The organism is Pandoraea sp. 64-18 (assembly GCF_001899225.1).
Taxonomy (GTDB): Bacteria; Pseudomonadota; Gammaproteobacteria; order Burkholderiales; family Burkholderiaceae; genus Pandoraea; species Pandoraea cepalis.
The window spans coordinates 1-57,389 of record NZ_MKVU01000019.1; the positions used below are offsets into that span (position 1 = coordinate 1).

The 57,389-nt window shown below is 63.5% G+C and carries 52 protein-coding genes and 1 pseudogene (1 of these 53 running past the window's edge); 14 read left to right on the forward strand and 39 right to left on the reverse strand.

The features are described from left to right. A pseudogene (locus BGP02_RS16120) lies at positions 1-90 on the reverse strand (electron transfer flavoprotein subunit beta/FixA family protein); the annotation flags it as partial. 369 nt (positions 91-459) lie between these two features. On the opposite strand from BGP02_RS16120, the gene BGP02_RS16125 reads away from it, so the two are divergent. Together BGP02_RS16125 and BGP02_RS16130 are read left to right on the forward strand one after the other, a co-directional pair. After that, positions 460-1,365: an alpha/beta hydrolase gene (locus tag BGP02_RS16125; RefSeq protein WP_286798846.1), complete on the forward strand. Its 906-nt coding sequence runs from the start codon at positions 460-462 to the stop codon at positions 1,363-1,365. A 122-nt stretch (positions 1,366-1,487) separates the two neighbouring features. Beyond that, complete coding sequence (locus BGP02_RS16130) at positions 1,488-2,270, forward strand: ferredoxin--NADP reductase (RefSeq protein WP_017232009.1); 783 nt, start codon at positions 1,488-1,490, stop codon at positions 2,268-2,270. Positions 2,271-2,348: 78 nt separating this feature from the next. On the opposite strand, the gene BGP02_RS16135 is transcribed toward BGP02_RS16130, so the two are convergent. Continuing rightward, positions 2,349-3,173: an enoyl-CoA hydratase gene (locus BGP02_RS16135; RefSeq protein WP_017232008.1), complete on the reverse strand. Its 825-nt coding sequence runs from the start codon at positions 3,171-3,173 to the stop codon at positions 2,349-2,351. Positions 3,174-3,233: 60 nt separating this feature from the next. After that, positions 3,234-4,157, reverse strand: coding sequence for a histone deacetylase family protein (locus tag BGP02_RS16140; protein ID WP_017232007.1), 924 nt, complete (start codon positions 4,155-4,157; stop codon positions 3,234-3,236). Between the two features lie 430 nt (positions 4,158-4,587). Between BGP02_RS16140 and mltB the strand changes: the two genes are divergently transcribed. Continuing rightward, positions 4,588-5,817, forward strand: coding sequence for a lytic murein transglycosylase B (mltB, locus tag BGP02_RS16145; protein WP_261939033.1), 1,230 nt, complete (start codon positions 4,588-4,590; stop codon positions 5,815-5,817). A gap of 106 nt (positions 5,818-5,923) precedes the next feature. On the opposite strand, the gene cysM is transcribed toward mltB, so the two are convergent. The 17 genes from cysM to BGP02_RS16230 form a co-directional block, all read right to left on the reverse strand. Next, the gene (gene cysM / locus BGP02_RS16150) at positions 5,924-6,826 is read right to left on the reverse strand and encodes a cysteine synthase CysM (protein WP_017232004.1); all 903 of its coding nucleotides are present in this window, start codon (positions 6,824-6,826) and stop codon (positions 5,924-5,926) included. Positions 6,827-6,944: 118 nt separating this feature from the next. Next, positions 6,945-7,628: a ComEA family DNA-binding protein gene (locus tag BGP02_RS16155; protein WP_261939034.1), complete on the reverse strand. Its 684-nt coding sequence runs from the start codon at positions 7,626-7,628 to the stop codon at positions 6,945-6,947. Between the two features lie 175 nt (positions 7,629-7,803). After that, entirely contained in the window at positions 7,804-8,808 is a 1,005-nt protein-coding gene (rfaD, locus tag BGP02_RS16160; protein WP_261939035.1) for an ADP-glyceromanno-heptose 6-epimerase, read from the reverse strand. Next, complete coding sequence (gene rfaE1, locus BGP02_RS16165) at positions 8,805-9,794, reverse strand: D-glycero-beta-D-manno-heptose-7-phosphate kinase (protein WP_130025201.1); 990 nt, start codon at positions 9,792-9,794, stop codon at positions 8,805-8,807. The genes rfaD and rfaE1 overlap by 4 nt, the downstream gene beginning before the upstream one ends. A 17-nt stretch (positions 9,795-9,811) precedes the next feature. After that, complete coding sequence (locus tag BGP02_RS16170; RefSeq protein ID WP_286798847.1) at positions 9,812-11,185, reverse strand: UDP-glucose dehydrogenase family protein; 1,374 nt, start codon at positions 11,183-11,185, stop codon at positions 9,812-9,814. 21 nt (positions 11,186-11,206) lie between these two features. Next, positions 11,207-12,382: a lipopolysaccharide assembly protein LapB gene (gene lapB, locus BGP02_RS16175; RefSeq protein WP_150563137.1), complete on the reverse strand. Its 1,176-nt coding sequence runs from the start codon at positions 12,380-12,382 to the stop codon at positions 11,207-11,209. Between the two features lie 64 nt (positions 12,383-12,446). After that, the gene (locus BGP02_RS16180; protein ID WP_017232086.1) at positions 12,447-12,740 is read right to left on the reverse strand and encodes a LapA family protein; all 294 of its coding nucleotides are present in this window, start codon (positions 12,738-12,740) and stop codon (positions 12,447-12,449) included. A gap of 240 nt (positions 12,741-12,980) precedes the next feature. After that, positions 12,981-13,274, reverse strand: coding sequence for an integration host factor subunit beta (locus BGP02_RS16185; protein ID WP_017232087.1), 294 nt, complete (start codon positions 13,272-13,274; stop codon positions 12,981-12,983). A gap of 12 nt (positions 13,275-13,286) precedes the next feature. Beyond that, positions 13,287-14,990, reverse strand: a complete 1,704-nt coding sequence (gene rpsA, locus BGP02_RS16190) for a 30S ribosomal protein S1 (protein WP_017232088.1) — start codon at positions 14,988-14,990, stop codon at positions 13,287-13,289. 114 nt (positions 14,991-15,104) lie between these two features. Further along, positions 15,105-15,800, reverse strand: coding sequence for a (d)CMP kinase (gene cmk / locus BGP02_RS16195; RefSeq protein WP_017232089.1), 696 nt, complete (start codon positions 15,798-15,800; stop codon positions 15,105-15,107). Between the two features lie 506 nt (positions 15,801-16,306). Next, complete coding sequence (locus tag BGP02_RS16200; protein ID WP_017232090.1) at positions 16,307-17,647, reverse strand: sigma-54-dependent transcriptional regulator; 1,341 nt, start codon at positions 17,645-17,647, stop codon at positions 16,307-16,309. Then, positions 17,644-19,539 carry a sensor histidine kinase gene (locus BGP02_RS16205; RefSeq protein WP_017232091.1) on the reverse strand — a complete coding sequence of 632 codons (1,896 nt, stop codon included), beginning with the start codon at positions 19,537-19,539 and terminating at the stop codon, positions 17,644-17,646. Before BGP02_RS16205 ends, BGP02_RS16200 begins: the two co-directional genes overlap by 4 nt. 253 nt (positions 19,540-19,792) lie before the next feature. After that, positions 19,793-20,500: an ABC transporter ATP-binding protein gene (locus tag BGP02_RS16210; protein ID WP_232424507.1), complete on the reverse strand. Its 708-nt coding sequence runs from the start codon at positions 20,498-20,500 to the stop codon at positions 19,793-19,795. Further along, positions 20,497-21,204 carry an ABC transporter ATP-binding protein gene (locus BGP02_RS16215; protein WP_017232093.1) on the reverse strand — a complete coding sequence of 236 codons (708 nt, stop codon included), beginning with the start codon at positions 21,202-21,204 and terminating at the stop codon, positions 20,497-20,499. The genes BGP02_RS16210 and BGP02_RS16215 overlap by 4 nt, the downstream gene beginning before the upstream one ends. Next, a complete protein-coding gene (locus BGP02_RS16220; RefSeq protein WP_017232094.1) occupies positions 21,194-22,150 on the reverse strand; it encodes a branched-chain amino acid ABC transporter permease in 957 nt (318 codons plus the stop codon). The genes BGP02_RS16215 and BGP02_RS16220 overlap by 11 nt, the downstream gene beginning before the upstream one ends. Further along, positions 22,143-23,024, reverse strand: coding sequence for a branched-chain amino acid ABC transporter permease (locus BGP02_RS16225; RefSeq protein ID WP_286798848.1), 882 nt, complete (start codon positions 23,022-23,024; stop codon positions 22,143-22,145). Before BGP02_RS16225 ends, BGP02_RS16220 begins: the two co-directional genes overlap by 8 nt. 85 nt (positions 23,025-23,109) lie before the next feature. Then, the gene (locus tag BGP02_RS16230) at positions 23,110-24,369 is read right to left on the reverse strand and encodes an amino acid ABC transporter substrate-binding protein (RefSeq protein ID WP_017232096.1); all 1,260 of its coding nucleotides are present in this window, start codon (positions 24,367-24,369) and stop codon (positions 23,110-23,112) included. A 219-nt stretch (positions 24,370-24,588) separates the two neighbouring features. Here BGP02_RS16230 and BGP02_RS16235 point away from each other — a divergent pair, with 219 nt between their 5' ends. Next, positions 24,589-25,011, forward strand: a complete 423-nt coding sequence (locus BGP02_RS16235; protein ID WP_286798849.1) for a hypothetical protein — start codon at positions 24,589-24,591, stop codon at positions 25,009-25,011. Between the two features lie 159 nt (positions 25,012-25,170). On the opposite strand, the gene aroA is transcribed toward BGP02_RS16235, so the two are convergent. From aroA to gyrA, 6 genes are all read right to left on the reverse strand, one after another. Next, positions 25,171-26,493 carry a 3-phosphoshikimate 1-carboxyvinyltransferase gene (aroA, locus tag BGP02_RS16240; RefSeq protein WP_017232098.1) on the reverse strand — a complete coding sequence of 441 codons (1,323 nt, stop codon included), beginning with the start codon at positions 26,491-26,493 and terminating at the stop codon, positions 25,171-25,173. Next, positions 26,493-27,365, reverse strand: a complete 873-nt coding sequence (locus tag BGP02_RS16245; RefSeq protein ID WP_017232099.1) for a prephenate dehydrogenase — start codon at positions 27,363-27,365, stop codon at positions 26,493-26,495. Before BGP02_RS16245 ends, aroA begins: the two co-directional genes overlap by 1 nt. Before the next feature lie 21 nt (positions 27,366-27,386). Continuing rightward, positions 27,387-28,469: a prephenate dehydratase gene (gene pheA / locus BGP02_RS16250; RefSeq protein ID WP_017232100.1), complete on the reverse strand. Its 1,083-nt coding sequence runs from the start codon at positions 28,467-28,469 to the stop codon at positions 27,387-27,389. 110 nt (positions 28,470-28,579) lie between these two features. After that, positions 28,580-29,692, reverse strand: coding sequence for a 3-phosphoserine/phosphohydroxythreonine transaminase (gene serC / locus BGP02_RS16255; protein ID WP_150563142.1), 1,113 nt, complete (start codon positions 29,690-29,692; stop codon positions 28,580-28,582). Positions 29,693-29,974: 282 nt separating this feature from the next. After that, positions 29,975-30,562: a DUF2059 domain-containing protein gene (locus BGP02_RS16260; RefSeq protein ID WP_017232102.1), complete on the reverse strand. Its 588-nt coding sequence runs from the start codon at positions 30,560-30,562 to the stop codon at positions 29,975-29,977. A gap of 139 nt (positions 30,563-30,701) precedes the next feature. Continuing rightward, positions 30,702-33,329 (reverse strand): DNA gyrase subunit A, encoded by a 2,628-nt coding sequence (gene gyrA, locus BGP02_RS16265; RefSeq protein WP_150563143.1) that lies wholly within the window; start codon positions 33,327-33,329, stop codon positions 30,702-30,704. Between the two features lie 411 nt (positions 33,330-33,740). On the opposite strand from gyrA, the gene ompA reads away from it, so the two are divergent. Beyond that, positions 33,741-34,406 carry an outer membrane protein OmpA gene (gene ompA, locus BGP02_RS16270; protein ID WP_017232104.1) on the forward strand — a complete coding sequence of 222 codons (666 nt, stop codon included), beginning with the start codon at positions 33,741-33,743 and terminating at the stop codon, positions 34,404-34,406. A 109-nt stretch (positions 34,407-34,515) separates the two neighbouring features. On the opposite strand, the gene BGP02_RS16275 is transcribed toward ompA, so the two are convergent. Further along, a complete protein-coding gene (locus BGP02_RS16275; protein ID WP_130025188.1) occupies positions 34,516-35,304 on the reverse strand; it encodes a hypothetical protein in 789 nt (262 codons plus the stop codon). Positions 35,305-35,590: 286 nt separating this feature from the next. Here BGP02_RS16275 and BGP02_RS16280 point away from each other — a divergent pair, with 286 nt between their 5' ends. Both BGP02_RS16280 and BGP02_RS16285 read left to right on the forward strand, forming a co-directional pair. Continuing rightward, the gene (locus tag BGP02_RS16280) at positions 35,591-36,061 is read left to right on the forward strand and encodes an EVE domain-containing protein (protein ID WP_286798850.1); all 471 of its coding nucleotides are present in this window, start codon (positions 35,591-35,593) and stop codon (positions 36,059-36,061) included. Positions 36,062-36,247: 186 nt separating this feature from the next. Then, the gene (locus BGP02_RS16285; protein ID WP_261939040.1) at positions 36,248-36,955 is read left to right on the forward strand and encodes an SIMPL domain-containing protein; all 708 of its coding nucleotides are present in this window, start codon (positions 36,248-36,250) and stop codon (positions 36,953-36,955) included. Positions 36,956-37,062: 107 nt separating this feature from the next. On the opposite strand, the gene BGP02_RS16290 is transcribed toward BGP02_RS16285, so the two are convergent. The 6 genes from BGP02_RS16290 to dctP form a co-directional block, all read right to left on the reverse strand. Then, positions 37,063-38,595 (reverse strand): malonate--CoA ligase, encoded by a 1,533-nt coding sequence (locus BGP02_RS16290; protein WP_017232108.1) that lies wholly within the window; start codon positions 38,593-38,595, stop codon positions 37,063-37,065. Between the two features lie 67 nt (positions 38,596-38,662). Continuing rightward, a complete protein-coding gene (locus BGP02_RS16295; protein WP_017232109.1) occupies positions 38,663-39,463 on the reverse strand; it encodes an enoyl-CoA hydratase/isomerase family protein in 801 nt (266 codons plus the stop codon). A 49-nt stretch (positions 39,464-39,512) separates the two neighbouring features. Then, a complete protein-coding gene (locus BGP02_RS16300) occupies positions 39,513-41,090 on the reverse strand; it encodes a malonyl-CoA decarboxylase domain-containing protein (RefSeq protein ID WP_286798851.1) in 1,578 nt (525 codons plus the stop codon). 113 nt (positions 41,091-41,203) lie between these two features. Continuing rightward, positions 41,204-42,547, reverse strand: coding sequence for a TRAP transporter large permease (locus tag BGP02_RS16305; protein WP_017235569.1), 1,344 nt, complete (start codon positions 42,545-42,547; stop codon positions 41,204-41,206). Then, on the reverse strand, positions 42,544-43,134 hold the full coding sequence (locus BGP02_RS16310; RefSeq protein ID WP_017235570.1) for a TRAP transporter small permease: 591 nt from the start codon (positions 43,132-43,134) through the stop codon (positions 42,544-42,546). Before BGP02_RS16310 ends, BGP02_RS16305 begins: the two co-directional genes overlap by 4 nt. Next, positions 43,131-44,177 carry a TRAP transporter substrate-binding protein DctP gene (gene dctP / locus BGP02_RS16315; protein WP_286798852.1) on the reverse strand — a complete coding sequence of 349 codons (1,047 nt, stop codon included), beginning with the start codon at positions 44,175-44,177 and terminating at the stop codon, positions 43,131-43,133. Before dctP ends, BGP02_RS16310 begins: the two co-directional genes overlap by 4 nt. Before the next feature lie 340 nt (positions 44,178-44,517). Here dctP and BGP02_RS16320 point away from each other — a divergent pair, with 340 nt between their 5' ends. Continuing rightward, positions 44,518-45,189, forward strand: coding sequence for a GntR family transcriptional regulator (locus tag BGP02_RS16320; RefSeq protein ID WP_017235572.1), 672 nt, complete (start codon positions 44,518-44,520; stop codon positions 45,187-45,189). Positions 45,190-45,278: 89 nt separating this feature from the next. Here BGP02_RS16320 and lgt read toward each other — a convergent pair whose 3' ends face one another. Next, positions 45,279-46,169: a prolipoprotein diacylglyceryl transferase gene (gene lgt / locus BGP02_RS16325; protein ID WP_130025181.1), complete on the reverse strand. Its 891-nt coding sequence runs from the start codon at positions 46,167-46,169 to the stop codon at positions 45,279-45,281. 201 nt (positions 46,170-46,370) lie between these two features. Beyond that, positions 46,371-47,318 (reverse strand): LysR family transcriptional regulator, encoded by a 948-nt coding sequence (locus BGP02_RS16330; RefSeq protein ID WP_017235574.1) that lies wholly within the window; start codon positions 47,316-47,318, stop codon positions 46,371-46,373. Between the two features lie 220 nt (positions 47,319-47,538). On the opposite strand from BGP02_RS16330, the gene ilvD (BGP02_RS16335) reads away from it, so the two are divergent. The 3 genes from ilvD (BGP02_RS16335) (at position 47,539) to BGP02_RS16345 (ending at position 51,925) form a co-directional block, all read left to right on the forward strand. Next, a complete protein-coding gene (gene ilvD, locus BGP02_RS16335; RefSeq protein ID WP_286798853.1) occupies positions 47,539-49,407 on the forward strand; it encodes a dihydroxy-acid dehydratase in 1,869 nt (622 codons plus the stop codon). A gap of 257 nt (positions 49,408-49,664) precedes the next feature. Next, on the forward strand, positions 49,665-51,338 hold the full coding sequence (ilvD, locus tag BGP02_RS16340) for a dihydroxy-acid dehydratase (protein WP_261939045.1): 1,674 nt from the start codon (positions 49,665-49,667) through the stop codon (positions 51,336-51,338). 200 nt (positions 51,339-51,538) lie between these two features. Further along, on the forward strand, positions 51,539-51,925 hold the full coding sequence (locus tag BGP02_RS16345) for a c-type cytochrome (protein WP_017235577.1): 387 nt from the start codon (positions 51,539-51,541) through the stop codon (positions 51,923-51,925). Between the two features lie 89 nt (positions 51,926-52,014). On the opposite strand, the gene BGP02_RS16350 is transcribed toward BGP02_RS16345, so the two are convergent. Genes BGP02_RS16350 through BGP02_RS16360 form a run of 3 tightly spaced genes read right to left on the reverse strand, consistent with a single transcriptional unit; the run spans position 52,015 to position 54,295 of the window. Further along, the gene (locus BGP02_RS16350) at positions 52,015-52,368 is read right to left on the reverse strand and encodes a DUF2486 family protein (RefSeq protein WP_261939046.1); all 354 of its coding nucleotides are present in this window, start codon (positions 52,366-52,368) and stop codon (positions 52,015-52,017) included. Then, positions 52,365-52,787, reverse strand: coding sequence for a DNA polymerase III subunit chi (locus tag BGP02_RS16355; protein WP_017235579.1), 423 nt, complete (start codon positions 52,785-52,787; stop codon positions 52,365-52,367). The genes BGP02_RS16350 and BGP02_RS16355 overlap by 4 nt, the downstream gene beginning before the upstream one ends. Beyond that, positions 52,784-54,295, reverse strand: a complete 1,512-nt coding sequence (locus BGP02_RS16360) for a leucyl aminopeptidase (RefSeq protein WP_268567384.1) — start codon at positions 54,293-54,295, stop codon at positions 52,784-52,786. The genes BGP02_RS16355 and BGP02_RS16360 overlap by 4 nt, the downstream gene beginning before the upstream one ends. A gap of 91 nt (positions 54,296-54,386) precedes the next feature. Here BGP02_RS16360 and lptF point away from each other — a divergent pair, with 91 nt between their 5' ends. From lptF to BGP02_RS16375, 3 genes are read left to right on the forward strand one after another with little or no spacing between them, the layout of a single operon-like run. Further along, positions 54,387-55,514, forward strand: a complete 1,128-nt coding sequence (gene lptF, locus BGP02_RS16365; protein ID WP_017235581.1) for an LPS export ABC transporter permease LptF — start codon at positions 54,387-54,389, stop codon at positions 55,512-55,514. Continuing rightward, complete coding sequence (gene lptG / locus BGP02_RS16370) at positions 55,514-56,653, forward strand: LPS export ABC transporter permease LptG (RefSeq protein ID WP_286798854.1); 1,140 nt, start codon at positions 55,514-55,516, stop codon at positions 56,651-56,653. Before lptF ends, lptG begins: the two co-directional genes overlap by 1 nt. 10 nt (positions 56,654-56,663) lie before the next feature. Further along, positions 56,664-57,044, forward strand: a complete 381-nt coding sequence (locus BGP02_RS16375; protein ID WP_286798855.1) for a sirohydrochlorin chelatase — start codon at positions 56,664-56,666, stop codon at positions 57,042-57,044. A gap of 121 nt (positions 57,045-57,165) precedes the next feature. Here BGP02_RS16375 and cobA read toward each other — a convergent pair whose 3' ends face one another. Then, positions 57,166-57,389 carry the 3' end of a uroporphyrinogen-III C-methyltransferase gene (gene cobA / locus BGP02_RS16380; RefSeq protein WP_130025172.1) on the reverse strand. 565 nt of this gene lie beyond the right edge of the window, so 224 of the gene's 789 nt are visible here — the last part of the coding sequence; the start codon falls outside the window, past its right edge; it ends in the stop codon at positions 57,166-57,168.

Below are 57,389 nucleotides of genomic sequence, written 5' to 3' on the forward strand. Positions count from 1 at the left end.
GTTCGCGATGTCGACGCCACTGCCGTCGCTCTTCACGCGAACTTTTACGTTGTAATCCACTACCCGTTTGACCGGTACCAGGATCTTCATGAACTCGCTCCAAAGTTACGTTAACGTCAATCCGCTGTCATTATAACCACACAGCGAATGACGCATTTGTTGTCGATTCAATGCATTTTGTGGCGTTAATTCGTGATGCCCGTCTGAATTGCCGCAAATGCACAATCCGCAAGTCAGCGACGCCATAACGCGACCGGTACGCGCTGTCACGCAACCGATCTACCCCGAACGATCGTGCTATTTTTATGGAAATCTCGACGGGCAGCCAGTCCCCGTGTGGTGCATTTCCTCTAGAGAAATCACCCCGTCGCTCAGGCGCCTATGATCGAATGGCGCACCCGATAATCGCTGTGCCATCGCACGCGTGACGGCCACTCGGCCAACGCGTCAGGAGGAGACATGACTACGTATTCCGAATCGCGCCTGCACGCGAGCGACGGCCTTTCACTGCACGTCCATTGCTGGACGCCCGATACCGGGGGGGCGCGCTTGCGCGCGGTGGTGGCCATCATCCACGGGATGGGCGAGCACGGCGGGCGTTACGCACGCCTGGCGGAGCACTTCGCCGCGCAAGGCCTCGCCACCGTCACTTACGACCTTCGCGGGCACGGCCGCTCGGGCGGCGCGCGCGTCTTTGTGAAGCATTTCGACGAGTACCTCGACGACACTGAAATCTTCCTCACGCACGTGCGCACCCAGTTCGGTCCGGCACCGTTGTTCCTGCTCGGCCACAGCATGGGGGGCGCCATCGCAGCCTTGTACACCATCACCCGGGCACCGGCGAACGTGCGCGCGCTGATGCTGAGCAGCCCGGCGCTCGCGCCCGGTGAGCCCGTCGCCCCATGGATGGTGAAAGCCGGGCGCTGGGTGTCGCGCTGGCTGCCCAAGGTGCCCGTCTTCAAGATCGATCCTGCCATGATCGCGCGCGACAAGGCCGTGGTGGCCGCCGCGAAGCAAGATTCACTCAACGCCTATCGCGGCACGCCGGCGCGCACCGCCGCCGAGCTGCTCGACGCGATGGCGCGCATTCACGCCAACGCCGACGCGCTACGTCTGCCGCTGTACGTCTTCCACGGCACCGCCGACCGGCTCACCGCCCCATGGGCAAGCGAGCAATTCCACGGCAACGCGGGCTCGCAGGACAAGACACTGCGCCTCTATCCCGGGCACTTTCACGAAACGCTCAACGATCTCGATCGCGAAAAGGTCATCGACGAACTGACACAGTGGCTGATGCAACACCTGCCCGACACGCCAGCGGCGCAGCCGACGCAACCGACCGTCGGGGCACACGATAGCGTCTGAGCAATGGCGTCGGCCAGGCACTCGACGCACGCCCGGAACCCCGCACGCGAGCAGGGTCTCGTCACGTGCCGCCCTGCTGCGCGCTACACTGAAGACGTGTGGAACTGCGAGGAGCCTCCGGCATGCAAGCGCAGACGAAATACTCGCCGCAAACGGTCACCGGCATGCATTTCTGGACGCCGACGATCTTCAGTATCAAGACCACGCGACCGCCCGGCCTGCAATTTACAGCGGGACAGTTCGTGCGGCTCGGACTTCCCGACGACGACAGCGAAAGCGGCGAGATGATCTGGCGCCCCTATTCATTGGTAAACTCGCCCAATGAAGATACATTGGAGTTCTACCTGATTACGATTCCCGAGGGGAAACTTACGCCCCGTCTGGCGCAACTCAAGGTCGGCGACACGCTCTTCGTCGATCACATCGCCTATGGCTTCCTGACGCTCGACCGATTCACCGGCGGCGAAGACCTCTGGCTGCTCGCCACCGGTACTGGCCTGGCACCCTTTGTGTCGATCCTGCGCGACCCCGCGGTATGGCACCGCTTCAAACGCCTCTTCGTCGTGCACAGTGTGCGATGGGCGCACGACCTCGCTTATTACGACGAGCTGAAGCATTTCTCGCACCCCGACGTCGATCCGTCGCTGGTCGATAAACTGCATTACGCCGCGTGCGTGACGCGCGAGCAAACGCCAGGCGCGCTGAACGGACGTGTGACGTCGCTGCTGGCGTCAGGCGAGCTGGAGAAGGCGATGGGGGCGACGCTCGACCCGGCCACGTCGCGCATCATGGTTTGCGGTAATCCGGACATGATCAAGGCGCTGCGCGCCTGGTTCACCGACAAGGGATACGCCGTAAGCCGTACGGCGATGCCCGGGCCGCTCGTGCTGGAAAAGCAGTGGTAAGGCGCGAGAACCGCAAAACGATTCGATAAGCACGTTCGGCGCCCAAAACGCATCGGGCGCTTCGGGGCGCCGTCCTCGTCAGTCGGGCCGCTTCGCCCAGTCGGGGGCGCGCTTCTCGATGAACGCTTGCACCCCTTCCAGCGCACAGTCGTCCATCATGTTGCAGGCCATCGTCTGCCCCGCCATCTGATAAGCGGCCTCGATGCCGGTCTCGACCTGCCGGTAGAACAACCCCTTGCCCGCTGCCACCGCCGCGGCGGGCTTCGCCAGGATCGAACGGCATAGCGCCGCCACTTCCGCGTCAAGCCGCTCCATTGCCACCACACGATTGACGAGACCGCGCTCGCGGGCCGTCTGCGCGTCGATGAAATCGCCCGTGAGCAGCATCTCCATCGCCTGCTTGCGCGAGAGATTGCGCGAGAGGGCCACACCCGGCGTCGCGCAGAAAAGGCCGACGTTGATGCCGGAGACAGCGAAGCGCGCCGCCGACGTCGCCACCGCCAAATCGCACATCGCAACCAGTTGACATCCCGCCGCCGTTGCAATGCCATGCACGCGGGCAATGACCGGCTGCGGCATGCGCTGCATCGTCAGCATCACACGCGTGCATTGATTGAACAGCGCGCGGTAGCTGTCGAGCGACGGTTCGGCGCGCATTTCCTTGAGATCGTGTCCGGCACAGAACGCCGGACCGGCGGCCGCCAGCACAACCACGCGCGCGCTGGCATCGCGCTGCGTGTCGTCGAGCGCACGTTGCAGCGCGTCGAGCATCGCTATCGAGAGGGCGTTGAATTGACGCGGGCGATTCAGCGTCAGCGTGACCACACCGGCCAGCTCGCCTTCACCTCGTGTGACGAGAACAAGCGGCTCAGGCGTCGCTGTCGTCGCTTCGGATGCGGTCATGGTCTCTCTCCCGTACCGCGTCGTTTCGCGCGGCATCGCACAGTCGTCAAGCGCGAATTATCAAACGTCGGCGAGCACTTTCAGGTGCGCCACGACACTGCGTCCGAGCGCCGAAAGGTTGTAGCCGCCCTCCAGGCAGCTCACAATGCGCCCCTTCGCATGACGATCCGCCACCGCTTTCACGCGTTCGGTGATCCACGCGAAGTCCGCCTCGGTCAGACCGAGATTGCCGAGGTCATCTTCGCGGTGCGCGTCGAAGCCCGCCGAGAAGAAGATCATCTCCGGACGGAACGCGTCGAGTTGACCCAGCCAGCCGTAGTCGATCGCCTCACGGACCTGCATGCCCGAGGTACGCGCGGCGATCGGAATGTTGAGCATGTTCGGTGCCGGATCGACCGCGCCCGAAAACGGGTAGAAAGGGTGCTGAAAAATGCCGCACATCAGCACGCGTTCATCGTTGCCGAACGCGGCTTCCGTGCCGTTGCCGTGATGCACGTCGAAGTCGACGATCGCCACCCGCGAGAGTCCGTGCACTTCGAGCGCGTGCGCCGCAGCGATCGCCACGTTATTGAACAGACAAAAACCCATGGCGCGCGTAGGCGTGGCGTGATGGCCCGGCGGGCGAACGCTGCAAAACGCGTTGTCGAGCTCGCCGCGCAGCACGGCATCGGTCGCCGCAATCGCCGCACCGGCCGCACGCGTGGCCGCACGCCACGAGTACGGGTTGAGCAACGTGTCGGGATCGATCGGGAAATAGCCGGACTCGGGGATGTTGTCGCGAATGAAGTCGATGTGATCCTGCGTGTGCACGAGCCGCAGGCTGGCCTCGTCGGCGGCTGGGGCTTCACGGCGCTCGAGCAGGCCGTCGATGCGTCCTGCGATCAATTGGTCCTCGATGGCACGCAGCCGTTCGGGACATTCCGGATGCCACTCGCCCATTTCGTGACGGATGCAATCGGGGTGCGTATAAAACCCGGTAGCCATTCGGTGTGTCGCCTATCGCTTCGAATCGTTATGGTGGGACGGGTGGGGGACGCCCGCCGTGCCGTGCGCCTCGCGTCCGGTAGCGGCCGGGCGGAGCGCGTGGCATGCGATGCCGCACTACACTGGCGCTCGCTTGCCGATGGCCGGCATCCCCCATGAGTCCTGTCACGGACAGTGCTCAGGCCTTAAGGTATCACAGGTGCACTCGGTTATACTGCCAAGCAGTCTCCCAGCAGACCCGTGTCAGCCGGCAAGGGCCGTTCACCTGAATTTCGGGACGGCGGGAACCGGCATGAATGGTTGATGCTCTCGTTATCGGCGCGTCTCGGATCACTGACGCACGCCCTGACGAACGCGTCAACGCGACTAACGCGACGGCGGCCAAGGTGGCTGCGTTGCCTTCGGACTTCATACAGGCCTGACAGACAGCATGACATCACCGGTACGGATGTACGATTCGCTCTCGCCGGCGCACACGCGCCCGCCCCATCGACCGGACACTGACCGCCCTCGCGCGGCTGCCCTGCGCAAACGTGCCGACACCCCCTCCCTCTCGCCACTGTTGCGGCTCGCGCAGGCGTTCGGCGTGGCGCTTTGCGTCGGCACGTTCGCGCTGACGTCTGCCGGCGTGCACGCGCAAACACGCGCCAAGCCGATCGCAAAGGCGGAATTCGAGGAAGAGGTCGTACCGCAACGCTATGCGGCGAACCCCGAGGTCGACGCGTTCATCAACGACCTCGTGGCGCGCGACGGATTCGATCGCGCCGAGCTGCAAAATGTCTTCTCGCGCGTGGTGTTCTCGCAGACGGCGGCGCGTCTGGCGGCACCGCCCGCCACGCCCGGCCAGAAGAACTGGACACGGTACGAGCGGAATTTTCTCGATAACACGCGCATCAACGGCGGCGTGCGTTTCTGGAACCAGAATGCGGCGGCACTCGCGCGCGCGGCGAAACAATATGGGGTGCCCGAGGAGATCATCGTCGCGATCATCGGCGTCGAGACCATTTACGGGCGCAACATGGGCAACTTCCGCACCATCGATGCGCTCACCACGCTGGCGTTCGACTATCCGCCCGCCCGCAACCGGTCGGAGCGCATGGCGCTGTTTCGCAACGAGCTGGAAAACCTGTTGCTCTACGCGCGCGAGCGCGGGGTCGATCCGTTCGGCATCTACGGTTCGTACGCGGGCGCCATCGGCATTCCGCAGTTCATGCCGTCATCGATCCGCAACTACGCCGTCGATTACACCGGCGACGGCAAGATCAACCTCACGAACGATGTGGCCGACGCCATCGGCAGCGTCGCCAATTTTCTCAAGCAGCACGGCTGGCAGGCGAAACAACCGGTCGTCTGGAATATCGCCGGGGATCGCGGCAGTCAGGGGTTGGCCGAAGCCGGGGCAGACGGGCAACCTGAGCCGCATTGGAAGCTCGGCGACTTCATCAAGGCAGGCATGCTGATGAACGAGCCGCGGCTCGATGTCGGGGCATCGCTCGACACGCCGGTGCTCATCGTCGATCTGCCTACGCCGGGACAAGCCACCGAATACCGCATGGGTCTGACGAACTTCTACGTGCTCACGCGTTACAACCGTAGCTTCTTCTACGCGATGTCGGTGTACGATCTTGCCGACGCGATCAAGGCAGCGCGCGCTCCGTAAGACAGGATGCCGAGCCGCACTCGCCATGCAAAACGGGACCCACTGGGTCCCGTTGTTCATGATGCGAGGCATCCCGTCACGTGCGCGTGACCGGCACCGCGGCGCATTACGCCGGGAACACCCCGGTCGACAAATAACGATCGCCGCGATCGCACACCACGAACACGATCGTGGCATTCTCGACTTCATGCGCCAGATTCAATGCAATCTGGCAGGCGCCCGCAGCTGAGATCCCGCAGAAAATTCCCTCTTCCGCCGCAAGACGGCGCGCCATGATTTCCGCTTCCGCCTGCGTCACGGGGATGGTGCGATCCACACGTGCCCGATCGAAGATCTTCGGCAGGTAGGCTTCCGGCCACTTTCGAATGCCCGGGATGCGCGAGCCTTCGGCGGGTTCGGCGCCGATGATCTGCACCGCGTCGCTCTGCTCTTTCAGATACTGCGATACGCCCATGATCGTGCCCGTCGTACCCATTGCGGAGACAAAGTGGGTGACGCGCCCTTCGGTATCGCGCCAGATCTCCGGACCGGTGCTCTCGTAGTGCGCGAGCGGGTTGTCCGGGTTGGCGAACTGGTCGAGGATGATGCCGCGTCCGTCGCGCTGCATCTGCTCGGCGAGATCGCGGGCGTATTCCATGCCCCCCTTGACTGGTGTCAGGATGATCTCAGCGCCATACGCACCCATGCTCTGACGGCGCTCGATGGAGAGATCTTCCGGCATGACGAGGACCATCTTGTAGCCGCGAACGGCCGCAGCCATCGCCAGCGCAATGCCGGTATTGCCGGACGTGGCTTCAATCAGCGTATCGCCGGGCTTGATGCGGCCGCGCAATTCGGCGTGCTTGATCATCGACAGCGCCGGACGGTCTTTCACCGACCCCGCCGGGTTGTTGCCCTCGAGCTTGCCGAGAATCACGTTGTTGCGGCGACGGATTTCGTCGTCGGGCAAACGCATCAGTTGTACCAGCGGCGTATTGCCGATGGTGTCTTCGATAGTCTTGTAGGCCATTGCGCTAAGCTGTTTCGGTCGGGAATCGGAACATTCTAATCCACCGGCCATGTCCGCGCTCAGGGGAGGGATTTCGGCCGGACATCGCAATGGCGATGCCCGGCCGCCCGTCGGGGCGTCAGAGCTTCGGTGCGCTAGCCGCCGACGGAGCCTTGGCCTTCTTGGATTTGGAGGGCTTTGCCGGGGCTGCGGCGGGCGCGGCCGCCGGCGCCGATGCCGCGGCAGGGGCCGCGCCCGCCTTGGCCGCCTTGGCATCCTTCGACTTCTTCGACCGGGTCGCCTTCGCGTCCGATGCGCCTGCGGCCGATGCCGCCACCGGAGCCGGCGTCGAGCGCTTGGCCGACATAGTCGCCGCACCTGGCGCCGCAGGCTTCATCGTCGAACCGGCGGCAGGCGTCGGCACAGGCGTCTTTTGAGTCGTCGTCGATGGGACAGGCGCCGCCGGCGTCATGGGCTTGGCGGTCGTCGCAGGTGCCACAGGCGTTTGCGCGGCAGGCGGCATCGGTTTGGCCGGTGCCGCAGGCGCCGCGGCCCCACCCTGCCCGTTGATCGTCATGCCTTCGGACTGAAGCGTGGTCACGGACTTGGCGCCCAGCCCCTTGACGCGTTTGGCAACGTCCGCCGCATCCTTGTAAGGGCCGTGGGCGTTACGCTCGTCGACGATGGCTTTGGATTTGACCGGCCCAATGCCCTTGAGCGATTCGAGCTGCGCCTGGTCGGCGGTATTGATGTCGACGGCAGCCATGGCCAGGCCGCACAGGGTGAAAAAGGCAACAACCGCCAGCAAGAACTTGCGAAGCATGATCTGTTCCTTATGAAGTCACTCGGGCCGATATCGCGGATATCGTGGACATCCTCGACACCCCGATTATGGCTTAACGTCCAGGAACGGCTACGGATGACATCGCACGCCCACAACATCAAACAAAACGGGGAGCCAGTGGGCTCCCCGTCCGTCTTGCGCTGTGACTCGCCATTTACTGCGCGAGCAACCAGCGCACGTACCGCGAGACGCCCTCACCCACCGTGTAGAAAGGCTGCTGATAACCACCCGATTGACGAAGATGATCAATGTTCGCCTGCGTAAAGCATTGGTACTTGCCGCGCAGCGCGTCGGGGAACGGGATGTACTCCACGAGTCCCTGCTTGACCAGTTCGTCGAGCGACAGCGCCGACTCCCCCGCTTCGGCGCGAAGCGTGTTGATCACGGCAACGGCGATATCGTTGAACGGCTGGGCACGGCCCGTGCCGAGGTTGAAGATGCCGCTTCGCTCAGGATGGTCGAAAAAGTGCAGGTTCACCTTCACCACGTCTTCCACCGACACAAAGTCGCGGCTTTGCGTACCGGCAGCGTAGCCGTTGTATTCACCGAAGAGCTTCACCCGACCATTGGCGCGGAATTCGTTGAAGTTGTGGAACGCGACCGAGGCCATACGCCCCTTGTGCGCCTCACGCGCGCCATAGACGTTGAAGTAGCGAAAACCGGCCACCTGACTCGGAAGCTTGCCGCCGGCCTCGCGCATCGCCCGACGCACGATCTGGTCGAACAGAAACTTCGAGTAACCGTAGACGTTGAGCGGTTTCTCGAATTCCCGTGCTTCCACAAACGTTTCCGACGCACCGTACGTCGCCGCAGACGAGGCGTAGAGGAACGGCACGGTCTGCGCCTGGCACGCTTCGAACAACGCACGCGTATAACGGAAGTTGTTCTCCATCATGTAGCGGCCGTCGGTCTCCATGGTGTCGGAGCAGGCGCCTTCGTGGAAAATCGCGCGCACACGGCCGAATTCACGACGCTGGAAGCGCGCGACGAAGTCGGTCTTGTCGAGGTAATCGCTGATCTCACAGTCGACCAGGTTGCGGAACTTGTCGGCGCGCGTGAGGTTGTCGACTGCCACGATGTTGGTTTCGCCGCGCTCGTTGAGGGCTTTGACGAGGTTGGCGCCAATGAATCCCGCGGCACCGGTCACGATGATGGTCATGTCAGTTCGGAAAAGAGTTCGGTGTAGTCCACAGTCGCCGTACCCAGCTTGCCGACGACAATACTGCCCGCGCGATTGGCGAGCACAACGGCCTGCGCGAGCGGCAGACCCGCAGAAAGCGATGCGGCGAGCGTTGCGATCACAGTGTCGCCCGCGCCTGAAACATCATACACTTCGCGTGCCTGCGCCGGCACGTGCAGCGCGCCGCTCGCGGTGAAGAGCGTCATGCCTTCTTCCGAACGCGTGAGCAACAGCGCCTCGAGATCAAGCGACTCACGCAGCGTCTGCGCGCGGGCTGTCAGGTCGTCTTCCGAGCGCCATTCGCCCACGACTTGCTGCAATTCAGAGCGGTTCGGCGTCAGGATGCTGGCGCCGCGATATCGCTCGTAATCACTGCCCTTCGGGTCCACGAGTACCATTTTGCCTGCGGCGCGCGCCGCTTCGATCATCGGCTGCACATGCGTCAGGCCGCCCTTGGCGTAATCCGAGAGCAGCACGACGTCGTAGCTGTCGAGCAGTTGACGATACTGATCAAGCACCGCCAGCAGCACTTCCCGGGCCGGCTGGTTCTCGAAATCGATGCGCAGCAATTGCTGCTGACGCGACACGATGCGCAGCTTGATCGTCGTCGCCAGATCGGCGTCGCGGGTCACAAAGGCCGTCACACCGCTCTCGTCGAGCAGGTCGACGACGCGCTCGCCCGGTTCGTCTTCCCCCAGCACGCAAAGCAGCCCGGCCTGCGCCCCCAGCGACGCGGCGTTGAGCGCCACGTTCGCCGCACCGCCCAGCCGCTCTTCGTTGCGCTTGACGTGCACCACCGGCACCGGCGCTTCCGGGGAAATGCGATTGACGTCGCCGAACCAGTAGCGATCGAGCATCACGTCGCCGACGATCAGCACGCGCGCGCGGCTAAACGCCGCGCGAGGCACGGTTGGCACGCCGGGTGCCTGCACCGTGCGCGTGAGCGAAGTTGCCGTCAAAGTCATCTGTCGTTCCTCGTAACTCAGGCCGACTCGTGCACCCCACGGCCGATGCCGTGGTACTCGATGCCCAGCTCCTTCATAGCGTCCGGTTCGTACAGATTCCGGCCGTCGAAAATCAGCGGCAGCGAAAGCGCCGCCCTCACGCGCGCGAAGTCCGGGCTGCGGAACGCTTTCCATTCCGTGACGATGACGAGCGCGTCGGCGCCCGTCAGCGTGTCGTTCTGCGTCGCACAGAAATCGATGCGGGCGTGCGCCTCGGCATCGTCTGCGAAGTCGAGCGCGACCACGCGGCGCGCTTCGTCGAGCGCCACCGGATCGTAAGCGCGCACCCGGGCGCCACGACGCACCAGCTCGGCGATGACGCGGCGGCTCGGGGCTTCGCGCATGTCGTCGGTATTCGGCTTGAACGCCAGCCCCCACAACGCGAACGTCTTGTCCGACAGATCGTCGCCGAGGCGGTTGACAATCTTGTCGATCAGCACGGCCTTTTGCGTTTCATTGACGGCTTCCACTGCGTTAAGAATTCGCAACGGCAGGCCATAGTCCTCGGCGGTGCGCACGAGCGCCTGGACGTCCTTCGGGAAGCACGAGCCACCGTAGCCGCAGCCGGAGTACAGGAAGTGGTAGCCGATACGCGGGTCCGAGCCAATGCCCTTGCGCACGTCTTCGATATCCACGCCGACGCGATCGGCCAGATTGGCCATCTCGTTCATGAACGAGATACGCGTGGCGAGCATGGCATTTGCCGCGTACTTGGTAAATTCCGCCGAGCGCACGTCCATGTACAGGGTGCGCTCGTGGTTGCGGTTGAACGGCGAATACAGGCGCTTCATCATCGCGCGCGCCTGTTGGCCGTCGGCGTCGTCGTCCACACCGATCACGATACGATCCGGGCGCATGAAATCGTCAACGGCCGCCCCTTCCTTCAGGAATTCGGGGTTCGAAACGACGGAGAACGACACGTTTTCGCCACGCTTGCCGAGTTCGTCAGCCACCGCAGCACGCACCTTGTCGGCCGTACCGACCGGCACGGTCGATTTATCGACGATGACCTTGAAGCTCTTGGCGTAGCGGCCGATGTTGCGCGCCGCGGCCACGACATATTGAAGGTCGGCCGAGCCATCTTCGTCCGGGGGCGTGCCCACCGCGATGAACTGAACGTCGCCATGGGCGACCGAGGCTTCGACATCGGTCGAAAATTGAAGGCGGCCAGCGGCGCGATTGCGCGCGATGACTTCCTGCAGGCCGGGTTCGTGAATCGGCACGCCGCCGTTGTTCAGGATTTCGATCTTGCGCGGATCGACGTCGAGGCAGAACACGTCGTTGCCGACGTCCGCCAGGCACGCCCCAGTGACGAGGCCGACGTATCCGGAGCCGATGATAGTGACTTTCATGATTGCGCGAACTAAGAGTAATTAGGAGGCCGCCGGCACGTCGACACGTCGCGGCGTATAGGTCTCCCAGCCGTTACAGCCGGGGCATTGCCAATAAAACAATCGCGCGCGGAAGCCGCACTGGTCGCAGACATACCGGGGCAACGACTTGGTACGCTGCGTGATGAGCTTGCCCATGAGCTGCAGGTCCGACTGCGTGTCGCCGTGCGCCGTGGCGGCATGGGCTTCGAGCAGGCGCACCATGCCGGGCGCGCTCGGCGCGCGGTGCATCTGTTCGCGCATGAGCTTGAGCGCCGCTTCCGGGCCTTCGAGGGCAATCGACTGCTCATAGACGATCTCCAGCAGATCGTCAGACGGATTCTTGCGCAGCGCATCGCTCAGCACGGCGAGCCCTTCTTTCGCCCGGCCCAATGCCTCATACGCCCGCATCAGGCGCTTGGCCGCCAGGCCGAGGTACACCGGATTCTGCTGCTCGATGGTGCGAAGCACGCGCAACGCGCCTTCGGCGTCGCCCGCAGCGAGCAGCATGTCGCCGCGCAGCAGCGGCGCACGCACGTTGGCGGGATTGACCGCGAGCGCAGCGTCCAGCGCTTGCGTAACGGCGTCGGCGTCCTTGCGTTGCAGCGCTTCCTGCGCCAGCTCGCAGTGGAACTGCGCGATCTCCTTGCGGTACGACACGGCAGGGTCGAGGTCACTCAGCGCCTCGGCCTCGGTCAGCGCCTTATGCCATTCCTTCTCGATCTGATAGATCGTGAGCTTTGCATGTTGCGCTGCCTTGGCATAAGCCCCAGTGTGCAGTCGGCCGAACGCCTCTTCGGCACGGTCTAGCAACCCCGCCTTGAGAAAATCGTGGCCGAGTTCGTAGAGCGCGTGCTCATGATCGGCTGACGGCAGGTCATGGCGCGAGAGCAGGTTCTGGTGCACACGAATGGCGCGCTCCGTCTCGCCGCGACGACGGAACAGACTACCCAGCGCGAAGTGCAGCTCGGTGGTCTCGGGATCAAGCTTGGCGACTTCGATGAAGGCATCGATCGCCTTGTCGGGCTGCTCGTTGAGCAGGAAGTTCAGACCGCGAAAGTAGGACGCCGGCAGATTACGGCTCTCGGAGAGCAAGCTGCGCAGATCCAGGCGTGCGGCCACCCAGCCGCAGCCAAAAATCACGGGGATGGCCAATAGCCACCAGACCTCGAATTCCATGAATGCGTGTTGTCGTTGAAACAGTCGATGAAGAGGGCGAGCGTCGCGCGCCGTGTCGCCCGAATTAGACCGGCGGTAGCATCGGCGGTTGATCCCCCGCCTCGGGGTCGCGTTGTGCACGGGCCAGATCGCGCCGCGTGCGGCGTAGCTCCAGGCGCTGACGCATCAGGCTCGGCAATGTCGCGAGCACGCCGATGACGCCACCGACCACGAAAAACGCCAGGCCGATCATGATGAGCGGTGCCGTCCACGTATGCCCCAGGAAAAGGTTCAACGTGACTTCGCCCGTGTTGGCGAGCGCGAGACACAGCAACACCACAAACACGATGAGACGAACGATCCAAACAATCAGCTTCATGCCGAAAGGCTCCTGCGGCAGGGTTGCCGTATGTTTTGCGACTTGAGCGGCCACGGGCCACGGCGTCGATGCCGCCGACGCACCCGGGCCGGCACGTGGCCGTATTGTACCGGATGTGCTCCGTCAGGCGCCGTTACTGCAGCAAGCTTCACGTTGGCGTCAGTGGCCCGCACGTCTTGCCGCCAAATGCAAAAAAAGCGCCCGAAGGCGCTTTTCTCGCGTAGTAGATCCCAAAGGGCCTTATTGGTCCGACGCCTTGTGATCAACCCGCTCTCGCAACTCCTTGCCGGGCTTGAAGTGCGGCACGAATTTCTCCGGCACCATCACTTTCTCACCCGACTTCGGATTGCGGCCGACACGCGGTGGCCGACGGTTGAGCCCGAAGCTACCGAAACCGCGGATCTCGATTCGATGACCGCGCGCAAGCGCGTCTGCCATCGCATCGAGAATGGTCTTCACCGCGAAATCGGCATCCTTGAGCACCAACTGGGGAAACCGCGCCGCCAACTGGTTGACCAATTCAGACTTGGTCATAGGCCTTGGACCTTACTGATTCTGGCTGTCCAGCTTGGCTTTGAGCAGGGCACCCAGATTCGTGGTGCCGCTCGCTGCCGAGCTATCCGACGACATCTTGCTGATCGCTTCTTGCTGTTCAGCCGAATCCTTCGCCTTGATCGACAGGTTGATGTTGCGCGACTTGCGATCGATGTTGACGATCATTGCATTGACCGCTTCACCTTCCTTGAGCACGTTGCGGGCATCTTCCACACGGTCGTGCGAAATTTCCGAAGCGCGCAGGTAACCTTCGACGTCTTCACCCAGCGACACGACGGCACCCTTCGGGTCGACCGCCTTGATGGTACCGTCAACGATCGAGCCCTTGTCGTGAATGGCCACGAACGAGTTGAACGGATCGCCTTCGAGCTGCTTGATGCCCAACGAGATGCGTTCCTTCTCGACGTCGATGCCCAGAACCACGGCTTCGACTTCGTCGCCCTTCTTGTACTTGCGCACGGCGTCTTCGCCGGTTTCGCTCCACGACAGGTCCGACAGGTGAACCAGGCCATCGATGCCGCCCGGCAGACCAATGAACACGCCGAAGTCGGTGATCGACTTGATGCCGCCCTTGATCTTGTCGCCCTTCTTGAAGTTGCGCGAGAAGTCGTCCCACGGGTTCGCCTTGCACTGCTTCATGCCCAGGCTGATACGACGACGGTCTTCGTCGATCTCGAGCACCATGACTTCGACTTCGTCGCCCAGCTGGACAACCTTGGTCGGTGCAACGTTCTTGTTGGTCCAGTCCATTTCCGACACGTGAACCAGGCCTTCGATGCCCGATTCCACTTCGACGAATGCGCCGTAGTCGGTAATGTTGGTGACCTTGCCGAACAGGCGGGTGCCTTGCGGGTAGCGGCGAGCAATGCCTTCCCACGGATCGTCGCCGAGTTGCTTGACGCCCAGCGAGACACGGCCCTTCTCTTGATCGAACTTGAGGATCTTGGCGGTGACTTCCTGGCCAACCGACAGCACTTCGCTCGGGTGACGCACACGACGCCAGGCGATGTCGGTGATGTGCAGCAGGCCGTCGATACCGCCGAGGTCGACGAATGCGCCGTAGTCGGTGATGTTCTTGACCACGCCCTTGACGATCGCGCCTTCCTTGAGCGTCTCGAGCAGCTTGGCGCGCTCTTCACCCTGGGTGGCTTCGATCACGGCACGACGCGAGAGCACAACGTTGTTGCGCTTGCGATCGAGCTTGATCACACGGAATTCGAGGGTCTTGCCTTCGTACGGGGTCGTGTCCTTGACCGGACGCGTGTCCACCAGCGAGCCCGGCAGGAATGCGCGGATGCCGTTGACCATGACGGTCAGGCCGCCCTTGACCTTGCCGGTAATCGTGCCGGTCACGAGCTCGCCCGATTCGAGGGCCTTTTCCAGTTGCAGCCACGAGGCCAGACGCTTGGCCTTGTCGCGCGACAGCACGGTGTCGCCGTAGCCGTTTTCCAGGGCGTCGATCGCCACGGAAACAAAATCGCCGGCCTGAACTTCGACCTCGCCCTGATCATTCAGGAATTCTTCGATAGGGATGTACGCTTCGGACTTGAGCCCGGCGTTGACGACCACAAAGTTGTGGTCAACCCGAACGACTTCTGCGCTGATGACTTCACCAGCACGCATGTCTTGACGGGAGAGCGACTCTTCGAAGAGTGCCGCGAATGATTCGTTAGTCGAGGTTTGCAGGTCGGACATAAATGTGGATTACGCCGCTGACGTCCGTCACCCGAAGGGGGGGTTGACGATCACGCACAACGGTTGGGTTAAAGGTTGACAAAGCCACGACGGGTGACTGCATGAAACACCCTGTCAGGCGCCTTGCGGATACTGCACCTGCGCGAACCATTCGAGCACCTGGGCCACCGCCTGATCGACGTTCAGCCCCGACGTGTCGAGTACCCGCGCACCCTCTGCTGGCCGTAGGGGCGCTTCGGCACGGGTACGATCCCGCGCATCGCGCGCCTCAAGATCCAGCATCAGACTGTCTATGTTAGCAGAAAATCCTTTTTCTATCAATTGCTTATAACGCCTCTCGGCGCGCGCCTGCGGTGTGGCCGTCAAAAACACCTTCAGATCGGCCTCCGGGAAGATCACCGTGCCCATGTCGCGACCGTCCGCAACGAGGCCTGGCGCGGTCTTGAAGGCCCGCTGAAGCGACACGAGCGCGTGACGGACCGCCTTGTGCACGGCGATGCTCGATGCCCGGTTGCCGATCGCCTCGGCGCGTATCGCGTCGGTGACGTCCTCCCCGGCCAGCCAGATGCGCTGCTCCTTGAACCGCACATCGAGCGTCTCTGCGAGCACCGTCAGCGCCCCGACGTCGTCCGGATCGATCCCGTGCCGGGCGCTCGCCAGCGCCGTCAGCCGGTACAGCGCCCCACTGTCGAGATAGTGAAAGCCCAATGCATCGGCCACACGGTGTGCCACCGTCCCTTTGCCGGATGCCGTTGGGCCATCCACCGTAATGACCGGAATCGAGTCGTCCACCATCGTGAAATCAGGCATCCCTTCGTCTCTGTGTGTTCAAAACATCAAAAAATGAAATCTCGTGCGCAAATAGTAATGATTACTATTTTTGCGCAGGCACCATTGGCGCGTCCCGAAAACTCGGCCGCCGCGCAAGATCGCGATTATCCCTTAGCCAGTCCGAATGGGGGTCTCTACGCACGGGAGGGCGACATGCCCCGTGGCTCGCACCGATGAATCGGGCGCCCGGGCGCGCTCAAGGGCACGGGTGAGATAGATCCCGACCACCGGGCCGCGGCGGCCACGAGGGGCGCTATGCGAATTCGCTACCGCACGTTGTCCCGCCTTCAAACTGCCCGGGGTTAGGGTGGCAATGGGGGATCGCGACCATCGATTCGGCGACCGGCAGCGAACTCAAGCAACGCTGACCTGACCAGTATAGCCGTCGTGCCTCGCGCACGACTGACGCGCCGCCGGAATCGCGGTCTCGCGGCGGCAGGGGGCGCGACCGGCCGATGGATCCGATCGCTTCCCTTGCCCTGATTTCACTTGAAATCATCGGACGCGATGCCGAGGCGCCGCATCTTGTCGTACAAGGTCTTTCGGGGAATGCCCAGCTTTTCGCAAGCGAGCGATGCGCGTCCGCCGGACGCGCGCAACGCCTCTTCGATGAAACGCCGCTCGAACAGGTTCATCTGCTCGTCGAGCGTGCGCGGCGTCCCCTGCGGGCCGTCGTCCGGATCTCCGGTCCCGAGTCCGAGCGTAAAGCGCTCGGCGACGTTGCACAGTTCGCGCACGTTTCCGGGCCACGGGCGCGCCATCAGCCGATTCAGACGCTCGGCGCCGATCTCCGGCACCGGACGACCGTACGCCGCCGCCGCCCGCAGCACAAAGTGCTCGAACAGCAGCGGAATGTCTTCCCGACGCTCCCGTAGCGAGGGGATCTCGAGCACGATCACCCCAAGCCGATAGTAGAGATCGTCGCGAAACCGCTGCTGGCGGGCGAGCTCGAGCAGATCCGCCTTCGTCGCGGCAATGATCCGGCAATTCATCGGCAGCAGTTCGTTCGAGCCAATCCGCTCGAACTGGCGCTCCTGAAGCACACGCAGGAACTTGACCTGAAGTGCCATCTGCATCGTCTCGATCTCGTCGAGAAAGAGCGTGCCGGCCTGCGCATATTCCAGCTTGCCGATGCGACGTTTCAACGCCCCCGTGAACGAGCCAGCCTCATGGCCGAACACTTCGCTCTCGAATAGCGATTCGGGAAGGCCCGCGCAGTTCAGCGCGGCAAAGGGTTTGTCGCGGCGCGGGCCGAAGTCGTGCAGGCAGCGCGCAACCAGTTCCTTGCCGGTGCCCGTCTCGCCGAACACCAGCACGTTCGCATCGGTATTGGCCAGTTCGAGGATCAGCTTGCGCAAATGCTCCACGGGTCGCGAATTCCCGAGGATCCTCGCATCGATACGATCACGACTCTCGAGCTGCCTGCGCACGGCCGTCAGTTCGAGCGTAAGCCGTCGGTGCTCGAGCGCACGTCGCGCAAGCTCGACGATCCGCTCCGACGCGAACGGCTTTTCAACGAAGTCGTAAGCGCCGAGGCGCATGGCCTGTACCGCCATCGCGATGTCGCCGTGCCCGGTCACGAGAATGACTGGCATCGACGCGCTCATTGCCTTCACGCGTTCGAGCAGTTCGAGTCCCGTCATGCCGGGCAGACGCACATCGCTGACGACAATACCCGGAAAATCGCCGTCGATGTGCTCAAGCGCCTCCTCGGCGCTTCCAAACGCGTCGACCTCGATGTCCGCTAGCTGCAACGCCTGGACAGTACCGAGCCTCACTGCCGCGTCATCCTCCACGAGCAGCACGCGCAAGCTGTCTGGGATCACGGGTTGCCCTCCCTGTACGTACGTAGATAAATACTGAACTCGGCGCCGCCCTCCGGCCGGCCGGAGGCTTTCAGCGAACCGCTGAACTCACGCACGATGCCCTCGGAGATCGCCAACCCGAGGCCCAGCCCCGTGCCCTGCTCCTTCGTCGTGAAGAACGGCTCGAAGAGCCGCGCGCGCACAGCCTCGGAAAGCCCCATGCCGGTATCGCGCACCCGGATCACGGTCGTATTGCCATCCGCCTCGACCGTCACCTCAAGGCGTCGCACCGGGGTGATGGCCATCGCGTCGAGCGCGTTCGTGAACAGGTTCACGAGCACTTGCTCGAGCCGATTGGCATCGGCGAGCACGCGGGCATCGGCCAATTGCGCGTCGAACATGAGCTCGACCCGCTCCTTTCGCAGCCGCTGTCCAACGAGGAACAACGCGTTATTGATCGCCTCGGCGGCAACGACAGGCTGGAGCTGCGTCGGCGCCTTGCGGGCGAAGCGCTTCAGTTGCGACGTGATCCGCCCCATTCGCTCTATCAACTCGCCGATCATCCGAAGATTGGCCTCGGCGTGACTCGGCCGCCCCCGTTCGAGGAATGTCAGCGCGTTGTCCGACAGCGTGCGTAGCGCCGCGAGCGGCTGATTGAGCTCGTGGGTGACGCCCGCCGCCATCTGCCCGAGCGCCGCCATCTTGCCCGCCTGCACAAGCTCCTCGAATGCCGCCTTGAGCTGCGCCTCGGTTTCCCTGTGCATCGCGACCTCGTGCTCCAGATTGCGGTTCGCGCGGCTCAGCGCCGCAGTGCGCCGCGCGACCTTGCGCTCGAGCTCCTCGTTCAGTTGCTGCAGCGCCTCGCGCAGTGCCAGCCGTTGGGCGACAATGCGCCGTCGCTGCCACACCGTCAGCGCCAGCACGACGACGAATGCGAGCCCGAGCGCGGCCGATCGGGCCAATGCACGCGCCACCGCTCGCGCAGGCGCGAGATTCGACAGCACGACAATGTGCCAGTCGGTGCCCGATACGGGACGGGTAACGACCAGGAATTCGGTTGGAAACGGCTGAGGGGTCGGCAGGCTGGCGGCCAGCGGATTGTCGCGCGCCACCGACTCGATCCACGCATTGGGTGCGAGTGTGCGCTCGATGGTGAAGCCAGCGGGCATGAGTGCCCCCGGCGCATCGTACTGGTGCGTACTCACGATCTCGGCGCGCGCGGCCGCCGACAGCGGACGTAGTGTCCTGTATTTGAGCCCCGGCACCGACGACAGCATGATCACGCCATGCGAATCGACGGCGAGCACGGGCTCGGCGCCCTGTCGCCAGACCGATTCGATCCGGTCGAGATTGACCTTGAGCGTCACGACGCCAAGCACGCGATGCGCGTCGTCATAGATCCGTTCGGCCAGAAAATAGCCCGCCTCATTGCTCACGGTGCCCAGCCCGTAGAAACGGCCATGGCCGTCTCGCATGGCGCCGATAAAGTACGGGCGGAACGAAAAGTTCGACCCGACGAACGTCTTCGGCTGGTTCCAGTTGCTCGCCGCGAGCGTGTTGCCTTGCTTGTCCATCACGTAGAACGCGCTGGAGCCCGCGTCTGCATTGACGGTCTGCAGATACGCATTGACCCGCGCGACCAGATCGCGATCGGTCGGATGGCGCAGCATCGAGAGCACGTCGGCATTCAGGCTCGCGAGCGACGGCAGATAGCTATAGTGTCGAACCTCGCTCGTCAGCGCGTTCTCGTAGCCGTCGAGCCGGTGCGCAGCGGTGTCTCGCAGCGTGCGAATCTCCACCTGCTCCGCGTAACGATAGGCCACCCATGCGCCCACCACCGTCAGCAAGGCGAACGCGACCACGAGCGCGAGCAAAACACGCGTGCGACGCGACGTTGCGCTGACGAACTTCACGACCGCCTCCCCGCAAGCCCGCGCCCCGCGGGCCCGCGAACGTCCATTGCCCACCGCCCCATCGCACCGTCTCCTCTGAAGCCATCATTCTAACGGTGCGGCGACCGACGACCATCGGCACAAGCGCTTGTCCGGCGTACCCGATCCCCGTGCTCCGCTCGATCCTCTGGCGGGAGGGGGCCTCATCAGGCCCGCGTCCTGCGTCCGCGACGACAACGCGTCGACATCCCGGACATCGTTCGCCAAACGAACCTTACAGCCCGAAGTAAGTCTCGCGCACGGCGTCGCTCGCTTCGAGCTCCGCGCGCGAGCCCGACACGCGAACCTTGCCGTGATCGAGCAAGTAACCGCGATCGGCAAGATCGAGGAACGCGATATTCTGCTCCGCGATCAGCAACGAGGTTCCGTCGCCAATGGCCGTGCGCAACGCGTCGATCACGTGCTTGACGAACACCGGCGCGAGACCGGAGGACGGCTCGTCCATCAACAGGAGGCGGGGTTCGGCGATGAGCACCTTCGCGATGCCGAGCATCTTGCGTTGCCCCCCCGACAGGCTTGCCGCGGCAGCACGCCGCTTCGCCGCCAGTGCGGGAAAAAGCGCGAACAACACTTCCTTGCGCTGACGGATTTTCGCTTCGGGCATGAAATAGCCGCCGAGCGCGATGTTCTCGTCGATCGACAGCGTCGGAAATACACCGAGCTCCGACATGAATGCGATGCCGCGCCGAATCCGCTGATCAGGCCGCAGCGTGTCAATGCGCTCGCCGTCGAGCGTGATGCGCCCGCCCTTGCACGGCAATAGCCCAATCAGCGTGCGCAGCAGCGTCGTCTTGCCCGCGCTGTTTGCACCGAGCAACAACACGGTTTGCCCGGGCTCGACCCGCATATCGACGCCCCAGAGCACCTGCATGTCCCCATAGCCGGCCTCCACGCCTTCGATTACCAGGGATGCCGTCATCATGCCGCTCCAATAAATGCAGCGATCACCTCGGGGTCGCGCGCTGCCGACGCGAGCGGTCCCTCGAACAACATGCGCCCGGCGCCGAGCACGATCACACGTTCGGTGATGCGGTTGAGAAAATCGAGCAAGTGCTCGACCACGATCATCGCGATGCCACGTGCCGACAGTCGTTGCAGCAACTCGGCAATCACATTCAATTCCGCGGGATTGAGCCCCGCACCAATCTCGTCGACCAGCAGCAATTGCGGCCGCGTGGCGAGCGCCCGTCCGAGATCGAGCAGCTTCTGTTGATTCACCGTCAGCGAACCCGCGACACGCGACGCCACACTGGCGAGACCGATGTCTTCGAGAATCGGTCCGATCTCGCGGGGATCCAGACGCACGCTGCGCGCCGCGACTTCAACGTTCTCGTGCACGGTCATGTCGCGAAACACCTTCGGCACCTGAAACGTACGGTTGATGCCAAGGTGTACACGCCGGTGCATCGGCATGCGGTTGATCGTTTGCCCGAGGAAATCGATCGCGCCCTCGTCCGCCTGCAGGAGCCCCGAGATCACGTTGATGGTCGTCGTCTTGCCGGAGCCATTCGGGCCGACGAGACCGACGATCTCGCCGGGCACGACAGCAAAGTTCACATCGTTGAGCACGACCTGTGCGCCGAAGCGCTTGTGAACGCCCACGAGTTGCAACAATTCAGAAGACATGGATACCCCGACGTTGCAGCAGCGACAGGAGGCCACCCGGCAGAAACAGCACGAGCAGCACGATGAGACCGCCATAGATGAACTGGAAGTACTGTGGCGTGGAAATCCCGATCGCCGCGTACAGGACGTAGAGCAGCCCCGCGCCGACAATCGGCCCGATGACCGTGCCGACGCCGCCGAAGAGTGCGAACACGATGGCGAACACCGAGAACTGCAACGTGAACACCGCGTCGGGATAGAACACCGAGATGCCCCATGCGTAGGTGCCGCCCGCGAGCCCGGCGATCAATGCCGACACCAGCCACGCGACGAGACGCGCCTGCACAACGTTGACGCCCGCCATCGCCGCGCTCACCGGATCCTGCTTGACCGCACGCAGCGACATGCCAAAGCCGGACGTGCGGAAGTACGCCGCAAATGCGCACGCGATGAGCAAAACGCCGAGCATGCAGGCGTAGCTTGCGTCCGGACTGTAGACCTGTTCGATCTTGAGTCCGTAGGGGCCGCCGGTCACGTCGGACAGGTTCGGGTTCGACACAACGAAGTAGATGATCTGCGACGCCGCGAGATTCGCAATCGAGAAGTAGGCGCCCGAGAGCCGCAACAGCGGCCCGAGCACCAGCCCGAGCAGTGCGGCCGCGAGGCCGCCGCCCGCGACGCACGCGAGAATGGGCAGGTGCGTATGAAGCACGAGCAGCGACGTTGCATAGGCACCACTGCCGAAAAAGCCCACATAGCCGAACGGCAAATAGCCGGTGAAGCCGTACAGCAAGTTGAGTCCCTGTGCCAGCACGATAAACGTCATGATCGTGAACAGCAGCGACTGGTTGGCGTACACATGAGGTGCCACGAGGAAGATCGCGGCAACCACTGCAAGCGTGATAGCCGGTGCGCGCAAGCGTCGCGGCGCCGTCTGTCCGGTGGGGTTCAGAGTGGTATCAAGCAAGACGCACCGCCTTTCCGAGCAAGCCCGAGGGACGAATGAGCACAATGATCAACAGCAGCGCATACGGCACTACGTTCGACCACGACGAGTAATAGGTTTGCATCAGCATCGTGCCGAGACCGAACACGAGCCCGCCGGCAATCGTGCCAAGCGGATTGCCAAGGGAGCCGATGACCACGATCGCGAACGCGGTCGTGGTGAGGTTGTCGCCAAGATCGGGCGACACCGAGCCGAGGAGATACGGCACGAACACGCCCGCGATGCCCGCGAGCGCGAGACCTGCGACGAACGCAATGGTCGACACACGGCGCACGTCGATTCCGGTGGCAACGGCCTCTTCCCGATTGGCCATCACTGCGCGAGTTGCATAGCCGAACCGCGTGCGCGAGAAATACAGCCACAGCACAACCAGCGCCGCAACGCTGATGCCGGCGGCCCACCACCAACTATCGGGAAACTGCTGGCCGAAGGCCCCCAGATTGCCGCTGCCGAGCGCATCGTCGGGCAACGAGCGCTGGTCGGCGCCGAACATCAGTACCGTCAACGACTCGAGCATCTGGCCAATGCCGAAGAACAGGATGAACGACAGCATCTCCGGGTCGTCGCTGCGCTGCAGTCGCGGCACGACGGCCCGATACATCGGCCAGCCAATGATCGCTGCCGCGGCCACCGACACGGGAATGGCCCACAACGGACTCAGGCCGAAATGATGCGAGACCATCCACGCCGCATAGCTGCCCAGCACGATGAACTGCCCGTGCGCGAGATTGATGATACGCATCACGCCGAACACGAGATTGAGTCCCAGGCCGACCAGCGTGAAGAAGATACCGTACAGAATGCCGCCCATGACGGCATAAGCAAGAAGTTCCACGTTCGTCCCTTCGCAAGCGAGGATGTCGTCGCCGGCGCCGTCGTTCGGCGCCGGCCGGTTCCTGATCAGACGATGCGACTGACGATCAGTGCGTCGGCGCCGGATACACCGGCTTGCCGGTCGCATGCGAGTCCGGATACACGACGACGAACTTGAGCCCCTTGTTGCCGTCCGGCACCATCTGGGCGACCGGGAACGGTTGGCCGAGCTGCGCCCCGTTCGCATTGATCTGGAACGGCCCCAGCAGCGTGGTCGTCTTTCCGGACATGTCCATCAAGGCCTGATGGAAGGCCGGTTGTGCAAACGTCGGTGCGTCGCCAAGCATCTTCTCCATGACAATGCCCGTGTTGTAACCGGCCGAGTCGAGGAAGGTCGGATCCTTGTGTTGGTCGGCCTGGAACGCCTGCACAAATTGCGCGGTATTCATCCCGTAAGTGACCTTGTCGTACTTGACCAGCGGCGGCGTGGGGTACGTGTACGTGTAGGCGAGCGCATCGACCCCCGCATTCTTCGTGAGCAGTTGCAGCAGTTGCCCCGGGAAGATCGTGAACGTCATGTCGAAATGCAGGCCGCTTTGCGACAGCGCGCGCAGGAATGCGATGTCGTTCGGCGCGTAGCCGAATTCAAGCAACGCCTGGGGATTGGCGGCCTTCGCCGTGTGCAGCAGCACGTTGTAGTTCGATTCCGTGGTCGGCACGCTGTGGTAGAACACCGGCGTCACGCCTCCCTTCGCGAGTTCCGCCTTCATCGTTTCGGCTTGCGAGGCATCGAAATCGTTCGCGCCGTAGACAATCGCCACGCGCTTGATCTTCTGCTTGAGGAGGAAGTTGGCGAGCGGCACCGGCCAGACCGTCGACGACGGAATACTCACATCGGCGAGGTAATCGGTCTTCTGAGTGAAGAAGTTCGCCCCCGAGCCGGTCGGATCGATCAACAGCATGTGGTGCTCAGCCGCGAGCGGCACCGCGACCGACGTCAGCACCGACCCAAAGTCGGCCACGAGGATGTCGACCTTGTCCTGCGTGATCAACTGGTTATAGAGCGTGGTGGCCGTGGACGTCGAACTCTGGTCGTCGTACGCCACGATCTTCACGGGAATCTTCTTGCCGTATGCCTTGACGAGCACCCCGCCCTGCTTGTTGACGGTGTCGGCCCAGAACTTCAGCCCTTCGTATTGCCCCTGGGAAGCCACCGCGAACGGGCCAGTGCTCGCGTAGAGCGTGCCAATACTGATCTGTGCTGGCGCCTGTGCAGCTTGCGCCCCCAGGCTGGCGAACGCGCAAGCGATCGCGGCGGCGGTCATTTTCAGCGAAGTGGCGGTTTTACGGGTCAGTCGCGCGTGCATTGAAATCTCCTCTGGATCGTTTTGACATCAAGACCTGTCCACGCCGCGCGGCGAAAGCCGCAATGACGCACGTGGTCAGGGTTCTGCTACGTGGGAAGCGAATGGGAACCGACGGCCTGAGGCCGGGCCGGTTGGGCCCGGTGGGTCAGTAAATGGGAAGGCGGGTGAATGTCATGACATGTCTCCTGATGATCGATATTCGATTGTTTGGAGAACGTTATGCAATTCGCATGCCAATCACATCGGCGAACGCAATGCCTTGATGCAGCACGGTGCCCGCGTGTCGCGACATGCGCATTGCGCGAAAATCCGCACAAATGCGCCGACGGGTGGCTGGGAAAAGTGACGTCCGGCCGGCTCGCGCCTGATGCGCCTGATGCGCCTGATGTGCCGGATGTACCGGATGTGCCGGATGCGCCGGATGTGCCGGATGTGCCGGATGTGCCGGATGCGCCGGATGTGCCGGATGTGCCGGATGTGCCGGATGTGCCGGATGTGCCGGATGTGCCGGATGTGCCGGATGTGCCGGAGAGGCCGAAAGCGCCGGAGAGGCCGGATGTTTCCGGGGCGAGGCAGGCAGAGCACGCCGATCCCGAGCCGCGCGGCACGCGGGGCTATGCAGATAGACAGGAGGGAAATTGAGGTGCACCGGGCGGTCGATCTCGTGCCAGGGGCCTGGCCACGCACACGGCCAGCGTGATCGGCCCCCGAGTGGTCTTCCGACAATCAGGGGCCGACGCGCGTACGTACCGTCAGTTCTGCCCTTTCAACAACGGCGTGCGACCCAGCATTTGCAACGCGCTAGGACGCAACGCGCGCAAACTCGGTGAAATACGTCGGGAACGTCTTGGCAACGCATTTCGGATCGTTGATCGTCACCGGCACGCCGCCCAGGCTCACGAGTGAGAAGCACATCGCCATACGGTGATCGTCGTAGGTGTCGATGGCCGCGTTCGGTGTGAGTGCGGCGGGCGGCGTGACACGCAAATAGTCCGTGCCCTCCTCCACCGTTGCCCCCACCTTGCGCAGTTCGATTGCCATGGCGGCCAAACGATCCGTTTCCTTCACGCGCCAGCTTGCGATATTGCGCAGCGTGGTGGTGCCGTCCGCGAAAAGGGCGGCGACCGCGATCGTCATTGCTGCGTCGGGAATGTGATTGAAGTCCATGTCGAGCGAACGCAGCTTGCCGCTCGGCGTGTCGACGCCGTGCACTTCAATGGCGTCGTCGAACAGTGTGACGCGCGCGCCCATCGCCGCGAGGGCGTCCACGAAACGCACATCGCCCTGAATGCTGTCGCGGCCGACGCCTTCCACGCGCAGCGGTCCGCCCCCAATGGCCCCGGCGGCGAGGAAGTACGACGCCGACGACGCATCGCCTTCGACCCGGACCTCGCCCGGACTCCGATACTTCGCGCCGCCGGCATCCGCCGCCGGCAACGTGAAGCGCGACCATCCGTCTTGCCGGACATCGATGCCGAAGCGCCGCAACAGTCGCAGCGTGATGTCGATGTACGGCTTGGAAATCAGCTCTCCCTCGACTTCAACGACGATCTCGCCCGTTGCCGACGGCAACAGCGGCAACGTGAGCAGCAACGCGGTAAGGAACTGGCTCGACACATCGCCACGCACGCGAATGGGCGCCGACGGTGCGGCCACATCGGCCGGCTGGATATGCAGCGGGGGATAGCCGGCGTTACCGACGTAATCGATATGCGCGCCGAGCTGACGCAAGCCGTCAACCAGGTCGCCGATCGGGCGTTCGTGCATACGCGCCACCCCTGAGACCGCATAGTCGCCGTGGCTAAGCGCGAGCGCCGCCGTCAGCGGACGAATGGCCGTGCCCGCGTTGCCCATGAACAGCTTGGCCGTCTTGACGGGAAATGCACCGCCGCAGCCCTCAACGATGAAATCGCGCGAGTCACCGACCTGCGTACATTTGACGCCAAGCGTCGCCAAGGCGTCGAGCATGACCTTCGTGTCGTCCGACGCGAGCAGGTCGCGCACGCGGGTTGTGCCGTGGGACAACGCGGCGAGCAGCAATACGCGGTTCGAGATACTTTTCGAGCCGGGCAGGCGCAGCGTGCCTTCGGCGTGTCCGTAAGGACCCAGATCGAGCGTTTCCATTACTTTTCCTGTTGCTTGGCCCAGTTCGTGCGCGCCTGGCTGGTGCGCGCGAAGACGGCCTCGAGACCGGCGCCGTCACCGGCATCGATCAATTGACGCAAACCCGCGAGCGTCGCGACGTAGCCATCGAGTTCGGCGAGCAGTGCCTCGCGATTGGCCATACAGATATCGCGCCACATTTCCGGATTCGATGCCGCGATGCGCGTAAAGTCGCGAAAACCACCGCCCGCGAAACCGAATTTCGAGGCAGCGTCGGGGGCTTCGAGAATCTGCGCGATGAGCGCGTACGAGAGAACATGCGGCAGGTGACTGACCGACGCGAATACGCGATCGTGCTGCGTCTCGGACATTTCCGACACACGCGCCCCGGTCGCCTCCCACATCGCGCGCACCCGCGCGACGTCCTCGTGACGATTGTTCGTTTGCGGACACAGCACGACGCGCCGGTCGAGATACAAATCGGCTTTCGCTGCATCGACACCGGACAATTCCGCCCCGGCGATAGGGTGCCCCGGCACGAAGCGCCAGACTTCGTCGCCCAGTGCGGCCTTGGCGGCGGTTACGGCGTCCGTTTTGGTACTTCCCGCGTCGGTCACGATCGTATCGCCACCGAGAAACGGGCGGATCGCCGCGAGCAATGCGGGCGTCTGCGCCACCGGCGCCGCGAGCACGACGATATCGGCCCCCGCCACGGCCTCGGCCATTGACACGGCAGCCCGATCGATCACACCGAGTTCGCGCGCGCGCGCCAGCGACGCCTCGCTGCGCCCGACGCCAACGACTTCCTTCACGGCACCCGCGGCCTTGAGCGCACGTGCGAGCGAACCGCCAATCAGGCCGACGCCGCAGATGACGAGTTTATTCAGACTCATGGTGTTTCGTCCGCCGCCCCGTTATGCGGAGCGCGGGTATGACCCGAGCACTTTGCAATAAGCCGCGTTCTGACGGAGCGCGTCGAGCGCCTTGGCGACATTGGGATCGTCGCGATGCCCCTCGAAATCGACGTAGAAGTAATACTCCCACGCGCCGCTTTTGGCCGGACGCGACTCGAAGCGCGTCATCGACACGCCATTGTTCGCCAGCGGTTCGAGTAACGCTACCACGGCACCGGCGCGATTCGGTACCGAGAGAATCAGCGATGTTTGATCGTGGCCGCTCGGCGCCGGATCCTGCGTGCCGACAACGACGAATCGCGTGCGGTTGTGCGGATCGTCCTGCACGTGCGCGTAGGCCACCTGCAGTCCGTACTGGGTCGCCGCGGACTCGCCGGCAATCGCCGCAATGGTCGGATCGGCCGACGCCATACGCGCCGCCTCAGCATTGCTCGACACCGCCTGCCGCTCCAGCAGCGGAAAATGCGCCGTAAGCCAGTGCTGACATTGGGCGAGCGACTGCGCATGCGAGCAGATGCGCTTGACCCCGTCGAGCGTGCCCGAGAGCGACATCAGATTGTGATGAATCGGCAAAGCCACTTCGCCGCTGATCGTCAGCGGACTTTGCAGCAGCAGGTCCAGCGTGCGCGACACGACACCCTCGGTCGAATTCTCGACCGGCACGACGCCGAAGTCCGCGCTGCCGGCCTCGACGGCGCGGAACACCTCGTCGAGCGACGGGCACGGCAAGCCTTTCACGCTTTGTCCGAAGTAGGCAAATGCCGCCTGTTCGCTGTAGGTGCCGGCCGGCCCCAGGTAAGCGACCGTCATGACCTTCTCCAGCGCACGGCTGGCCGACATGATCTCGCGCCAGATCGACGCCAGATTGTCGCCATACAACGGGCCGTCGTTGGTTTGTTGCAGACGCGAAATGACCTGCAATTCGCGCTCAGGCCGGAACACCGGCGCGCCGAAACGCTTCTTGACTTCGCCCACTTCCAGGGCGACGGCGGCGCGTTGGTTGAGCAGTTTCAGAAGCTGCGCGTCGATGTCATCGATTTTCTCCCGCAAGGGGCGCAGCAATGCGTTCAGATCGTCTTCCATGGAGCGTATTGTCGTCATGCAGTGGAACAGGGGCGGGCGATTCGACCGTGCTTGGCGCGATGTCCCGAAGCGCGTCGGGACATTCCTTTTGCGCCGGCCGTTCGCCCTCGTCAGCCGTGGCTGCGCTCGAATTCGCGCAGATAATCGACCAGCGCCTTGACGCCGGCCAGCGGCATCGCGTTGTAAATCGAGGCGCGCATGCCTCCCACGGACTTGTGGCCCTTGAGTTGCAGCAGGCCGCGCTCGCGAGCGCCGGCCAGGAAAGACTCGTTCAATGCGTCGTCGTGCAGGAAAAACGGCACGTTCATGCGCGAGCGGCAATCCTTCGCGACGGGGGTGCGGTAAAACTCGCTGCTGTCCAGGTAGCCATAGAGGCAATCGGCCTTGGCCTTGTTCTGCGCCTCCATGGCCACCAGTCCCCCCTGGCGCTTGAGCCACTGGAACACCAGACCGGCGATGTAGATTGCGTAGGTCGGCGGCGTGTTGAACATCGAGTCGTTCTCGGCAACGATCTTCCAATCGAACGCACTCGGCGTGATCGGCAACGCGCGGCCAAGCAAGTCGTCGCGCACGATGACCACCGTCAGCCCCGACGGACCGATATTCTTTTGCGCACCGCCGTACATCACGCCGAACTTCGACACATCCATCGGACGCGAAAGAATGTGCGACGAGACGTCCGCCACGAGCGGCACGTTCGGCCGCCCGGCGGCGCCCAAATCGGGCGTCCAGAAATACTCGACGCCATGAATGGTTTCATTCGTACAGATATGCACGTAAGCCGGATCTTTGGACAACTGCCATTCGTCCATTGTCGGCAGGCGGGTGAACTTCTCGGCTTCGGTGCTCGCGGCGATATTGACGTCGCAATACTTGCGCGCCTCCTTCTGCGACTTCACCGACCACGACCCGGTGACGACGTAGTCCGCCGTACGACGCTCTCCCGCACGCTCGCCGCCCAACAGGTTCATCGGGATGAGCGCGTTCTCGGCCAGCGCGCCGCCCTGCATGAACAGAATCCGGTAGTTGTCCGGCACGGCGAGCAGCTCACGCAGATCGGCCTGCGCCTGCGCCAGAATGCTCATGAACTCACGTCCGCGATGGCTCATCTCCATCACGCCCATACCGGCGCCGTGCCAGTCGAGCATTTCCTCGGCAGCCTGTGCCAGCACCTCGGCCGGCAGCGCCGCCGGACCGGCCGAAAAATTGAAAGCGCGCGTCATAATGTTTTGCCACGGTAAAAGTGAAACGCAAGCCGACGGACACTGCCCCGTGCGGCTTGCGTTTCACGTCTGACGATGACTCGTTTGCGAGGCGGCGAAGACCCACTATACCGCCAGATGCCTTCGACGTGCGGGTGTCCGCCCCAATTCCGCCGCTGGACGATGGCTTTGCCGGAAAATTCCGAGCAAAACCCGGCAGTTCACACCGTCAATGCAAAATGGCCGTTTGCGATCGCTCGCAAACGGCCATTATCGGTCAATCCCAGCGGGACCGGCCGAAATTTACTTCTTGGCCGGCGCCTTCGGTGCCGACTTGGCAGCCGCGGCAATCTCTGCGTCCGCTTGCTTGCTGGTCGCGTCGATCGATTGCGGCATGTACTTCTGCATCAGACCGCCAACGACTTCCTGGCCAACCTGATCCTGCACCTTGATGTACTTCTGGCCGACCGCGCTCTTGTAAAACGCCGTCAGACCCTTGATTTCGTCGGTGGTGTAGAACTTGCCATAAGCCGCGTATTGCGCTTGCACGGCATCGTTCTTGAACGCGTCGGAAGTGAAGACCTTGCCTGCCCCCTCGACGAGCTTTTGCACCGAGCGCTCTTGCAGCGTCGGCACAATGGCCTGCTTCTGCGCATCGCTCATCGTCTTGTTGGCGACCAGTTGGCGTTCGAGCACTTGCGGCGCCAATTGCTTCGCCTGTTGCTGCGCGCCGTCACCGATGGCAGCGACGAGCTTATTCGCGTCGATGGCGTCGAGCAGGTCCTTGATGGCGGCCTTCTTGTCGGCATCGATCGGGGCGCTTTGTTGAGCCATCGCCATTGCCGGCGCTGCGAGCAGCAGCCACATCCACTTCTTGACGTTATGTTGCATAGTAATAGTCACTCCAAAGTTCGCCGGCTTTGTCCGGCGATAAATAGATGCATCCTCGCCTGGGCACTTCACTGCATCGAGCCAGATTCTACTGACTTTTCGGGGTAATGCGCCCGCAGCTTACATCGCGTTACGTCAGTCATGATTCCGTGACATCCGCTTCCGGCGTCTCGTCGCCATCTTGAGCATCACCGCCATTCTCCGCGATTTCGGCATCGGACTCGACGATGCGTTGCAGGCCCGAAAGCGTCGTGCCTTCGTCCAGGCTGATCAGCGTCACCCCCTGCGTGGCCCGGCCCATTTCGCGAATTTCCGACACGCGCGTACGGATCAGCACCCCGCCGGTCGTGATCAGCATGATCTCGTCATCCGGCTCGACCAGCGTCGCCGCGACCACCCGGCCGTTGCGTTCGCTCGTCTGGATCGCAATCATACCCTTAGTGCCACGGCCGTGGCGCGTATATTCGGTGATCGACGTGCGTTTGCCGTAGCCGTTTTCGGTCGCCGTGAGCACCGACTGCTGCTCGTTCTCGGCAACCAGCAGCGCGATGACCGTCTGCCCGTCTTCGAGCTGCATGCCGCGCACGCCACGCGCTTCGCGTCCCATCGGACGCACATCGTTTTCGTCGAAACGCACCGCCTTGCCGCTGTCCGAGAACAACATGACGTCGTGGGCACCGTCGGTGATGGCCGCGCCGATCAACACGTCGCCGTCATCGAGATTCACCGCGATGATGCCCTTCTTGAGCGGACGGCTGAAGGCCGTCAGCGGCGTCTTCTTGACCGTGCCCAGGCTCGTGGCCATGAACACGAAGCGATCTTCCGTGTATGCCTTGACCGGCAGCACCACGTTGATCTTCTCGCCGTCCTGCAACGGGAACATATTGACGATCGGACGCCCGCGCGAGGTTCGTGACCCCTGCGGCACTTCATAGACCTTGATCCAATACACGCGGCCGCGATTCGAGAAGCACAGAATCGTATCGTGTGTATTGGCAATGAACAGCGTGTCGATCCAGTCGTCGTCCTTGGTCGCGGCAGCCTGCTTGCCTCGGCCACCGCGCTTCTGTGCGCGGTATTCGGACAACGGCATCGACTTGATGTAGCCCGAGTGCGACAGCGTAACCACCATGTCCTGCGGCGTAATCAGGTCTTCGGTGTCGAGTTCGGTGGCGTTGTGTTCGATGGTCGAACGACGCTCGTCGCCGAACTCGGCGCGCACGGCCGTCAGTTCGTCGCCGATGATCGCCGTCACGCGTTCAGGGCGCGCCAGGATGTCGAGCAGGTCGGCGATCTGGGCCATCACTTCCTTGTACTCGGAAACGATCTTGTCCTGTTCCAGACCGGTCAGGCGCTGCAGACGCATCTGCAGAATTTCCTGCGCCTGCGTCTCCGACAGACGGTAGAGTCCGTCGGCCTGCATGCCCACGGCGGCGTCGAGCCCTTCCGGACGGTAGGCCGCACGGCCGCCCTGCGTATCGCTTTCGGCCCGCGCGAGCATGTCGCGCACGACCGACGAATCCCATGCCTTTTCCATCAACGCGGCCTTCGCGATCGGCGGCGTCGGTGCCGCCTTGATGATCGCGATGAAGTCGTCGATGTTAGCAAGCGCTACCGCCAGACCTTCGAGCACATGCCCACGCTCACGGGCGCGACGCAGTTCGTAGATCGTGCGGCGAGTAATCACTTCGCGGCGGTGCGCAAGGAAGTGCACCAGCATTTCGCGCAGGTTCAGCAGCTTGGGCTGGCCGTCGACCAGCGCCACCATGTTCATGCCGAACGTGTCTTGCAGCTGCGTGTGCTTATAGAGATTGTTGAGCACAACCTCGGGCACTTCGCCGCGCTTGAGTTCGATCACCACGCGCATGCCGCTCTTGTCGGACTCGTCGCGAATGTCGGAAATCCCTTCAATACGCTTCTCGTTGACCAGCTCGGCAATACGCTCGAGCAGTGAGCGCTTGTTCACCTGATACGGCAGCTCGTCGACGATGATCGCCACGCGCTGGCCGCGATCGATGTCTTCGAAGTGAGTCTTCGCTCGCATCACCACACGACCGCGACCGGTGCGGTAGCCCTCGCGCACGCCGGAGATGCCGTAGATGATGCCGGCCGTCGGGAAATCCGGGGCCGGAATGATCTCGATGAGTTCGTCGATGGTGGCTTCCGGGTGCTTGAGCACGTGCAGACAGCCTTCCACGACTTCGTTGAGATTGTGCGGCGGAATGTTCGTGGCCATGCCGACCGCAATCCCCGACGAACCGTTGAGCAGCAGGTTCGGGATGCGGGCCGGCAAGATCAATGGCTCTTTCTCGCTGCCGTCGTAGTTCGGACCGAAGTCGACGGTTTCCTTGTCGATGTCCGCGAGCAGCTCGTGGCCGATCTTGGCCATGCGCACTTCGGTGTATCGCATGGCAGCGGCGTTGTCGCCGTCGACCGAGCCGAAGTTCCCCTGCCCGTCGACCAGCATGTAGCGCAGCGAGAACGGCTGCGCCATACGAACGATGGTGTCGTATACAGAGGCGTCGCCGTGCGGGTGGTACTTACCGATGACGTCACCGACGATACGTGCCGATTTCTTGTATGCCCGGTTCCAGTCGTTATTCAACTCGTGCATGGCAAACAGTGCACGGCGGTGCACCGGCTTCAGGCCGTCGCGCACGTCTGGCAGGGCGCGGCCGACGATCACGCTCATGGCGTAATCGAGATACGACCGCCGCATTTCTTCTTCAAGCGAAATCGGGAGAGTTTCTTTGGCGAACTGATCCATTATTCGTATCTATCAAACCCTAATCGCGATAGGCGGTTGCCGGCGATATGATCTTAAGATTCTAACATGCCCGTCATTGGCATCCGAAACGAGCGTGATGCGATGCACAAGACACGTCCGGCATACCAAAACGATCGATGACGACGAAGAATGAAACGGTTGGCGAGGGGCCTCAAAAGGTGTTGCGCTCACGCCACAACTGCGCCACGACGGGCGGCAAACTTGGGGTTTTGCTCACGGGTGGCGGAAGCGCTATGGCAAAATGCCGTGGCATAAGTTAGACATTATTCGAAGTGCATGGGCCATGCTTTGGCGCAAAGGCCGATGTTATACTTCGAGCGATGTAAGACTTTGGTACCGTCGTCTAGGCTCGCAGTAACCCTGCGGTAATCTCATTTCGAGAGGAGAAATATGAATAAATTCGCTAAGCTCGCGATCGTTGCAGCTACCGCAGTGATGGCTGCTTCGGCTATGGCTCAAAATTATGTCCAGACCGCTCCGGGTCCGATCGCGGCCTCGAAACAAGCTGTCAACGACAACTGGGTTAACGGCAGCGGCGAGTGGGTTTGGAAGAACGGCTCGGACGAACTGTGCTGGCGCGATGCCTACTGGACCCCGGCCACGGCCAATGCCAAATGCGATGGTTCGATCATCGCCCAGGCACCGGCTCCGGCACCGGCTCCGGTTCCGGTCGCTCCGGTTTCGCAGAAGGTGACGTACCAAGCTGACGCCCTGTTCGATTTCGACAAGGCCATCCTGAAGCCGGAAGGCAAGGCCAAGCTGGACGACCTGGCTGGCAAGGTTCAAGCACTGAACCTGGAAGTCGTGGTTGCCACGGGCTACACCGACCGCATCGGTTCGGACAAGTACAACGACCGTCTGTCGCTGCGTCGCGCTCAAGCTGTGAAGGCCTATCTGGTCAGCAAGGGCGTTGAAGCCAACCGCGTCTACACGGAAGGCAAGGGCAAGCGCAACCCGGTCACGACCGGTTGCAACCAGAAGAATCGCGGTCAGCTGATCAAGTGCCTGGCACCGGATCGCCGCGTGGAAGTCGAAGTCGTCGGCACGAACAAGTAATACGGTTCTCACCGACTACGAAAAAACCCCGCCTCGGCGGGGTTTTTTTTCGTCTGCCGTGATCGGATCCGTCATCCGAACCGTCGCGAGGTTCCGACAATCGGCACCCTCACGCCTCGCTGCCCAGTTGCGGATACTGCCGGCGCACCATAAAGCTCAGCAGCGCCTTGACCGGACGGTCGCGCCACCACGATCCCGTCTCCAGCGGCTTGAACATCATGCGCGTGGCCGCCTCGACAGGCATGTACTGCTTCATCACATCGCCCGACATCGCGAGGAACGCGTCCCAGGTCATCGTCTCGAACGGCGGCGGTGTGCGCCAGAATCGATTGAGCGGCTCGAACGCGAACGCAATGTCCTCGTCGCGCACCAGTTCGCTGCGCGCGACCATGGTTCTCAGCCGCCGGATCACCCCGCGCTGCTCCACCGCGTTGTACCGATCGAATGTCTTGCGGAAATAGCGATAGTGGCCGACCTCCTCATTGCTCAACTTATGCATCATCTGCTTGAGTTCCTCGACCGGCATATAGGATTCCAGGCAGCGGTAGATCATGGCCGTTTGCGTCTCGGTCACGCAGCGTGAAAGCGCCTCGAGGGCCAGCGACGGCCGCATGTGCTGCACATCGCACCGCGGCTTATAGCGTTCCAGAAATGCGTCGTACGCCGGCGCCCAGTCGAACTCGGGCCAGACACGCGCGATGTAGTCCTTGGCGAGCCGCCCGTGCTCGACTTCCTCGGGCAGCCAGGTATCGCGCAGCCACGTTCTCATCTCGTCGTCGTCGCCATACATCTGGTTGAGCGTGGAGACGAACTCCGGCACGCTGGTCTCGATGAAAGACACCGTCGCGAGGGAATAAAAGATGAACGCATTGGTTCGAACAGACGGCTCTGCTGCCATGACACGCTCCTATCGGCATAGGGGGTTGAACATGTATCGCTCAAGCACGTACGCGCGACCTGTGTGAATGGCGGGTTGACAAGCGCATCGAGCACTGCCCGTTGCGAGATCGGACAGGGCACTCCGCCAACCGGTCACATCAATCGTCACACGAAGATCACAAACGCATAGTATAGGATTTGGCCAAGGATCGCAGCGCAGCAACCCATCCATCCAAAATGCGTCGATTTTTGGTCAATTTGAGCGATGTTTGCTACCGTTACAACAACTTTAACTCTGAAACGGCATGACACAACGTTACTGGTTGATGAAGTCCGAACCCGAGGAGGCGAGTATCGACGATCTCGCCAGCGCGAAGCACCAGACCCTGGCGTGGACGGGCGTGCGCAACTATCAGGCACGAAACTTCATGCGCGACGAGATGCGCGTGGGCGACGGCGTGCTCTTCTATCATTCGAGCTGTGCGGTGCCCGGTATCGCCGGACTCGCGACGGTGGCGTCGACGCCCTATCCCGACCCTACCCAGTTCGACTCCAAGAGTCCCTATTTCGATCCCAAGTCGGCGCCGGATTCGCCACGTTGGCTGCTGGTCGACGTCAAACTGGATCGCAAGACACGCCTCATGCCGCTCACGGAAATGCGTCAGACGCCGGAATTGGACGGCATGCTGGTCCTCGCCCGCGGCAACCGTCTCTCGATCACCCCCGTGTCGCCCAAACACTGGAAGTTCATCACCCGGCATCTGCTTGAAGACTGAAAGTGTCGGGGGAACCAACCCGGTTGCGATAGCGTCTGTATCAGGTTGCCGATACCGGCATAGCCTGTGGCCATGACCGCATGACACGCCATCATGTGGCGAGCGTCATGCCGCGAAGGCCGCGCGAGCGACCGGTCAACCGTTCGCCACGCCCAGGCGAACTCTCACTCGAAAAAGGACAATACGATGCGCAAATCTCTCGCTGCCGCGCTGCTGATCGCCACCGCCGCCAATGTCGCCTACGCCCAGTCGGGTGAAGATGCCAACCGTCAGGTCTCGGGTGTACTGGGCCTCGAAGCGCACGCCACGAAGGAAGTCGAGCAGGACACCGTTCACATCACGATGTCCGCGCAGGAGCAAGGCGCCGACGCCGCGACCGTGTCGCGCAATCTCACACAGAAGGCCAACAGCGCGATGTCCGTGGCCAAGGGCCAGAATGCCGTGCAGGTTCAGACCGGTAACGTCTCGCTCTACCCGACGACCAACCGCGACGGCAAGATCACCGCATGGCGAGGCCGCACCGAACTGCAAATGACTTCGAAGGATTTCGGTGCCGCATCGCGTCTCGCCAGCCAGATCTCGAACCAGATGCAGATGGACGGCGTGTCGTTCTCGCTCTCGCGTGAAGCGCAGGAGAAGACCCAGGCCGAGCTGACGAATCAGGCCATCCAGGCGTTCCGCGATCAGGCGCAGAACAACACGAAGGCCTTCGGCTACAGCAGCTACACGATCCGTCAGGTGCAGGTCGGTGCGAACGCGCCGATGATGCCGCGTCCGTACGCGATGAAGGCAATGGCCATGAGTGCGGGCGCCGACGCCGCGCCGCCGATGCAGCTCGAAGGCGGCAAAACGCAGGTGACCGTGACGGTCTCGGGTACGGTGCAGATGAAGTAAGCCGCGCGGGCCCGCACGTTGTTAGGTGAGTTATCATGCCGCCCCGTCGAGGGCGGCATTCTTTTACGTTCAATATTGGATGACCGACGCGCGATGCTGCATCGCGCTTACTTGAAGCGCTCACGCAGCAAGTTCTTTTGCACCTTGCCCATCGTATTGCGCGGCAATTCGGCGACGACGTGCACACGCTTGGGCACCTTGAAGTTGGCGATACGCTGCTTGAGCGTGTCGATGACCGTTCGTTCGTCGGGTGCCTTTGCACCGTCGCGCGGCACGATGACGGCCACCACCGCCTCACCGAAGTCCGGGTGCGGAACGCCAATCACCGCCGACTCGGCCACGCCGTCCATCTCGTCGATGAAGCCCTCGATTTCCTTCGGATAAACGTTGTAGCCGCCCGAGATGATGAGATCCTTCGAGCGACCGACGATGTGCACATAGCCCTGCTCATCGAACTTTCCAACGTCGCCCGTCTTGAAGAAGCCGTCGTCGGTGAACTCTTCTGCGGTCTTCTCCGGCATGCGCCAGTAGCCGGCAAACACGTTCGGCCCCTTGACCTGGATGTGACCGATCTCGCCCGACCCGCATGGCTGTGCGTCGTCGCCGACCACGCGTACCGTCACCCCCGGCAGCGGCACGCCAACCGTACCCGCGCGGCGCACGCTCGCCGCATCGCCGCGATACGGGTTCGAGATGAGCATGACCGTCTCGGACATGCCGTAACGCTCCAGAATCGTATGGCCGGTGCGCTCGCGGAAGGCGTCGAACGTCTCGCTCAACAGCGGTGCCGAGCCAGAAATGAACAGCCGCATGTTGCGACACGCCTCGCGATCGAGCCCCGCCTCCGCCAGCAACCGGACGTAATACGTCGGCACGCCCATGAACACCGTGGCACGCGAAAGTTGATGCAGCACTTCACGTGCATCGAACTTCGTCATCCAGATCATCTTGCTGCCGGAATACAGCGCCGCATGGCTCGCGACGAACAACCCGTGCACGTGGAAAATCGGCAGCGCGTGCAGCAGCACGTCGCCGCCCTCGCGCTCGCCCCATCCCCAGAACTCGTGCAACACGCGCGCGTTGCTCGCGAGGTTGCCGTGAGAGAGCATGGCCCCCTTGCTGCGGCCCGTCGTGCCCGACGTGTACAGAATGGCGGCGAGATCATCTGGCGCACGCGGCACCGTCTCGAAGGAGTCGTCGAACCACGCCGCGCGCTCCAGCAGCGAACCCGTACGATCGTCGCCGAGCGTATAGACGTGCTTCGCACCGTTAGTGAACGCAACCTTCGACACCCAGCCGAAATTTGCCGGACTGCACACCACGACATCCGGCGCGGCGTTCTCGACGAAGTAAGCGATCTCGCCCTCGCGATATGCCGTATTCAGCGGCAGATACACGAACCCCGCGCGCAAGGTGGCGAGGTAGAGCAGCAGCGCCTCCGGCGACTTTTCGACCTGCACGGCAATACGTGCGCCAGGTGTCAGGTCGAGACTCGCGAGCAGGTTCGCCATGCGAGCGCTCGCGCGCTCGACGTCGTCCCAACTGTAATAGAGCCCTTCGGGCGTCTCGATCGCGCACGCCGATTTATCGGCGGGAAAACGCTCGGCAAAAAGTCGGTAGAGATTGGTGTCTTGCGTCATAAACAGAACCGGATTTGAAACAGTGGATGCGTTGACTGGAAAAAAAGCAGCGACGACGTGGCGTCGCTCACCGCCCCAAAAAGTCAGGCGGGCGCTTCTCGAGGAATGCCGCCACCCCTTCGCGGTGATCGTGCGAATCCCAATACGAAAACGCATTTTGCCATTCGGCCTCGGACAACGGCGGCACGGTCGGTGCCAACCGGGCGATCAGCCATTTGTTCAGTTGGGCGGCCAACGGCGCGCCGGCGGCGAGACGCCGCGCGCACGCATAGCCCTCGTGTTCCACCGCGTCGTCGGCCACCACGCGCGTAAGCAGTCCTTTCTCGCGCGCCTCCGCCGCGCCAAAGACGCGCCCCTCCAGCAAGATTTCGAGCGTTGTCGCGCGGCCTGCCAGGGCGAGCACGCCGCGCAGTTCGCCGGGCGCCATTGGAAAGCCGAGCTTGTTGATCGGCACGCCGAAACGAGCGCCCTCCCCGGCAATGCGCAAGTCGCAATGCGCCGCGATCTCCAGGCCGCCGCCCACGCACACCCCCTCGATCAGCGCGACGCTCGGATGCCGGCAATGTGCCAAGGCGTCGAGCGTCGGCCCGATGACCTCGCCGTGATAGCGCCGCAGCGCGTCGTAGCTGCCGCGCTCGAGCGGAAACTCTTCGATATCGGCGCCGGCCGCGAAGTGACCTTTCGCCCCGCGAATAACGATGGCGCGCACGCGCGCGTCCTCGTCGAGCGCTTGCAGATGCGCGCGCAGGGCACGCCACATGGCGACCGAAATCGCATTGAGCTTGCCGGGATTCGACAGCGTCAGCGTGACCCATCCGTCGTCAAGCGAACGATCATCGCGCAGGACTTCACTCACGCGTTCCTCCATGCGGTTGATGGGCGTAGATACTGGTTTGCATACCAAAGCGTCGTCATGTTCAGAGCAGCCTCGCCACGGCGCGTCCAAGGGCGGGTTCGCCGTCGATGAGACGTTGAAGGTTGGCGTCGAGTTCGTCGGGCTCGTAAAGATAATTGACCATCATGCCGCACGACTGCTTCGCGCCCTTCTTCGAAAGATCGGCATGCCAGTTGATGCGCTCCACGCGCGCGCCGTTGCCCAGATGGAACCGCGCAACCGGATCACGCGGCTGTCCCCGCACGGTTTCGCGCGCCAGATAGTACGCGGCCAGCGCTTCGCCAAGACTGCGCTGCGATGCTTGCGCGCCCTTGCGCTCGGCAGAGGCCTGCAACCACGCCACCATCTGCGCGCCGGAGACATCGGGCGCCGGCGCCCCCTCCTGCCCCAGCAGTTTCGCGCGCTTTGGGCCAAGCACTTGCACAAGCGCCAGGGTCGACAGCGACTTGAGCCAGTCGTTGAACCCCGGAATCGGCGAGAGCGTCGCGAAATTGCGCAGCTTCGGAAAATCGACTTGCAGTTCGTCGATCACGCGCTTGAGCAGGAAGTTGCCGAAGCTCACCCCGCGCAGGCCGGGCTGCGTGTTCGAGATCGAATAGAAGATCGCCCAGCGCACGCGACGCAGATCCTCGAGCGGCGCCTTCTCGTCGAGCAGCGAATGCACGTCGGCGGCCATCTCGGGCACAAACGCCACTTCAACGAAGATCAGCGGCTCGCGCGGCATGCGCGGATGAAAGAACGCATAGCAACGCCGATCAGAATCGAGCCGGTTGCGCAGATCCGCCCACGACGAAATCTCATGCACCGCTTCGTAGCGCATGAGCTTTTCGAGCAGCGACGCCGGCGAATCCCACGTGATCGGATGCAATTCCAGCAGTCCGACGTCGAACCATGTCGAAAAGAGACTGCCGAGATCCTCTTCGAGCGCCGCGAGTCCGGGCAACACCGCGCGGTGTTCCAGCATGTCGGCGCGCCAGCGCACGAGGAACGGCAGGCCATCGGGCAGCGCATTGAAGCGCTTGAGAAAGCGCACACGCGCACTGCCGAGTGCACCGGCCAAACCGCCGGCCGCGCGTCTGGCACTGGCACCGTCGCCGTCCCTGCCGACCTCGGCCCCCGGGGAGCCGTCGCTCGCACAAGCGTCGGCGACGACCGCGAGCAGCGCCAGTTGCGTGTCGGGCGACGCCGCTGTGTAGCGCGTCATGAAATCGCGCGCGGCGTCGTTGGCGGCGGAGTCCGTCAGCCGCGCCGCCAGGCACAGCGTCAACTGCCGCCGCAGCGCGCTCTGCGCACGCGGCGACAGCGTTGCCGGCGTGACCTTGGCGCTCCCTTTACCGTCCTTGCCGTCTTTCGGCCCGCCGCCGTGCCCCCCCGATTTACCGCCGCCGCGGCCGAACCACTGTCCCAGGCGCGCCCCGAGCGACGGCTTGGGCGACGGTACCGGCGCGCTCACGTCAGACACGGTCTCGGGCGTGCCCCGCCCCGGTTGGGAAGGCGACGACGCGGATGGCGAGGACGAGGCCATCGCGGTAGACGACGCGGCCATCGTTGAGTCCATCTCCGACGGACTCAACGAGACGGGAACGGACATGGCTGACATGATTGGCTCATCCTTCATGGCTTCCTGACATTGCGCCCGGGTAGGCAAGCACACCGGCTATACCGCGATGACGCACCCTCCAGCGAATATTGCCGCATTTCGTGAAAGCGCTCTCATCCCATCAGTCGATCCGGCAACCACAGCGACAAGCCGGGCAACGCACAAATGAGGACCACGGCCAGCACCATCAACACCACAAACGGCATCACGCCCCACACGATGTCGCGCAACGCAATGTCGGGCGCCGTATTCTTGATGACGAAGATGTTGAGTCCTACGGGCGGATGAATCAACCCCAATTCCATGACGATCGTCATCACCACGCCGAACCACACCAGGTCGAAGCCGGCGGCCCGCAGCGGCGGCAGAATGATCGGCGCGGTCATCAGGATGATGCTTACCGGCGGCAGGAAGAAGCCGAGCACGACCACCATCAGCAGAATGGCCGTGAGCAGCACCCAGCGCGACAAATGCAGCCCCACGATCCATTGCGCCGCCGACTGGCTGATGTGCAGATAGCTCATTACGTACGAATAAAGCAGCGACATGCCGATGATGAACATGAGCATGGTCGACTCGCGCAACGTGCCGGTCAGAATCGGCGCAAGCTGACGCGGGTTCCACATCCGATAAATCACGGCGATGAGCCCGATCGCGAGCAGGCCGCCGAGGCCAGCCGTCTCCGACGGCGTGGCATAGCCGCCGTAGAGCGCCGCCATCACGCCGATGAGCAGCGTCACGAACGGCAGCACGCGCGGCAACAGCGCCAGCTTCTCGCGCATCGTGGCCGGCGGCTCGCTCGGGAACGGCGACGGCGTGCCGTCGCGGGCGAGGGCCACTTGCGCGCGCGCATACTCGTGTCGGTAGCGCCACGCCGCGTAGCAAGAGAAAAGCCCCACCAGCAGCAGCGCGGGCACGATTCCGGCGAGGAACAGCCGCCCGAGCGACTGCTCTGCGGCCACCGCGTAGAGAATCATCGTGATCGACGGCGGAAGCAGAATGCCCAGCGTTCCGCCCGCCGCGATGATCCCCGCGGCGAATCCCGGCGAATAGCCGCGCTGGCGCATCTCCGGAATCCCTGCACTGCCGATCGCGGAGCACGTCGCCGGGCTCGATCCGGCCATCGCGGCGAACAGCCCGCAGGCGAACACATTGGCGATGCCCAGACCGCCCGGAATCCGGCGCATCCACGCGTGCAATGCCAGATAGAGGTCCTGGCCCGCGCGTGACTTGCCGATGGCGGCCCCCTTCAGAATGAACAGCGGAATCGAAAGCAGCGTAATGCTCGCCATCTCCTCATAGACGTTCTGCGTGATCGTATCGAGCGACGAGACCGGCATGAAGCCGAGCATGAACGCCACCGCCACGGCCCCCAGGGCAAATGCGATGGGCATGCCCGAGAACATGGCGACGAGCGTCGCGCCACCATAGAGCAATCCGATACCGAGTTCGCTCATGCATGCCCTCCCGTACGATCCGATCCGAGCGGTGCGTCATGGCCCGCAGGTTTTCCCATTTCGCCGGCGCCAATCGCCACTTGCAACAGCAATTGCACCGTGAGCAACGTCATGCCGAAGGCCATCAGGCCATACGGAATCGACAGGGGCGGCCCCCACGTCGAACTGCTCGTCTGGCCATCGACATAGGCTTCCCAGAACAGCGTCCACGACTTCCATGCGAAAAAGCCGCAGAAAGCGAACGAGACCATGTCCACGCACCAGCGCCGCACCCGGTTCACGCGCGGCGAGAGCAAGGTCGTGATCGCTTCGATGCCGATGTGCCCACGCAAATGCTGCACATGCGCGGCTGAGACGAAGGTCGCGCCGACCAGCAGGAACACAGCGGCTTCGTCCTGCCAGTCGGTGGCGAGCTTGAGCACGTGCCGCGCGAACACGCTGTAACTGAGTACGAGCGCGGCCCCGACCAGCGCCAACATGCACACGACCATGAGCAGACGACTCACGCCCTGTAACAGGGCGTCGAGCCGCCGCAGCAGGCGAGTGCGTGCCGCCGCCGGTTCCGCGCTCACGGCGGCCCCACTCATGCAGGCACCTGCTGGGCGAGCGCGAGCAGTTTCGCGCAGGTGTCGGATCGGCCCGCGTAGTCCTTCCACGCGGTGCGTCGTGCGATGTCGCGCCACTTCATCACCGTTGCCTCGTCGAGGTCGTAGACCTTCGCGCCGGCCTTGGTATAGACGCTGGCGATCTGCGCATCGTCGGCCTTGGCGGCTTCGGTGCCGAACGACTCAAGTTCCGCCCCCACTTGCAGGATCGCCTGCTGTTGGTCCTTGGGCAGCTTGTCGAAGACCTGCTTCGACATCAACAGCGGTTCGAGCATGAACCAATACGACTTGTTGCGCCCGGTGGTCAGATGCTTCGATACCTCTTCGAGACGGAACGACATCAGGCTCGTCGACGAAGTCATCGCCGCGTCCATCGCGCCCGTCTGCATGGCGGCGTAGAGTTCGTTCGACGGCAGCGAAATGACGGCCGCGCCGGCCTCTTTGAGCATCATGTCCATCTCGCGGCTGCCGCCGCGCACCTTGAGCCCCTTGGCGTCGTCAGGCGAAACGAGCGGCTTGGCGCGGCTCGCAACGCCGCCTGCCTGCCAGACCCAGCTCACGATCACGACGTTCTTCTCCGCCAGCACATCGGTGAGCACCTTGCCGATCTCGCCGTGGCGCCACGCAGCGCCCTGCGCATAGGACGTCACCAGCCCCGGCATCAGCCCGATGTTGAGTTCGCGGACTTCGCCCCCGGCATAGGGCAGCGGATAGAGCGAAAGATCAAGGGCTCCGCGACGCAGCGCCGAGAACTGCGCATTAGTCTTCATGAGCGAACTGCCCGGATAGACCTGAAACTTCAGCGCGCCGTGGGTGCGCGTCTCGACTTCCTGCGCGAACTTGCGGCAGAGCCGATCGCGGAAGTCGCCTTCGGTGAGCGTGCCGCCGGGGAATTGATGGGAAATCTTGAGCGGGCCGGACTGCGCGAATGCGTTGCCCCATGGGCTGGCCAAGCCGCCGGTGGCGAGTGCCGATGCGGCACCGAGCATGAGTTGCCGCCGCAGCGGGGAATGATTTGTCTCCATGGCGTCTCCTGTCACTTCTGTCAGTGGTGAACCAGCGAAGCCCGGTGCCTGACATCGCCCGCTGCGGGTTTTGCTTCCCGCCGCGGGTGCACCACCGGTTCGCCGGCACTGCATGTACGGATGACTGCTTTGATTTTTGGTATTTCGAGTGCGCGAGTTGCCGCTCTCGGGATGAAATCGTATAGTCAATCCAGCATGGTGTATACAAATTGACCATCAAAATAATACATTTTCGGCGTATACCCCGATCTTCAAGGCGGGCTTCAAGCGTTACTTTGACAACCATGAATCCGATTGAGCCCCGTGCGACGGGACCGAAACACAACCCAGCGAGAGCGTCATGACCGTAAAACCGAAGCGATCGGAAGCGCTACGCCAGGCGATCGAGGAGAAGATTGCCGTGGGCGAGTACCCGCCCGGCATGCGTCTCGACGAAGTTGAACTGGCGAGCGCGTTCGGCGTGTCGCGCACGCCCCTGCGCGAGGCATTGATTCAATTGGCGTCGTCGGGGGTCATCGAGATTCGTCCTCGCCGGGGCGCCGTGGTCGCGCAGATCGACCCGCAGCGCTTATGCGAGATGTTCGAAGTGATGGCGGAACTCGAATCGATGTGCGGGCGCCTCGCCGCGCGCCGCATCACCGAAGAGGAACTGGCCGAATTGCGCGAGACGCACGAGGCCAGCCGGGCGGCGGCCGAGGCGCGGGACATCGACACTTATTACGAAGTCAACGCGCATTTCCACGCGTTGATTTATCAGGCCAGTCACAACACCTATCTTCAGGAAACGGCGTTGCAGCTGCACCGACGACTGCGCGTGTACCGCCGCTTGCAACTGCGCGTACGCGACCGGCCGAACCAATCGTTCTCCGAACATGACGCCGTGTTCCGCGCCATTGAAGCGGGCGATGCCGACGCGGCATCGGAACGGCTTCGCGGCCACGTCACCGTGCAGGGCGAGCGCTTCGCTGATCTGATGGCCTCATTGCGCGCGCTCGAGCGCAAGGCGAGCTGAAGCTTGCCCCAAAAGCCAACGGGCCGCCGGAGGAAACGTCTCCGGCGGCCCGTTGGCTGATTCTCTATGGCGCAGCGCCTGCCGACGCCTTAGGCGCGAGACCGCGCTGGCCGGCGGCGATACGCCCATACGAGCATGATGACGCCCGCGACGATCATCGGCATCGACAGCCATTGGCCCATCGACAGCCCGAACGAGAGCAAGCCGAGGAACGCATCGGGCTCACGCGTGAATTCCGCGAGGAAGCGGAAGACGCCGTAGCCCACCAGGAACATGGCGGACACCGCGCCCACTGGGCGCGCGCGTCGCGCGAAGAACCACAACAGCAGGAACAGCGCCACGCCTTCGAGCGCGAATTCGAACAACTGCGACGGATAGCGGGGCAGCCCGTGGAATTGCGCGAACACCGCCGCCATCGCCTGATCGGCCATCGCCTGCGGATGCGCCATCGCCCACTGAACGTCTTCGCCCGCCGATTGCGGGAACAACATTGCGAAGCGCGAATCGGGTGACGTCACGCGTCCCCACAATTCCCCGTTGATGAAGTTGCCCAGACGACCGGCAGCGAGCCCCAGCGGGATCATCGGTGCGATGAGATCGGTGCCTTCAAGCAGCGAATGGCCACGACGGCGAGTGAACAGCCACATCGCGACGAGCACGCCAAGGAACCCGCCGTGGAACGACATGCCGCCTTCCCACACCTTGAAGATGTCGATCGGATTCGCCAGATAAAACGCCGGCTTATAGAAGAGCACGTAGCCGAGACGTCCGCCAAGAATCACCCCGAGCACGCCATAGAACAGCATGTCGTCGAGATCCTGCACCTTCCAGCCTTGCGCGGCGATGGACGGCTGGCGCACGCGCACGCGCCCCACGACCAGGAACAGAATGAAGCCGACCAGGTACATCAGGCCGTACCAGCGGATGGCGAGCGGGCCGAGATGAATCGCGACCGGGTCGAATTGAGGATGAATCAGCATGGATCAGAAGAATCGATTCGTGAACAAAAGTTCCGTCGGAGGGCGGATGCGCTGTCAAGGCAACCCATTGCTGCCGTCGAGTGGCACGCCAGCGACAGCTCGCCTGGGCAACTGAACCGGCAGGCGTTGGGATGGGCAGCACAATACCACGAGCGCCCCCTATCGCGGCGGCCTGGCGGGCACCGCCAATCACAGCGACCTTCAGTTCGTCAGCGTTGCCCCCGGTGGGGTATGGGCCACCGCGCGCGCCGTTTCGAGAAATCCTTCGAGGACAGGGGTGACTTCGGCCGTACGCCAGAGCAGGCCCGTCTCGATGAGGGTGCTCGTCTCGCGCAGCGCGCGATAGGTCACGCCGGTGCGGCGCAGATGGCACAGCGATTGCGGCACCAGGGCCACGCCCATGCCCGCCGACACCAGGCTCACGATGGTCTGCATTTGAATGGCCTCCTGCCCCACGCGCGGCGTGAGGCCAAGTGCGGCGTAGCAGCCCATGATGATGTCGTAGAACGCCGGCGCCACGCGCCGTGGGAAGATGACGAGCGGCTCGTCGGCAAAGTCGGCCAGACTGACCGGGGCGCCCGGCTGGGCGTCGGCAGCGGTGTCGTCGCCGGCAGCCATGCCCCGCCCGGCCGGCAACGCCAGCATCAGCGGTTCGCGCACGATCGGCAGATAGGACAGTTCGTTGGCGTAACGGGCAGGCACCGGCGGGATGAAGAGGCCGGCGTCGATGCGTCCATCCATGAGCGCCTCGACTTGCACGTCGCTCGTCGCTTCGAGCAGTTGCAGACGCACGCGCGGATAGCGCTCGCCGAACTCGCGCAGCAGCGGCGGCAGAATGCCATAGTCCGCCGTGGAGACGAAGCCTAGCGAGAGCGTGCCGACCTCCCCATGCGCCAGCCCCTGTGCGAACGCGGGCAGCGCGTCGGCGTCCGCCAGAATGCGCCGTACCTCGGGCAGTAGTTGCCGGCCCACGGCCGTCAGCTCCACCGACCGGTTGGTCCGCACGAAAAGCGGGGCCCCCAACGACGCCTCCAGCGCCCGGATCTGCTGCGAGAGCGGGGGCTGGGTCATCGACAGACGCTGGGCCGCACGGCCGAAATGCCGCTCTTCGGCCACCGCGACGAAGTACCTGAGTTGACGTAGATCCATGATATGTTTTTCGACTCAATCCGAGTCAAATAATATATTTGACAAGCATTCAAGGAAAGACGAATCTTGATGCCCGGCCGACGCTGACGTGCCGCGCGGCCATGGCAGCTTCGCCCAGCCACGCGCAAGTCCAGACCGAATCCAGAGCGAATTCAGACCGAATGTCGCCTGGCGGCCGCGTATTCGTTCATCCCACAAGCACAGCGTTCCAGAGACGACCATGCCTCAATACCGTTCCCGCACCTCGACCCACGGCCGCAACATGGCCGGCGCCCGCGCCCTGTGGCGCGCCACCGGCATGAAAGACGACGACTTCGGCAAGCCGATCATCGCCGTGGTCAACTCCTTCACGCAATTCGTGCCGGGTCACGTGCACCTGCGCGATCTGGGCGCTGTGGTCGCCAAGGAGATCGAAGCGGCCGGCGGTGTAGCCAAGGAATTCAATACCATCGCCGTGGACGACGGCATCGCCATGGGTCACGGCGGCATGCTGTACTCGCTGCCGTCGCGCGAGCTGATTGCCGACTCGGTGGAATACATGGTCAACGCGCACTGCGCCGATGCCATGGTCTGCATCTCGAACTGCGACAAGATCACCCCGGGCATGCTCATGGCCGCCATGCGCCTGAACATTCCGGTCGTGTTCGTCTCGGGCGGCCCGATGGAAGCGGGCAAGGTCAAGAATGGCGACGGCCAGGTCATCGCCAAGATCGACCTGATCGACGCCATGATCAAGGCAGCCGACCCGAAAGTGAGCGACGCCGAAGTCGCGGAAATCGAGCGCAGCGCCTGCCCGACGTGCGGTTCGTGCTCGGGCATGTTCACCGCCAACTCGATGAACTGCCTGACCGAAGCCATTGGTCTCGCGTTGCCGGGCAACGGCACCATCGTCGCCACGCACGCCTGGCGCCGCGGGCTGTTCGAACAGGCCGGCCGTCTCGTGGTCGATCTGTGCCGTCGCTATTACCAGGAAGACGACGCCTCGGTGCTGCCGCGCAACATCGCGACCAAGGCAGCGTTCGAAAACGCCATGGCGCTCGACGTGGCGATGGGCGGTTCGACCAACACGGTGCTGCACCTGCTCGCCGCCGCGCAGGAAGCCGGCGTCGACTTCAAGATGGCCGACATCGACCGCATCTCGCGCAAGGTTCCCTGCCTGTGCAAGGCGGCCCCGGCGACCGACAAATACCACATTGAAGACGTGCACCGTGCGGGCGGCATCATCGGCATTCTGGGTGAACTCGCGCGCGGCGGGCTGCTCGATACGTCTTGCGGCAACGTGCACAGCGGCACGCTCGGCATCGCCATCGCGCAGTGGGATGTGGCCGCCGACGCGGGCGACAAGGCGCACACGTTCTACAGCGCCGCCCCCGGCGGTGTGCCCACGACCATCGCCTTCAGCCAGTCGTCGGTCTATCCCTCGCTCGATCTGAACCGGGAAACCGGATGTATCCGCGACAAGGAACACGCCTATACGAAGGACGGCGGCCTGGCCGTGCTGTACGGCAACCTCGCCGAGAAGGGCTGTATCGTGAAGACGGCCGGCGTCGACGAATCGCAGTGGGTGTTCACGGGCCGTGCGCGCGTGTACGAAAGCCAGGACGATGCCGTCGACGGCATCCTGGGCGATCAGGTCCAGCCGGGTGACGTGGTCGTGATCCGCTACGAAGGCCCGAAAGGCGGCCCGGGCATGCAGGAAATGCTGTACCCGACGTCGTACCTGAAATCGAAGGGGCTGGGCAAGACGTGCGCCCTGTTCACGGACGGCCGGTTCTCGGGCGGTTCGTCGGGTCTGGTGATCGGCCACGCCTCGCCGGAAGCGGCCGAAGGCGGCATCATCGGTCTGGTGGAAGACGGTGACGTGATCGAAATCGACATCACCCAGCGCAAGATGCATCTGGCCGTGTCCGACGACGAACTGGCGCGCCGCCGCGCCGCCATGCAAGCCCGTGGCGACCAGGCATGGCAGCCGGCGAATCGCGAGCGTGCGGTGTCGCAAGCACTGCAAGCGTACGCCGCGCTGGCCACCTCAGCCGACCGCGGCGCGGTGCGCGACCTGTCGCAACTGAAGCTGGGCAAGCGCGGATAACGCAAAGAATGCGCAACGAAAGCGCCGATTGAAGTGGTCGGTGCGATCGATGCGATCGGCGTGAATCACGGGAGCCGTCGCGTGCGGCGGCTCCCGCGCAGGACTTGACGTAAAGTGACGCAGTAGTGAAGCAGCAATGCCCTTGAGCGGCGCACCCGGACGACGGGCGTACCGCCGGCATGACAGCGTGATACAACAACGCTTGTGCGCGACGCTGCGGTAGCGTGTGGCGTGGTGCATCCCCACAGGAGACCGTCATGGCATTCAACCGTCGTTCGCGAAACGTCACGCAAGGCGTGGCCCGTTCGCCCAACCGCTCGATGTACTATGCGCTGGGCTACAAGGAAGAAGACTTCGACAATCCGATGATCGGCGTGGCCAACGGCCATTCGACGATCACCCCGTGCAACGCAGGGCTGCAGCGGCTGGCAGACGCCGCCGTCGACGCCATCAAGACCCATCAGGCCAATCCGCAGACGTTCGGCACTCCCACTATTTCCGACGGCATGTCGATGGGCACGGAGGGCATGAAGTACTCGCTCGTCTCGCGCGAAGTCATTGCCGACTGCATCGAGACCGCCGTGCAGGGGCAGTGGATGGACGGCGTGGTCGTGATCGGCGGCTGCGACAAGAACATGCCGGGCGGCATGATCGCGCTGGCGCGCATCAACGTGCCGGGCATCTATGTCTACGGCGGCACCATCAAGCCGGGCAACTGGAAGGGCAAGGATCTCACCATCGTCTCGTCGTTCGAGGCCGTGGGCGAATTCACCGCCGGGCGCATGACCGAGGCCGATTTCAAGGGCATCGAGAAGAATGCGTGTCCGTCGACCGGGTCGTGCGGGGGCATGTACACGGCCAACACGATGAGTTCGTCGTTCGAGGCGCTGGGCATGTCGTTGCTGTATTCGTCGACGATGGCCAACCCCGATCAGGAAAAGGTCGACTCGGCGGCCGAATCGGCGCGCGTGCTGATCGAAGCGGTCAAGAAAGATCTCAAGCCACGCGACATCATCACGCGCAAGTCCATCGAAAATGCAGTGGCGCTCATCATGGCCACGGGCGGTTCCACCAACGCAGTGCTGCACTATCTCGCTATCGCGCACGCTGCCGACATCGACTGGAGCATCGACGACTTCGAGCGCATTCGCGAGCGCGTGCCGGTCCTGTGCGACCTGAAGCCGTCGGGCAAGTACGTGGCGACAGACCTGCACAAGGCCGGTGGCATTCCGCAAGTGCTCAAGATCCTGCTCGACGCCGGCCTGCTGCACGGCGATTGCATGACGATCACGGGCAGGACCCTCGCGGAAGAACTCAAGGACGTGCCGTCGGTGCCGCGTGCCGACCAGCATGTGATCTTCCCCATCGACAAGGCACTCTACAAGGAAGGGCATCTCGCGATCCTCAAGGGCAATCTGGCGGAAGATGGCGCCGTCGCGAAGATCACGGGCCTGAAGAATCCGGTCATCACCGGCCCGGCGCGCGTGTTCGATGACGAGCAAAGTGCGATGGACGCGATCCTCGCCGACAGGATCCAGGCGGGCGACGTCCTCGTGCTTCGCTACCTCGGCCCGAAGGGTGGCCCGGGCATGCCGGAGATGCTCGCGCCGACGTCGGCAATCATCGGCAAGGGACTCGGCGAGACGGTCGGCTTCATTACCGATGGCCGATTCTCGGGCGGCACGTGGGGCATGGTCGTCGGGCACGTGGCGCCCGAAGCGTTCGTGGGCGGCACGATTGCCCTCGTGCACGAAGGCGACTCGATCACCATCGACGCGCACAAGCTGCTGCTGCAACTGAATGTGCCGGACGATGAACTGGCAAGGCGTCGCGCCGCGTGGAAGGCGCCCGCGCCTCGTTATACCCGGGGCGTCATGGCAAAGTATGCCGCACTGGCACAACCGGCCAACAAGGGGGCGGTCACGGGCTGACCTTGACGTTGGAACGCACGAACGGCACCGCTTGCCTCCCTGGCCACGGTGCCGTTTTTTCATGCACCTTTGTGCCGAGTCGCGCATTGTGCGCGCCGCCTTATAATGGCGCATCGATGCGCCTGCCCAACGTCGTCACCCATGGACGTCCAACTCACGCAGCCCCGCATCGGGATCTGTGAACGATCGGGGAGTATCGAATGAAGGCAAGCAACGGCAAGTCTGCCGGGGCGATGGTCGGTGCGTGGCTGTTGATCGCGGCGGGCGCTGCTCTCGCGCAGACAACCCCGCCGTCGCCGTCGGCCACGGGGGCGCAATACACGCAAAACGCCCAAGCCATGGAAAAGCTCGCCCGCGAGCGCAATTGCATGACCTGCCACGCCGTCGACCGGACGTTGCTCGCGCCGTCCTACCGGGACATTGCCAAACGTTACGAAGGTCAGCCTGGCGCCGCCGCCGATCTTGCACGAACCATTGCGGACGGCAGTCGCGGTAAATGGGGAAGTATTCCGATGCCCGCCAGCCCACAGCTCGCCCCGGGCGAGGCGAGCCGTCTGGCACGCTGGATTCTTGGCCTCGGACATTGAGGCGTCGGGCACTGAGGCCTCGGATGCACGGCCGTAAGCGTTGCTGCGCGTTACAGCATGGCCCGTCGGCAACCACCGCCCCTCGAGCGCTACGAACGAACCTGCTTCGCGACCTCTTCGATCACCGCCTGCCGGATTCGGTCCGGCAATTGCGCTTGCAAAGCGTCGGCGACCTGCTTGCCGATCAGTTGCACCAGCCAGGACGTCTGATCGATCAGTGCGTCGTGACAGCGGCGCTCCACCATCGTCGTGATTTCATCGGCCAGTTGCAGCGTGAGCCGGGCACTCACACGCTCGGCAAACACCGCGACATCGGCCGGCACACCCAGCTCGGCTGCCACCGGTGCCGGGTCAGGATCCGGCACCGGCGTTGCCTCCCCGGGGGCGAGCACTTCGGTCAGCGTGGGAATGCCGGGGTCCGTGCGCTCGGGCTCATTCGTCACGATCCGCCTCTCTGGTCGTAATTGTTGAGGGTGTAGCCGCGATCGCGGTAGAAACGATAGCGTTCGCGCGCACCGGACAATTCGTCCGGCGTGTCGCCCACGATCTCGACCACGCGTTCGAAGCGTGCGAAGTGCGTCGGCACGCTGCCCGCCAGATTCAGCAGCACCTGATGATGCTGCACCTCTTCATCGAGGGCGGCCAGCACGACGGGTGTCTGCGGGGCAAGCGGGTCCTGGGTGAAGCAATGCGGCACGAATTCGAGCGGCGAGAACGTCCACAGCGTCTGGTCGAACGCGCGCAGCACGTCGGGCTCACCGACGACCACGAGCGTTTGTCCGGCGCCGTAGACCTTGCGCGCGAACCGGCACGCGTAATCGAGCCGGTTCGCCACGTGCGTGTGGAAGTCGACGCGCGTCACCGGGCTTCGCGATCGATCAGGAATTGCGTAAGCAACGGCACCGGACGCCCCGTCGCCCCCTTGGCCGCCCCGCTCTTCCATGCCGTGCCGGCGATGTCGAGGTGGGCCCATTCATACTTCTCGGTAAAGCGCGACAGGAAGCAGGCTGCCGTCACGCTGCCGGCCGGGCGCCCGCCGATGTTCGCCATGTCGGCGAAGTTCGACTTGAGCTGCTCCTGATACTCCTCCTCGACCGGCAAACGCCAAGCCGTGTCGCCCGCCGTGCGACCTGCCGCGAGCAGTTCGTCGGCGAGCGCGTCGCTCTTCGAGAAGAGACCCGTGTTCACGTGACCAAGCGCGATGATGCAGGCGCCCGTGAGCGTGGCGACGTCGATCACGGCGGCCGGCTTGAAACGCTCGGCATAGGTGAGCGCGTCGCACAGGATCAGGCGGCCTTCGGCATCGGTGTTGAGCACTTCGATCGTCTGGCCGGACATGCTGGTCACCACGTCGCCCGGCTTCGTCGCACGCCCGCCCGGCATGTTCTCCGTGGCCGGCACGATGGCGATGACGTTGAGCTTGAGGCCCATCTCGGCGACGGCACGCATCGTTCCGAGCACAGAGGCCGCGCCGCACATGTCGTACTTCATCTCGTCCATGCCTTCACCGGGCTTGATCGAGATGCCGCCCGAGTCGAACGTCACGCCCTTGCCGACCAGCACGATCGGGGCCTGCTTGGCGGCGCCACCTTCGTACTTGAGCACGATGAACTGCGGCGGCTGCACCGACCCCCGGGCGACCGACAGGAACGAGCCCATCTTGAGCGCTTCGATCTGCTTCGGCCCGAGGATGTCGGCCTTGAGCTTGAACTCGCGCGCGAGCTTGCGGGCCGTATCGGCCAGATAGGTCGGCGTGCAGACGTTGCCCGGCAGGTTGCCCAGGTCCTTGGTGAGCGCCATGCCGTTGGCGATCGCCTCGCCGTGCCTGGCCGCGACCTTGGCCGCCTTCAGGTCCTCGGGCGCCACCGCGAAGAGCACCTTGCGCAGCGCAGTGTTGGCCGGCTCGGCCTTGCTCTTCATCTGTGTGAAACGGTAGGTCGCCTCGCGCAGGGCGAGGATCGAGGCGCACACGGCCCAGGCGGTGTCCCGCTTGGCCACCGCGGCTTGCGGCAGTGTCCAGATGGCATCGGACGCACGCGACGCCAGCACCGCGCGCGCGGCGGCGCGCGCGGCTTCGTTGAAGCCCTTGGGCGAGAACTGGTCTTCGCGGCCCAGACCGACGAACAGCACACGTGCCTGGCTCCATCCGGCGACCTCATGCAGCATCAGCGTGCTGCCGAGCTTGCCATCGAGTTCGCCACGCTTGACCATGCGGGCGAGCAGGCCCTTGCTGACGACGTCCAGCGCCTTGGCGAGCCCCGCGAGCGGCTGTTGCTCGAACACACCGACCACCAGACACTCCGTCTTGGCGTTGGCAAGGCCGGCCTGACCGGCCTTGGTCGAATCGAAGGCTTTTGTGCTAAAGTCCATCGCGCTTTCCTCGGGTAAAATTCGTACGATCCGCAATTATCCGCTTTTTTCCCCGCTCGCCCAACCGCGAGAGCACCCCAATCGCCATCACATGATTTTTCAGCGTTCCCTGCAGCGCGAGCTGAACTACACCGCCGGGGCCGTCTTCATGGTGCTGATCACCGTCATGCTCACCACGATGATGATCCGCATCCTGGGCTTCGCCGCGTCCGGGAAAGCCGACCCGCGCGACGTCCTCGTGCTCATCGGCCTGGCCGTGATCGGCTACCTGGCCATCATTCTGATCGTGACGCTGTTCGTCTCGATTCTGTTCGTGCTCACCCGCTGGTACCGCGACTCGGAAATGGTCGTGTGGTTCGCCTCGGGCCTGTCGATCACCCACTTCGTCAAGCCGGTGCTGCGCTTTGCCACGCCCTATCTGGCCGTGATCACATTCTGCGCACTCGTGGCCTGGCCGTGGGCGAACCAGCAGATCTCCGCGCTCGAAGCCCGCTTCGCCCAACGCGACGACGTCTCGATGATCGCGCCGGGCCAGTTCCGCGAAAGCGCCGCGAGCCACCGGGTGTTCTTTGTCGAGACCGTTTCGCCGGACGCGACCAAGGTGCACAACGTTTTCGTCTCCGGCACCGAGAACGGCAAGGTCAGCGTAGTCGTCTCGAAAGAGGGGCATATCGAAACGGCCAAGGACGGCAATCGCTACATCGTGCTGGAAAAGGGCCGTCGCTACGATGGCGTGCCCGGCCAGCCCGATTACCGTGTGATGGAGTTCGAGCGCTATGGCGTGAAGATCGACAACCCGGCAGCCGCGCCAACCGACAACACCCCGACCAAGGGGGTGCCGACCCTGCGCCTGTTCCGTGAGATCCAGAACCCGATCTTCCGCGGCGAGATCGTCTGGCGTATCGGCCTGCCGCTGCTCGCGCTCGCGCTGGTGTTGCTCGCCGTGCCGCTGGCCTATCAAAACCCGCGCCACGGCCGCACCGTCAACCTGATCATGGCCGTGCTCATTTACCTCGCGTACACCAACCTGCTGAGCCTCTCGCAGGCGTGGGTGGCGCAAGAGCGCATGCCGCTCGCCATCGGCGTGTGGTTGTTGCACGCGCTCGCCATGGTTGTCATCGTGCTGCTTTACCTGCGCCGCGTGCGCTTCCGTGGGCTGTTCGGACGTCGTCGTCTCAGCCGGTCCGGCGGGATGCCTGCATCGGGAGGGATTCGCTGATGCGCATCTATGAGAAATACTTTGCTCGCCAGATCTATCTGGCGTTCCTGTTCGTGCTGCTCGCGTTCGTCGGTCTGTTCGTCTTCTTCGACCTGGTGAGCGAACTGGGCGACGTCGGCCGTGGGGGATACCGCTTCCAGCATGCCCTCGCCTACGTGCTGCTGTTCGCGCCGCAGCGCATGTACGAAATCATTCCGGTCGCCGCGCTCATTGCCGCCATCTATGTCTGCGCACAACTGGCGGGCAACTCGGAGTTCACGATCTTCCGCGTCTCGGGGCTCTCGACCGGTCAGGCGTTGCGCTCGTTGCTGAAAATCGGTTTCCCGATCGTGCTGATCACCTTCGTCATTGGCGAGTACGTCGCACCGAATGCCGAGCAACTCGCGCAGAAGATTCGTCTCGAAGCGCTGGGCAGTTCGGTCTCGGCAGGGTTTCGCTCGGGTGTCTGGGTCAAGGACACCGTCGATCAGGACGGCTCGCGCCTCACCCGCTTCATCAATGTCGGCACGCTCAATCCCGACAACACCATTGCCAACGTTCGCATTTACGAATTCGACGACAAGTTGCGTCTCGACAGCGTGCGACTGGCCAAGCTGGGGCAGTTCGAAGCGCCAAACTTCTGGAAGCTGACAGACGTGTCCGAAACGGTCTTCAGCGCAACGAACGACGCCGCGGCCGGCACCGATCCGCTGCGCGCCCTGGTGCAGAGCAAGCAGGTGCATATCGCCACGGTGCAGATGCGCTCGGAACTCACACCGCAGATCCTGTCCGTGTTGATGGTCTCGCCCGACAACATGGCCATCGGCAGTCTTTACAGCTACATCGGCCATCTGAAGGAAAACCAGCAGAACACCGACCGCTACAGTCTCGCGCTCTGGCAGAAGCTGCTGTACCCGTTCGCCGTCTTTGTGATGATGGCGCTGGCGCTGCCGTTCGCTTACTTGCACGCGCGCGCCGGGGCCATCGGCCTGAAGGTGTTCGGCGGGATCATGCTCGGCATGAGCTTCCAGTTGATCAACAACCTGTTCTCGCACCTGGGCTTGCTCAACACCTGGCCGGCGTGGTTCACCGCCGCGTTACCGTCGTTACTCTATCTGGTGCTCGCCATCGCGGCGTTGCGCTGGGTCGATAAACACTGAGCCGCCGATCATGTCCAGCAAACCCGGCATCGTCCTGTTCGCCCACGGATCCCGCGACCCGCGCTGGGCCGAACCGTTCGAGCGTCTGCGCGACAAGCTGAGCGCCCGGCGTCCCGACGCCGACGTTCAGCTAGCCTTTCTTGAACTGATGACGCCGAACCTCGGCGACGCCGTGGCGACCATGACATCGCAGGGAACGTTCGATATCACGTTGGTGCCGGTCTTTTTGGGCCAGGGTGGCCACGTGAGGCGTGATCTTCCGGCGCTCGCCGACGCTTGCCGCGCCGCCCATCCCCAGCTCGACTTGCGCGTGAGCGCCGCCATCGGCGAGGACGACACAGTGCTCGACGCCCTCGCCGACTATTGCGGCAGGATGATGGACGGCGGCTGAGGGAAATCGCCTCATCTCGGCAGGGCATCGCCAGAATGAGAAAACGGCGTCACAGGGTGAACTGTGACGCCGTTTTGCGTAAACCTTTACCGGCACCAATGACGCTGACTGACGCTCGCCGTCAGGCCGCCATCGCCGCCTGCGTTGCCCACTCGTGCAACGACGCGGCATCCGCATGTGCGAACGCCTCGCCGATGAGCAGGACACTCGGCTGCGACGCGTCGAACCACGACGCCGCCAACCCTTGGCGAACATCGTCCAGCGTAAGGCGCACGCGTCGCTCGCGCGATGTCGTTGCGGCCTCCACGATCGCCACGGGTGTCGCTGCGGGCTTGCCGGCCGCGA

Bases quoted from the DNA above. Each gene is read 5' to 3' on its own strand.
- BGP02_RS16125 (WP_286798846.1), top strand. From the start codon at position 460: ATGACTACGTATTCCGAATCGCGCCTGCACGCGAGCGACGGCCTTTCA.
- BGP02_RS16130 (WP_017232009.1), top strand. From the start codon at position 1,488: ATGCAAGCGCAGACGAAATACTCGCCGCAAACGGTCACCGGCATGCAT.
- BGP02_RS16135 (WP_017232008.1), bottom strand. From the start codon at position 3,173: ATGACCGCATCCGAAGCGACGACAGCGACGCCTGAGCCGCTTGTTCTC.
- BGP02_RS16140 (WP_017232007.1), bottom strand. From the start codon at position 4,157: ATGGCTACCGGGTTTTATACGCACCCCGATTGCATCCGTCACGAAATG.
- mltB (WP_261939033.1), top strand. From the start codon at position 4,588: ATGACATCACCGGTACGGATGTACGATTCGCTCTCGCCGGCGCACACG.
- cysM (WP_017232004.1), bottom strand. From the start codon at position 6,826: ATGGCCTACAAGACTATCGAAGACACCATCGGCAATACGCCGCTGGTA.
- BGP02_RS16155 (WP_261939034.1), bottom strand. From the start codon at position 7,628: ATGCTTCGCAAGTTCTTGCTGGCGGTTGTTGCCTTTTTCACCCTGTGC.
- rfaD (WP_261939035.1), bottom strand. From the start codon at position 8,808: ATGACCATCATCGTGACCGGTGCCGCGGGATTCATTGGCGCCAACCTC.
- rfaE1 (WP_130025201.1), bottom strand. From the start codon at position 9,794: ATGACTTTGACGGCAACTTCGCTCACGCGCACGGTGCAGGCACCCGGC.
- BGP02_RS16170 (WP_286798847.1), bottom strand. From the start codon at position 11,185: ATGAAAGTCACTATCATCGGCTCCGGATACGTCGGCCTCGTCACTGGG.
- lapB (WP_150563137.1), bottom strand. From the start codon at position 12,382: ATGGAATTCGAGGTCTGGTGGCTATTGGCCATCCCCGTGATTTTTGGC.
- BGP02_RS16180 (WP_017232086.1), bottom strand. From the start codon at position 12,740: ATGAAGCTGATTGTTTGGATCGTTCGTCTCATCGTGTTTGTGGTGTTG.
- BGP02_RS16185 (WP_017232087.1), bottom strand. From the start codon at position 13,274: ATGACCAAGTCTGAATTGGTCAACCAGTTGGCGGCGCGGTTTCCCCAG.
- rpsA (WP_017232088.1), bottom strand. From the start codon at position 14,990: ATGTCCGACCTGCAAACCTCGACTAACGAATCATTCGCGGCACTCTTC.
- cmk (WP_017232089.1), bottom strand. From the start codon at position 15,800: ATGCCTGATTTCACGATGGTGGACGACTCGATTCCGGTCATTACGGTG.
- BGP02_RS16210 (WP_232424507.1), bottom strand. From the start codon at position 20,500: ATGATGACGGCATCCCTGGTAATCGAAGGCGTGGAGGCCGGCTATGGG.
- BGP02_RS16215 (WP_017232093.1), bottom strand. From the start codon at position 21,204: ATGTCTTCTGAATTGTTGCAACTCGTGGGCGTTCACAAGCGCTTCGGC.
- BGP02_RS16230 (WP_017232096.1), bottom strand. From the start codon at position 24,369: ATGCACGCGCGACTGACCCGTAAAACCGCCACTTCGCTGAAAATGACC.
- BGP02_RS16235 (WP_286798849.1), top strand. From the start codon at position 24,589: ATGCAATTCGCATGCCAATCACATCGGCGAACGCAATGCCTTGATGCA.
- aroA (WP_017232098.1), bottom strand. From the start codon at position 26,493: ATGGAAACGCTCGATCTGGGTCCTTACGGACACGCCGAAGGCACGCTG.
- BGP02_RS16245 (WP_017232099.1), bottom strand. From the start codon at position 27,365: ATGAGTCTGAATAAACTCGTCATCTGCGGCGTCGGCCTGATTGGCGGT.
- pheA (WP_017232100.1), bottom strand. From the start codon at position 28,469: ATGGAAGACGATCTGAACGCATTGCTGCGCCCCTTGCGGGAGAAAATC.
- serC (WP_150563142.1), bottom strand. From the start codon at position 29,692: ATGACGCGCGCTTTCAATTTTTCGGCCGGTCCGGCGGCGCTGCCGGCC.
- BGP02_RS16260 (WP_017232102.1), bottom strand. From the start codon at position 30,562: ATGCAACATAACGTCAAGAAGTGGATGTGGCTGCTGCTCGCAGCGCCG.
- gyrA (WP_150563143.1), bottom strand. From the start codon at position 33,329: ATGGATCAGTTCGCCAAAGAAACTCTCCCGATTTCGCTTGAAGAAGAA.
- ompA (WP_017232104.1), top strand. From the start codon at position 33,741: ATGAATAAATTCGCTAAGCTCGCGATCGTTGCAGCTACCGCAGTGATG.
- BGP02_RS16275 (WP_130025188.1), bottom strand. From the start codon at position 35,304: ATGGCAGCAGAGCCGTCTGTTCGAACCAATGCGTTCATCTTTTATTCC.
- BGP02_RS16280 (WP_286798850.1), top strand. From the start codon at position 35,591: ATGACACAACGTTACTGGTTGATGAAGTCCGAACCCGAGGAGGCGAGT.
- BGP02_RS16285 (WP_261939040.1), top strand. From the start codon at position 36,248: ATGCGCAAATCTCTCGCTGCCGCGCTGCTGATCGCCACCGCCGCCAAT.
- BGP02_RS16290 (WP_017232108.1), bottom strand. From the start codon at position 38,595: ATGACGCAAGACACCAATCTCTACCGACTTTTTGCCGAGCGTTTTCCC.
- BGP02_RS16295 (WP_017232109.1), bottom strand. From the start codon at position 39,463: ATGGAGGAACGCGTGAGTGAAGTCCTGCGCGATGATCGTTCGCTTGAC.
- BGP02_RS16300 (WP_286798851.1), bottom strand. From the start codon at position 41,090: ATGTCAGCCATGTCCGTTCCCGTCTCGTTGAGTCCGTCGGAGATGGAC.
- BGP02_RS16305 (WP_017235569.1), bottom strand. From the start codon at position 42,547: ATGAGCGAACTCGGTATCGGATTGCTCTATGGTGGCGCGACGCTCGTC.
- BGP02_RS16310 (WP_017235570.1), bottom strand. From the start codon at position 43,134: ATGAGTGGGGCCGCCGTGAGCGCGGAACCGGCGGCGGCACGCACTCGC.
- dctP (WP_286798852.1), bottom strand. From the start codon at position 44,177: ATGGAGACAAATCATTCCCCGCTGCGGCGGCAACTCATGCTCGGTGCC.
- BGP02_RS16320 (WP_017235572.1), top strand. From the start codon at position 44,518: ATGACCGTAAAACCGAAGCGATCGGAAGCGCTACGCCAGGCGATCGAG.
- lgt (WP_130025181.1), bottom strand. From the start codon at position 46,169: ATGCTGATTCATCCTCAATTCGACCCGGTCGCGATTCATCTCGGCCCG.
- BGP02_RS16330 (WP_017235574.1), bottom strand. From the start codon at position 47,318: ATGGATCTACGTCAACTCAGGTACTTCGTCGCGGTGGCCGAAGAGCGG.
- ilvD (WP_286798853.1), top strand. From the start codon at position 47,539: ATGCCTCAATACCGTTCCCGCACCTCGACCCACGGCCGCAACATGGCC.
- ilvD (WP_261939045.1), top strand. From the start codon at position 49,665: ATGGCATTCAACCGTCGTTCGCGAAACGTCACGCAAGGCGTGGCCCGT.
- BGP02_RS16345 (WP_017235577.1), top strand. From the start codon at position 51,539: ATGAAGGCAAGCAACGGCAAGTCTGCCGGGGCGATGGTCGGTGCGTGG.
- BGP02_RS16360 (WP_268567384.1), bottom strand. From the start codon at position 54,295: ATGGACTTTAGCACAAAAGCCTTCGATTCGACCAAGGCCGGTCAGGCC.
- lptF (WP_017235581.1), top strand. From the start codon at position 54,387: ATGATTTTTCAGCGTTCCCTGCAGCGCGAGCTGAACTACACCGCCGGG.
- lptG (WP_286798854.1), top strand. From the start codon at position 55,514: ATGCGCATCTATGAGAAATACTTTGCTCGCCAGATCTATCTGGCGTTC.
- BGP02_RS16375 (WP_286798855.1), top strand. From the start codon at position 56,664: ATGTCCAGCAAACCCGGCATCGTCCTGTTCGCCCACGGATCCCGCGAC.